This is a genomic window from Amycolatopsis sp. NPDC089917, from assembly GCF_040684635.1.
Classification (GTDB): domain Bacteria; phylum Actinomycetota; class Actinomycetes; order Mycobacteriales; family Pseudonocardiaceae; genus Amycolatopsis.
Map to the genome: position 1 here is coordinate 1 of NZ_JBFBGL010000047.1, position 57671 is coordinate 57671.

Below are 57671 nucleotides of genomic sequence, written 5' to 3' on the forward strand. Positions count from 1 at the left end.
GAGGTCGAGCATCGGGACGCATCCGGTCGCCCCGAGCCGCCGGACCTCAATCGCCACTCACGACCACCCGACCGACGCGGTATCGGTGGCCCCACGCATATCGGTCACCGAGGGTGATATCGGGCGCGGGGGGGCGAACGCGAACCGATCGGTCGAATACGCAGGGTGAATATGCGCGGCAATTTCTTTCTTTCGACCCTGGACGGGCCTTGATCCGGATAGCGTGAGTCGCGTCGCATCCTCGATACCTGTCCCGGCCCGGGGCTGAGGTGTCGATCACCTGGCGACGGGGTTTGTGGCACCGGTCACGGGCCGGTTTCGGTACGGCGGCCCGGCGGGCAAGATCGGTGGCCGGAGCCCGGTGGACCAGGTGGGGAGCAGGGGCCGGCCCCGTGGAGCAGCGGCTCACCACGGACGATCGACACGCCGTGCACACGCCGCTACCAGGCGGTAACATATTGTCGGCGCCTCGAAAACCCCATCCGAGCCGGGAATATCGCGCTGCCTACAATGTCCGGCATGACCTACAGCGAACCAGCGCGATCAGCTGCCCCCAGCACCGGATCGCTGGCGTCCGCGTCCTCCTCGGCGGTCTTGGCGAGGGGAATCACCATTTACGGTTGCGGACAGGACGAGGCCGCCTTGTTCCGCGAGATGGCGCCGCGTTTCGGTATCACGCCGACAATCGCTGAAGAACCGGTATCCGAAGCCACTATCGAACTGGCGGTCGGAAATCGATGCATCAGTATCGGTCACAAGACCCCGATCACGAACTCGATTCTTCTCGCGCTGAGCAAGATCGGCGTCGAGTACATCTCCACCCGGAGCATCGGCTTCAATCACATCGACGTCGAGTACGCGGCGAGCGTCGGCATCACCGTCGGCAACGTCGCCTACTCGCCCGACAGCGTGGCCGACTTCACGCTGATGCTGATGCTGATGGCGGTGCGCGACGCCAAGTCCATCATCCGCCGCACCGACGAGCACGACTACCGGCTGAACGAGGTGCGCGGGAAGGAACTGCGCGATCTGACCGTCGGAGTGGTCGGAACAGGGCGGATCGGTGTCGCGGTGCTGGAACGCCTGCGCGGTTTCGGGTGCAAGGTGCTCGCCTACGACACCATCCTGACCGCCTCGGCCGACTACGTCCCGCTCGAGGAATTGCTCCAGCAGAGCGACATCGTGTCGCTCCATGTGCCGCTCACCACGGAGACGTATCATCTGCTCGATCGGCAGGCCATCGAACGGATGAAGCACGGCGCGTACATCATCAACACCGGTCGTGGTCCGCTCATCGAGACCGAGGCCCTCATCGCGGCCCTGGAAAGCGGGAAATTGGGTGGCGCGGCGCTGGACGTCCTCGAAGGCGAGGAAGGGATATTCTACGCCGACTGCCGGAACAAGGCGATCGACGGCAAACCGCTGCTGCGGTTGCAGAATCTGCCGAACGTGATCGTCAGTCCGCATACCGCCTATTACACCGACCACGCGCTGAGTGACACTGTTGAAAACAGCATCATCAATTGTCTCCAATTCGAAAGCGGGAAGTAGCATGGGTAGGCTGAAAATCGGAATTCTGTTCGGCGGGCTTTCCGAAGAGCATCCTATCTCCATCAAGTCTGCGGGCGAGGTCGCGAAGAACCTCGACCTCGAAAAGTACGAGCCGTACTACATCGGGATCACGCAGAGTGGTTCCTGGCTGCTGTGCGACGGCCCGTCCGCCGACTGGGAGCAGACCGCGAACCCCCGCCCCGCCATCCTGTCGCCGGACCGCGGCGTGCACGGCCTGCTGGTCCTGGACGAGGGCAAGTACGAGACGATCGCCCTCGACGTGGTGCTGCCGGTCCTGCACGGCAAGTTCGGTGAAGACGGCACGGTGCAGGGCCTGCTGGAGTTCTCCGGCATCCCCTACGTCGGCTGCGACCTCCCGAGCTCGGTCATGTGCATCGACAAGTCGCTCACCTACTCCGTCGTCCGCAGCGCGGGCATCGCGACGCCGAACTTCCACATCGTCACGGCCGACAACGACATCGACGCCGACAAGCTCACGTACCCCGTCTTCGTGAAGCCGGCCCGGTCGGGTTCGTCCTTCGGCGTCAGCAAGGTCTCCTCGAAGGAAGAGCTGCCCGCCGCCCTGGCGGAGGCGCGCCAGTACGACGGCAAGATCCTGATCGAGGAAGCCGTCGTCGGCAGCGAGATCGGCTGCTCCGTCCTGGGCAGCGGCGACGACCTGATGACCGGCGAGGTCGACCGGGTCGCGCTGACCCACGGCTTCTTCAAGATCCACCAGGAAGAGAGCCCCGAGACCGGTTCCGAGAACTCGAGCTTCATCGTTCCCGCGGACATCCCGGAGGAGGCGAGCACGCTCGTCAAGGAGACCGCGAAGGTCATCTACCGCGCCCTGGGCTGCAGCGGCCTCGCGCGGGTCGACCTCTTCCTCAAGGAAGACGGAAGCGTCGTCCTCAACGAGGTCAACACCCTGCCCGGCCTGACCTCCTACAGCCGCTACCCGCGGATGATGGCGGCCGCCGGCATCCCGCTCGGTGAAGTGATCGACCGGCTGGTGACGCTGACCCTGGCGGGTCGCGACGGATGAGGGAGGACTTCGCCTTCGTCGACGAGGCCGTCCCGGGAATCCGCTGGGACGCCAAGTACGCCACCTGGGACAACTTCACCGGCAAACCGGTGGACGGCTACCTGGTGAACCGCGTCGTCGGCACGCGCGCGTTCTGCGCCGCGCTGGAGAAGGCGCGGGACAAGGCCGAGTCGCTCGGCTTCGGTCTCCTTCTCTGGGACGTCTACCGTCCGCAGCGCGCCGTGGACCGCTTCATGCGCTGGGCGGAAGAGCCCGAAGACGGCCGGAAAAAGGCAAGGCACTACCCGAACATCGACCGCCCCCAGATGTTCGAGCAGGGCTACGTCGCCACCAAGTCGGGCCACAGCCGGGGCAGCACCGTGGACCTGACGCTCTTCCACCTGGACACCGGTGAACTCGCCGACATGGGTGGTGACCACGACGTGATGGACGTCGTGTCGCACCACGGCGCGGCGGGCCTCACCGAGGAACAGGAGAAGAACCGCGCGCACCTCTGTTCCGTCATGGAGGACAGCGGCTTCAGCTCGTATGAATGCGAGTGGTGGCACTACAACCTGAAGAACGAACCGTATCCGGACACCTATTTCGACTTTCCCGTCGCTTAGCCGACGAAAAGAAGACCGGTGTCCGTCCGGTCGACGACGGTGATGCCGCGGGCGCCCCGAGTGGCGCTCGCGGCATTGCCGTCATCGGACACGTTAGCCGCCTGGCGGCCGAAAAAGCTCACCCCGCAGGGGGAATCGTCGATCAGCCGGGCTTGTCGGTGCCCACGGATCCTCCTCCGGAATCGACGGGGTGCTCTCCCCTCCCCGGGTGAAGGAGTGGCGAACACTTCCACCCTGGCATCCCCCGCTTTGCTCACGGCGGCTCCGGCGGACGGGGCCTCGGTTCGCTTGCTGTCCAACCGCGAAACCCGTTCGTTCGGACGCCGGGCGTCGCGCACGGAGGCGATGACCGTTCCCCGGGAGACGTGACTCGACCGTTCGTGTGAATAAGTGTCGAAGAGCGGAACACGGCGGCCGGGAGCCGTGACGATCACCCGTGACGAATCAAGGTCCACGAACGGCCTAGTAATACCCGCGAACAGGCTAACCCGCTGCCTCCGTGAGCAGCGTGAGCGGCTTCTCCGTACTTACGTACGGCAAGCGCGTCAATACCGAAGTTGAAGTTTCGAATATCGATCTTGAACGGCCGTTCGGCTGCGGAATTACCCTGTTCGTCAATTGCCGACAACGATTGGGCGTGCCATGCTGAAGTGGTGCGCGACTCTCGCTGGGGTTGACAGAGCGCGCACTTGCTGGGGTTCAGAGGGGGGTGCGACGGTGACTCGCGACCGCGAGGAAGTTCTAGGAAAGCCATAGATTCCGGCCGGTGCACCACTGATCCGAACCGGTGAAGAGAACGGTGACAAAACTTCCGAGACCTCGCCCGTGGCGGGTCCGGCTCATTCGGGCTGACCGGGTGCACGCCCTTGCCGGACTGAAGCCGCTGAGCGAATGTCTTGGAGAGAGCACGAAACCGGGGCGAAGGAACGCTGTCCTTTCGCTGCGGTGGTTCGTCGAAGTGCCCGCTGCCATCGGTCATCTGGGAGACCGAGCGGCGGCCGCGAGTACGCGGCCCGCCGGCGGCGTTTTCGAGTCGTCCTCACCGTCGAGGACGCCCGCCGCACGGCCGAGATCCGTGCCGGACGGGAATCGTGGTGTCCAACCACCGAAACCAAGCAGTTGGACGGTGGGTTCCGTGCCATGTCCAAAAGTTGACGAACAACAGATTCTGTGGGGGCTAGGTGGATCCGACGAGAGTTGACCTGTCCGCTCTCCCGGTCGTCGAAATCGAGCTGTCGCGGCTGTCGTCCGTATGCTCGCCGCGAACTTCGGGCGAGGATCCGGACCACGTCGAGACACTGCTGTCGGCAGAATGGGACCTTCCGCCCATTCTCGTTCACCGACCGACGATGCGGGTGATCGATGGCCTGCATCGGCTCAAGGCGGCGAGAGTCAGAGGCGACACCAAAATTCAGGCAAGATTCATAGACGGCACCGAATCCGACGCGTTCGTCCTGGCCGTGGAAGCGAACATCCGGCACGGCCTGCCGCTTTCGCTGGCCGATCGCAAAAGGGCGGCCGTCCAGATCATCGGAACCCATCCGCAGTGGTCCGATCGGCGGGTGGCCTCGGCGACCGGGATCTCCGCGGGCACGGTGGCGGACCTGCGCCGTCGCGGTGGGGAGAACGGAAACGAAGCCCGGATCGGACGGGACGGGCGTATCCGGCCCGTCGACAGTTCGGAACGCCGGAAACTCGCGGCCGATCTCATCCGCAACGATCCGGGCCTCTCGCTCCGGCAGGTCGCCAAACAGGTGGGCATATCCCCGGAAACGGTCCGGGACGTGCGAGGCAGGCTGGAACGCGGCGAAAGCCCCACCCCGGACGGCAACCGGAGGTTACGGACCAAACAGCATCCGCTGACCCTGACGGAGCCCGATCTCGGGCACGAGCTGGACCAGGAACGGATCGCCGTGCTGGAGCGCCTCAAGGCGGATCCCGCGCTGCGGCTGAGCGAGGTCGGCCGGATCCTGTTGCGCATGCTCGCCATGCACTCCATGGACGGGCAGGAGTGGGAGCGGATCCTGCACGGTGTCCCGCCGCATCTCTACGGCGTGGTCGCGGGATTCGCCAGGGAACACGCGAGGGTCTGGGCGGGCTTCGCGGATCACCTGGAGCACCGCGCCACCGATCTGGCCGCACGATGATCGCGGTCTAGGGCGTTCGGCGGTACCCGGGGCGAAGGAACCCTTCTCCGTACCTCAGAGGGGGGAGGTTCCTTCGCCCCGGCGTTTTTCTTGGCACTGCCCAATTCCCGCGCCTCGACACGGCCGGGCGGGCGGCTTAAGAAGGAGACGTGACCATCGAGAAGGCGCTTGTCGTGGGTACCGGGCTGATCGGCACGTCGGCGGCGCTGGCCCTGCGCGCGCGGGGGGTGGAGGTCTGGCTCTCCGACATCGACGAGCACGCCGTGACGCAGGCCCGGGACCTCGGCGCCGGGTGGGAATGGCCGGGCGGGGAAGTGGATCTCGCCGTGATCGCCGTGCCGCCGCACCTCGTCGGCGAGCGGCTGGCCGAGCTGCAGAAACAAGGAGCCGCGCGGGCTTACACCGACGTGGCCAGCGTCAAGGCCGACCCGATCGCCGACGCGGAGCGGCTCGGCTGCGACCTGATCTCCTACGTGCCAGGGCATCCGCTCGCCGGCCGCGAGCGGTCCGGTCCGGCCGCCGCCCGTGCCGAGCTGTTCCGCGGCCGCGCCTGGGCGCTGTGCCCCGGCCCCGCGACCGGCGCGGACGCGCTGGCGCTGGTCCGGGAACTGGTGTCGCTCTGCGGAGCGAAGGTCGTCACCGTCGGTGCCGCCGAGCACGACGCGGCGGTGGCGCTGGTGTCGCACGCCCCGCACGTCGCGGCCTCGGCGGTGGCGGCGAGCCTGACCGGCGGCGACGACGTCGCGTTGAGCCTCGCGGGGCAGGGACTGCGTGACGTGACCCGGATCGCCGCCGGGAACCCCCTGCTGTGGCAGCGAATCCTGGCCGGGAACGCGCTGCCGGTGGCCGAGGTGCTCGACCGCATCGCGGCCGACCTCGCCGCGGCCGCCGCGGCACTGCGGTCCGGTGAACAGGCCGAGGTGACGGATCTTCTGCGCCGCGGAGTCGACGGACAGGCGAGGATCTCCTAGATCGAGTCGCTTGTGGACGGTGCGGGTACGGGTGAAAGTTCGCTTGATCCCCCTCGTGGACATCGAGACGATTCAGCACGATTGAGATCGCGGACTTCGCGTGTGGGAGGAATGACCGTATGGACGTGGTGTTGAACTTCGGGGCACCGACCAAGAGCGACGACGATCCCGATCCGTGGGGGGACAGGGTCCGTCCGGGAACCGTGCGCCGCGTGCTCGCCTACTTCCGCCCGCACCTCGGCCTGGTCGCGCTCTTCATCCTCATCGCCGCGCTGGAGGCGGCGGTCGTCATCGCGACCCCCTTGCTGATGAAGGAACTCATCGACGGCGGGATCCTCAAGAACGACTTCGGCGTCGTGATCCTGATGGCGATCCTGACCGCCGCGCTCGCCGTGGTCGGCGCGTTGCTGTCGCTGTTCTCGGCCTACGTCTCCGCGCGTATGGGGGAGGGGGTCACCTACGACCTCCGGGTCCAGGCGATCGACCACGTCCGGCGGCTGCCGGTCGCGTTCTTCACCCGCACCCAGACCGGGGTGCTGGTCGGGCGGCTGCACACGGAACTGATCATGGCCCAGCAGTCGTTCGGCCATCTGCTGATGTCGGCCACCAGCGCGGTCACGGTCCTGCTGGTGCTGGCCGAGATGTTCTACCTGTCCTGGCTGGTCGCCGTCGTCACGCTGGTGCTGATCCCGCTGTTCGTCGTGCCCTGGGTCTACGTGGGCCGGATGATCCAGAAGCGCACCGGACGGCTGATGGAGGCGAACGCCGGTCTCGGCGGGCTGCTCCACGAACGGTTCAACGTCCAGGGCGCGATGCTCTCCAAGCTCTTCGGCCGCCCTGACGAGGAGATGGCCGATTACCGCGAGCGGTCCGGGAAGATCCGCGACATCGGCGTGAGCATCTCGATCTGGGGCCGGATGTCGTTCGCGATGATGGCGCTGATGGCCTCGATCGCCACGGCGGTCGTCTACGGGATCGGTGGCGGCCTCGTGATCGACGGGGCCTTCCAGCTCGGCACGCTGATCGCGATCGCTACCTTGCTCGGGCGGCTGCTCGGGCCGATCACCCAGCTGTCCGGGCTGCAGGAGACCGCCCAGACGGTGGTGGTGAGCTTTTCCCGGATCTTCGAGCTGCTCGACCTGAAGCCGCTGATCGAGGAACGCGCCGACGCGCGCGAACTCGAGAAGGACGTCGCGCCGGACATCGAGTTCGACGACGTGACCTTCCGCTATCCCACCGCGAACGAGGTCTCGCTGGCGTCGCTCGAACACCTGCGGACCAAGCGGGAGAGCGAGGAGCTGACGGCGGACGTCCTGCGTGGCATCAGCTTCCAGGCGCCCGCCGGGACGCTCACCGCGCTCGTCGGCCCGTCCGGGGCGGGCAAGAGCACCATCACGCACCTCGTCTCCCGGTTGTACGACCCGAATTCCGGGAGCGTCCGCGTCGGCGGGAACGATCTCCAGGACCTCACCTTCGACTCCCTTCGCGAGACGATCGGCGTGGTCAGCCAGGACGCGTACCTCTTCCACGACACGATCCGGGAGAACCTGCTCTACGCCCGGCCCACCGCGACCGAGGACGAACTGATCGAGGCGTGCAAGGGCGCCCAGATCTGGGATCTCATCGAGTCCCTGCCGCGCGGGTTCGACACCGTCACCGGCGATCGCGGCTACCGGATGTCGGGCGGGGAGAAGCAGCGGCTAGCCATCGCCCGGCTGCTGCTGAAGGCGCCCACCGTCGTCGTCCTCGACGAAGCCACCGCGCACCTGGACTCCGAATCGGAGGCCGCCGTCCAGCGGGCGCTCAAGACCGCGCTGCGCAGCCGGACCTCGATCGTGATCGCGCACCGGTTGTCCACGATCCGCGAGGCCGACCAGATCCTCGTGATCGACGGGGGAACGGTCCGGGAGCGCGGGACGCACGAAGAACTGCTGGCGCAGGACGGCATGTACGCGGAGCTGTACCGGACGCAATTCGCCAATCCCGACCGCTTCGGCCCGAAGCCGGAGCCCGAGCCCGAAGAAGAGCCTGAGCCGGTGGCCACCTTTATGGGCCATGGAGGGTGACGATGAGTTCCGCAGCGCAGACGAGCCTTGCTCTTTTCGACCGCCAAGCGCGCCGGACGCCCGACGCGGTGGCCGTGATCGACGGGGACCGGGTCCTCACCTACTCCGAACTCGACGCACGGGCCGGCAGGCTGGCCGGGCGGCTGGCCGGACGGGGTGTCCGCCGGGGCGGCCGCGTGGCGGTCATGCTGGACCGTTCGGCGGAACTGCTGGTGGCGCTGCTCGCCGTCTGGAAGGCGGGCGCGGCGTACGTGCCGGTGGACGCCGCGTATCCCGCGCCGCGGATCGCCTTTCTGCTGGCGGATTCGGCCGCGTCCCTGATGCTCTGCTCGGCCGGGACCCTCGGCAAGGTGCCGGCGGGGATCGACTCGGTCGTCGTCACGGGTGACGCGCCGGGCGAGGCGCCGGTGGTCACGGCGCGTCCGGAAGACCTGGCGTACGTCATGTACACCTCCGGCTCGACGGGCACTCCGAAGGGCGTGGCCGTGCCGCATCGGAGTGTCGCGGAGCTGGTGGGGGATCCGGGCTGGGCGATGGGCCCGGACGACGCGGTCCTCATGCACGCGCCGCATTCCTTCGACGCGTCCCTGTGCGAGATCTGGGTACCGCTGGTGTCGGGCGCCCGGGTGGTGATCGCCGAGCAGGGGCCAGTCGACGCCCGGCGCCTGCGCGAGGCGGTCGCGTCCGGGGTGACGCGGGCGCATCTGACCGCGGGCAGTTTCCGCGCGGTGGCGGAGGAATCGCCGGAGTCGTTCGCCGGGCTCGGCGAGATCCTGACCGGCGGTGACCTGGTGCCCGCGCACGCCGTCGAACGCGTGCGCGCCGCCGCGCCGGGAGCGCGGATCCGGCATCTCTACGGCCCGACGGAAACGACGTTGTGCGCCACGTGGCACGTGCTCGAACCGGGTGACGCGCTGGGTTCGGTGCTGCCCATCGGCCGTCCGCTCTCACACCGGCACGCCCGGGTGCTCGATGCGTCGCTGCGGCCGGTGGAGCCGGAGGTGATCGGCGATCTGTACCTGTCCGGCGCCGGTCTGGCGGACGGTTACCTGGACCGGACGGCGCTGACGGCCGAGCGGTTCGTGGCGGATCCGTCCTCGCCGGGCGAACGGATGTACCGGACCGGCGACCTCGCCCAGTGGACCGCCGACGGCGAGCTGTTGTTCGCGGGCCGCGCCGACGACCAGGTCAAGATCCGCGGGTTCCGGGTCGAACCCGGTGAGGTCGAGGCCGCGATGACCGCGCAGCCGGACGTCCACGAGGCCGTGGTGGTGCCGATCGACGGGCGCCTGATCGGGTACGTGGTGGCCGACGTCGACCCCGCTCTCGTTCGTGAGCGCCTCGCCGCGGTGCTGCCGGATTACCTGGTCCCGGCGGTGGTGCTCGCGGTGGCCGTGCTGCCGCTGACCGGTAACGGGAAGGTGGACCGGGCGGCCTTGCCCGCTCCCGATTTCACCGCGAAGGCCGACGGTCGCGAGCCCGCCACCGAGTCCGAGCGTGTCCTTTGCGGACTGTTCGCCGAAGTGCTCGGCATCGAGCGAGCCGGTGTCGACGACGGTTTCTTCGACTTGGGCGGGGATTCGATCCTCGCCGTGCGCGTCGCCGCGCGTGCGGCCAAAGCGGGCCTGCTGGTGACGCCGTCGCAGATCTTCGGGGAGCCGACCCCCGCACGGCTGGCCGCCGTGGCACGGGCGGTCCCGGCGGGCGGCTTCGCGGACGGGCCCCTGATCGAGCTGACCGAGGAAGACGCGGCGGAGCTGGCGATCGCCGTCCCCGGGGCGCGGGAGGTCTGGCCGCTCGCGCCGCTCCAGGCGGGCCTGCTCTTCCAGACGACCCTGGACGACCAGGGCCCCGACATCTACCAGACCCAGTGGATCGTGGAGCTGACCGGACCGCTGGACACGGGCCGCCTGCGGGCGGTGTGGGAAGCGGTCTTCGCCCGGCACGCCGAACTCCGGCTGACCTTCCACCGGCTCGCGTCGGGCAAGGCGGTGCAGGTCGTCGCCGGGCACGTCGACCTGCCGTGGCGCGAGATCGATCTGTCGGACGCGAGTGACGTCGAAGCGGCTGTCGAGGCTGTGGCGGCGGCGGAACAGCGGGACCGGTTCGACCTCACCAAGGCACCGCTGTTCCGGCTGGTACTCATCCGGGTCGGCGAGGAGAGGTATCGCCTGCTTGTCGTCAACCACCACATCCTGACCGACGGCTGGTCGGTGGCGGTCATCCTCAACGAGGTCTCCGAGGCGTACACCTCCGGCGGCCGCTTCCCGGATCGGACGGGCGCCGCCTCCTATCGCGACTACCTGGCCTGGCTCGACCGGCAGGACAAGGAAGCCGCGCGCGAGGCCTGGCGGGCGGAGCTGTCGGACATCGACTCGCCCACGCTGGTCGCCAAGTCGGACACCGCGACCGACTACGACTACCGCGTCACACATCTTTCCCCTGAGCTCTACACGCGACTGACCGACTTCGCCCGCGAGCATGGGCTGACACTGAACACCGTGGTCCAGGGCGCGTGGTCGATCGTGCTGGCGCGGCTCGCGCGGCGGACCGACGTCGTGTTCGGCACGACGGTGGCTTGCCGTCCCCCTGAACTTCCCGGGGTCGAGTCGATGCCGGGGCTCATGATGAACACCGTCCCCGTGCGGGTATCCCTGGACGGCGACGAGTCCCTTGTGGACATGCTGACCGGGTTGCAGCGCCGCCAGGTCGCCCTGATGCCGCATCACCACCTGGGGCTGACGGACATCCAGAAGACGGCCGGACCCGGCGCGATGTTCGACACGCTGCTGGTGTTCGAGAACTATCCGCGCGATTTTGCCGACCGGTTCACGTATCTGGGCACCATCGAGGGGACCCACTACCCGGTGACCGTCGGGGTCATCCCGGGGGACCGGTTCCGGATCCAGCTCGCCTACTGGGCCGGGCAGATCGACCGGGCCGTCGCCGATGCGCTGCTGGAGTGGTTCGCCGGCGCCCTCGAAGCGGTGTCCGCCGATCCGGCCCGCCTCGTCGGCCGCACCGACATGGGCGAGATCCCGTTGCCCCGCTGGAAATCCGCGCTGGTGTCGGACGAGCCGCTGCCGTCGCTGATCGGGCGGATGGCGGCGGAGCGGCCGGACGCGGTGGCGGTCGCGGACGGCGCGGGCGACCTCACCTACGCGGAACTGTGGGACCGGGCGGTCGGATTCGCCGCCGTCCTGCGGGAACGCGGGGTCGATCGTGAGCGCCGCGTCGGGCTCGTGGTCGGGCGGTCCTCGTGGTGGCTGGTCGGGATGCTGGGGGTGTCGCTGGCGGGCGGCGTCTTCGTCCCGGTGGATCCCCTGTACCCGGCCGAACGCGTGAAGCTGATCTTCGGCAGCGCCGATCCGATGCTGGTGGTGTGCCAGGAGAAGACCCGCGGCTCGGTGCCGGAGGAGTTCGCGGACCGGATCGTGGTGCTGGACGGACTCGACCTGCCCCGGGCGCCGGGCGCGGTCCTGCCGCGGGTGGCGATGCGCGACGCGGCGTACGTGATCTACACGTCGGGATCGACCGGAACCCCGAAGGGCGTCGTCGTCACGTACTCGGGCCTGGGCAATCTGGCGATGGCGCACATCGAACGGCTCGCCGTGAAGCCGTCGTCGCGGGTCCTGCAGTTCGCGGCGCTCGGCTTCGACACCATCGTGTCCGAGGTGATGATGGCGCTGCTTTCCGGGGCGACGCTGGTGATGCCGCCGGACGAGGACCTGCCGCCGCATGCTTCGCTGACCGACACGCTGGAACGCTGGGACGTCACGCATGTGAAGGCTCCGCCGTCGGTCTTGGCCACTGTGGACGCGCTGCCGGACCGGGTGGAGACGGTGACCGCCGCGGGGGAGCTCTGCCCGCCGGGCCTGGTGGACCGCCTCTCGGCCGACCGCCGGATGATCAACGCCTACGGGCCGACCGAGACCACGATCTGCGCGACGGTGAGCATGCCGCTGGCGCCGGACGGCGAGGTGATCCCGTTCGGCGGGCCGATCGCCGGGGTGCGCGGGTACCTGCTGGACGCGTTTCTGCGCCCGCTGCCGCCGGGCGTCACCGGTGAGCTGTACCTGGCCGGGATCGGGGTGGCGCGCGGGTATCTCGGCCGTCCGGCGCTGACGTCCGAGCGGTTCGTCGCCGACCCGTTCGTCGCCGGCGAGCGGATGTACCGGACGGGCGACCTGGCGTACTGGACGGATCAGGGCGAACTGGTGTCCGCGGGCCGGGCCGACGACCAGGTCAAGATCCGCGGGTTCCGGGTCGAACCCCGCGAGATCGAGTTCGCGCTGTCCGACCGTCCCGACGTCACCCAGGCCACGGTGACCGTCCGCGAGGGCAGGCTGGTGGCCTACGTGTCGCCGGGTGACGTCGATCCCGAGGCGCTACGCCGGGAACTCGCGGAGCGGATGCCCGCGTACATGGTGCCCGCGGCGGTGATGGCGCTGGACGTCCTGCCGCTGACGGCGCACGGGAAGATCGACCGGAAGGCGTTGCCCGAACCGGACTTCTCGTCGAAGACGGTCGGCAGGGCACCGTCCACCGAGATCGAGCGGCTCCTGTGCGAGATGTTCGCCGAGGTCCTCGGGCTGGCGCGGGTCGGCGTCGAGGACAGCTTCTTCGAACTGGGCGGGGATTCGATCTCGTCCATGCAGGTGGCCGCGCGGGCGCGTCGTGACGGCATCTCGCTGACCCCGAAGCAGGTGTTCGAGCACCGGACTCCTGAGCGGCTGGCGCAGCTGGTGGCGGAAGCCCCCGCGCCACAGCGGGAGACGGTGCCGGACGACGGAGTCGGCGACGTCGCGTTGACGCCGGTGATGCGGATGTTCGGGTCGGGCGCCGCAGCTCCGGGCTTCGCGCAGTGGATGGTGCTGGGCACGCCTGCGGAGCTGACGGAGAAGACGGTGGTCGCCGGGCTGACGGCCGTCGTGGACACGCACGACATGCTGCGGGCCCGGGTCGGCGACGGACGTCTGGTGGTGGCCGGACGCGGATCGTTCGACGTGGCCGCGGCGGTCAAGCGCGTGCGGGTCGACGGCGGTTCCCTGGACGTGGCCGTGGAGAACGCGGCGCGGGACGCGGTGGGACGGCTGGATCCGCTCGCGGGGGTGATGGTCCAGGCTGTGCTGCTCGACGCCGGACCGGATCGGCTGGGACGGCTGGTCGTCGTGGCGCACCACCTGGTGGTCGACGGTGTGTCGTGGCGGGTCCTGTCCTCGGATCTGCGCGCGGCGTGCGAGGCGGTGGCCGAGGGGCGGGAGCCGGCGTTGGAGCCGGTGAGCGTGTCGTTCCGGCGCTGGACCGGTCTGCTGGCCCAGTGGGGGGATTCCGCCGAGCGGATCGCGGAACTGCCCGTATGGCAAGCGATTCTCGGGCGAGAGACGCAGCAGGCGCCCGCGTCGACCGGCGACATCCGCTCGCGGACGTGGTCGGTGCCGAAGGCCGAGACGGCGGTGCTGGTGGGCCGGGCCCCGGTGGTCTTCCACTGCGGGGTGAACGACGTGCTGCTGGCCGGATTGGCGGGCGCGGTGCCGCGCTGGCGCGGCGGCGACGCGGTGGTCGTGGAGGTCGAGAGCCACGGCCGTCATCCGGTCGGCGGCATGGATCTGTCCCGGACGGTGGGCTGGTTCACGAGCGCGCATCCGATCCGCCTCGATGTGGCGGGGATCGATCTGGCGGACGTCCTCGCCGGGGGACCGGCGGCCGGGCGGCTGCTGAAGGTGGTCAAGGAACAGTCGCGGGCCGTGCCCGGCGACGGCCTCGGATACGGCTTGCTGCGGTATCCGCACGACGGGAAAGCGGCGATTCTCGCCGAAAGCCCGGCACCGCGGATCGGATTCAATTACATGGGCCGATTCGTGGCAGGCGATCAAAGCGACGTGCGGGCGTGGCAGCTCGTCGGCGACATCGGCGGCTCGATGGATCCGGGCATGAATCTGCCGCATCCGATCGAAGTCAACGCGATCGTCCAGGATCTGCCGGATGGTCCCGAATTGGCGCTCATGGTGGAATGGTCGGGCGACGTCTTCGGCGAGGCCGAGATCGCGCGGCTGGGCCAGGAGTGGCTGGACATGTTGTCAGGACTGGCCCGGCAGGCGGAAGATCCTTCGGCCGGGGGACATACGGCTTCCGACTTCGCCCTGCTCGAACTGGACCAGGACGAGATCGAGGAATTCGAAGCATTGGCGGCCGAGCTCCAGCAATAGCGGTGGAAACCCATGGAGGCTAGATTTTCGTGAATACTCCGTCCACGTCCTCCGGAATGGCGCTTGCGGAAATCTGGCCGCCGTCACCGATGCAGGAGGGAATTCTTTATCACCTCGCGCTCGACGCCGAGGCTCCGGACACCTACCGCATCCAGCAGACGCTGGTCATCGAAGGCCCTCTCGACGCGGAACGGTTCCGGTCGTCCTGGCAGGCCCTCCTCGACCGGCACGCGGCACTCCGCGCGGGGTTCGTCCGGCGGAAGTCCGGCGAGATGGTCCAGTTGATCCACCGCGGGGTGAAACTCCCTTGGGAGGAGCACGATCTGTCCCACCTCGCCGAACGTGAGGCGCTGGCCGAGGTCGACGTGCTCGCGGAGCAGGAGCGCGCCAGGAAGTTCGACGTGGCGAAGCCGCCGCTGCTGCGGCTGATGCTGATCCGGCTCGCCGAGGGGAAACACTGCCTGATCACGACCAGCCACCACCTGGTGATGGACGGCTGGTCGCGGGCGCTGCTCGAGTCGGAACTCCTGAAGATCTACGCGGCGGGCGGCGTCGCCACCGCGCTGCCGTCCGCCCGTTCCTACCGGGACTACCTGGTCTGGCTCGACCAGCAGGACAAGGAATCCGCGCGTGCGGCGTGGAAAGAGGAGCTGGCCGGCGCCGAGCGATCAGCGCTCGGCATCCCCGAGAAGGCGCGGAAATCCCCGGGGCAGCAGGCCAGGGAAGCGCTGGCGTACTCGCCGGAGTTCACTACCGCCCTGGTGGATTTCGCGCGCCGCAACGGATTGACGCTGAACACGCTGGTGCAGGGCGCGTGGGCGCTGGTGCTCGCCCGCCTGGCGCGTCGTCGTGATGTGGTGTTCGGCGCTGTCGTCTCCGGGCGCCCGGCGGATCTTCCCGGTGTGGAGAACGTGGTGGGGCTGTTCATCAACACCGTGCCGGTGCGGGTGCGGCTGGACGGCGAGAAGTCCGTCCTGCGGACGCTGACGGAGCTCCAGGAGCGGCAGTCCGGGCTGATCTCGCACCAGCATCTCGGGTTGCAGGAGATCCAGAAGCTGCCGGGCGCGAGTTTCGACACGATCCTGTCGTTCGAGAATTACGTCGACCCCGCGGCGAAGGGGGACGCCGACCGCGAGCTCAGGCTGAGCCTGAAGGAGTTCCACCAGTCTGCGCCGTACGCGATCCTGATGGGCGTGATCCCGGGCGAGAGCCTGCGGACCGAGGTCGAGTATCTGCCGGAGCTGGTCGAACACCGCACCGCCCAAGAAGTCCTGCACGGGCTTTTCCGGGTGCTGGAGCGGATGATCGCGGCCCCCGAGGCGCCGGTCGGCAGCCTGGACATGGTGAGCGACGCCGGAAGCGAGCTGGTCGTCGAGCGGTGGAACGCCGTCGGCGACGCGATCACCGCGCCGTCGCCGGTGACGCTTTTCCTGCGTCAGGTGGAAAAAGCGCCTTCCTCGCCGGCTGTGACGGCTGGGGGCCGGTCGTGGTCGTACGCGGAACTCGACCGGTGGTCCGGCCGGGTGGCGCGGGCACTGGTGGAGCGCGGCGTGCGGCGTGGCGACCGGGTCGGCGTGCTGCTGGAGCGGTCGGCCGAGGTGCTCGCCGCCTGGCTCGGTGTGTGGAAGGCCGGAGCGGTGTTCGTGCCGGTCGATCCGGACTACCCGGAGGACCGGGTGACGTTCATGCTCGCCGATTCCGCGGTCGCGGCGGTGGTGTGCCGGGCCGAGACCTCGGCCGCGGCCCCATCGGAGTACCAGCGGGTCCTGATCGAGGAAGCCGACCACGGCGACGTCGCGCTCGTCCCGGTCGGCGCGGACGATCCGGCGTACGTGATGTACACGTCCGGGTCGACAGGCACCCCGAAGGGCGTCGCCATCCCGCACGGCGGCGTCGCGGCACTGGCCGGAGAACCGGGCTGGGACCTGCACGGCGGCGAAACGGTGCTGATGCACGCCCCGCACACTTTCGACGCGTCTCTGTACGACATCTGGGCGCCCCTCGTCGCGGGGGCGCGGGTGATGATCACCGAGCCGGGCGTGGTCGACGCGGCCCGGCTCGCCGCCCACGTCGCGGACGGGCTCACCGCGGTGAACTTCACGGCGGGACACTTCCGGGCGCTCGTGCAGGAGTCGCCGGAATCCTTCGCGGGGTTGCGCGACGTGTCGGCGGGCGGGGACGTCGTCCCGCTCGAAGAGGTCGAAAAGGTGCGCCAGGCGTGCCCGCGGCTCCGCGTCTGGCACACCTACGGTCCGACCGAAACCACGCTGTGCGCGACGTGGAAGGCGATCGAACCCGGCGACCAGGTGGGGCCGACGCTGCCGATCGGCCGTCCGCTGCCGGGACGGCGGCTGTACGTGCTCGACGTCTTCCTGCGTCCGCTGCCGCCGGGTGTCGTGGGTGATCTGTACATCGCCGGCGCCGGGGTGGCCCACGGCTACCAGGGGCAGACAGCGTTGACGGCGGAGCGGTTCGTCGCCGACCCGTTCGTCGCCGGTACCCGCATGTACCGGACGGGCGACCTGGCGTACTGGAGCGACGAGGGTGAGCTGGTGTTCGCCGGCCGGGCCGACGACCAGGTCAAGATCCGCGGCCACCGGGTGGAACCGGGCGAGGTCGAGGCCGTGCTGGCCGAGCAGCCGGGCGTCGACCAGGCCGTGGTGGTGGCGCGCGACGGACGTCTGATCGGCTACGTCGTGTCCGAGGGCGAGGTGCATCCCACCCGGCTGCGGACCCGGATCGCCAAGGTGCTCCCGGAGTACATGGTGCCCGCGGAAGTGATCGTGCTACCCGCCCTTCCGGTGACGGCGAACGGCAAGGTGGACCGGGAAGCGTTGCCCGCCCCCGATTTCAGCGAGCGGGTGACCTACCGGGAGCCGCGCACGGAGCCGGAGCGGGCGTTGTGCGAGCTCTTCGCCGAGGTCCTCGGCCTGGACCGGGTCGGCGTGGACGACAGCTTCTTCGAGATCGGCGGCGATTCCATCTACTCGGTGAAACTGACCGCGCGTGCGCTGCGCGCCGGGATCACCTTCGACGTGGCCGACGTGTTCGAGCACCGGACGCCTGCCGGCCTCGCGGCGGTCATCGCCCCGGGAGATCCGGCGGTCGCGCCGGTGGAGCCCGCGTCCGATGGGGAACTCCTCGATCTCGGGCAGGACGAAATCGACGAATTCGAGGCCGAGTTCGACGACGCCCGGCAGGCCTGACGGGCCTTCGCCTCATCTCGCGCGTGATCAGGCGGCGATCATTCGTGATCAGACGGCGAACACGCGTGATCAGAGACGGAACTCGCGTGATTAGGCGACGTTTCACCGTGTTCGCCGTCTGATCACGTGAGTTCCGTTCCTGATCACGCGAGTCACGGCTCTGATCACGCGAGTCACGCCTTCGCGCACGAACACCGGACCCAGCGTTTTTCCTTGTACCCCAAGCAATTCCCGGCCCCGTCGACCTGCGGAAAACCACAGGGTCGAAATGCGGTTGGACGGATTGTCCGGGCCCGCCCGCCCGGCGGATGATTCTTTTCGCGGATCCCGCAGATGATCGAGGGGAAATTGATGGCTCAGTCGCGGATCGAGGACTTCTGGCCGCTGTCGCCACTCCAGGAAGGTTTGCTCTTCCACACGGTCTACGACGACGAAGGGCCCGGCCTCTACGTCGGCCACTGGATCCTGGAGCTCGACGGCCCGGTGGAGGCCGCCAGGCTGCGCGCCGCCTGGGAGGCGCTGCTCGCCCGGCATGCCGCGCTGCGGGCCTGTTTCCGGCAGCGCAAGTCGGGCGAGACTGTGCAGCTCATCGCGCGTCAGGTGGAACTTCCCTGGCGTGAGGCCGATCTCTCCCATCTCGACGATCCCGAAGCGGCCGTGCGGGAGCTGGCCGAAGAGGATCGGGCGGCGAAATTCGACCTCGCGAACGCGCCGTTGCTGCGGCTGACCTTGATCCGCCTCGCCGACGACGACCACCGTCTCGTGGTGACCTGCCATCACGCGATCATGGACGGCTGGTCGATGCCCATCGTCTTCGACGAGCTGTCGCTGCTGTACGCGGCCGACGGCGGTCCGCTGGACCTCCCCGAGGCACGGTCCTACCGGGAATACCTCGCGTGGCTCGACAGGCAGGACAAGGAAAAGACGCTGTCGGCGTGGTCCGCGGAACTGCGGGGCGCCGACGAGCCGACGCTGGTCGCGCCCGCCGAACAGGGCCGTGCGCCCAGCATGCCCGACAACATCATGATCGACCTGCCGGAAGACCTCTCGCGCTCGGTGACGGAACTGGCCCGCGCCAACGGGTTGACGCTCAACACGGTGATCCAGGGCGCGTGGGGATTCGTGCTGGCGCAGCTGTCCGGCCGCACGGACGTCGTGTTCGGCGCGGTGGTCTCGGCGCGCCCGCCGGATTTGCCCGGCGTCGAGGCGATGGTCGGGCTGTTCCTCAACACCGTCCCGGTGCGCGTGCGGCTGGACGGCGCGAAGCCGGTCCTCGACCTGTTGGCGGAGCTGCAGAAGCGGCAGTCGGCGCTCATCTCCGGCCATTACGTCGGGCTGGCCGACATCCAGAAGACGGCAGGCCCCGGCGCGCTGTTCGACACGTTGCTCGTCGTCCAGAACTTCCCGCGTGAGCTCGGCGAAGCGGATTCCGAAGAGTCCTTCCGCATCACCATCACGCAAGGCAAGGAAGCCGCCCACTATCCGTTGACGCTGGTGGCCGTCCCCGGCGAGTCGATGCTGCTCAACCTCGACCACGTGACCGAGCGGTTCAGCCGGGACGACGCCCTGGCCATCCTCGACCGGTTCACCGGGGTGCTGCGCCAGCTCACCGAAGCGCGCGACCTCACGGTGGCGGACCTCGATCTGACGAGCGCGGCCGACCGCGCGGTGCTGCAGGAATGGGGCACGGCGGCCGAAGCGGCGCCGAGCAGCCTGGCACCGGAACTGTTCGACGGTCGTCGCGACGGGATCGCGGTCGACGACGGCGATTCGGCGTTGTCCTATGGGGAGCTGGCCGAGTACGCGGAAAGGCTCGCCGGGTACCTGAGCGACCGCGGAGTCCGTCGCGGGGACAGGGTCGCCGTGGTGATGGAGCGATCCCCCGACCTGATCGCGACGTTGCTCGCGGTGTGGAAGGCGGGCGCGGCGTACGTGCCGGTGGATCCCGCCTACCCGATGGAACGCGTCAAGTTCATGCTGGCGGACGCGGAACCGGCGGCGGTCGTGTGCGCGGAGGCGCACCGCGAGGCCGTGCTGGACGGCGGGATCGCCCCGATCGTCCTCGATCCGCGGACGCGGCAGGCGGTGGCGGAGCAGGCGCGCCTTTCGGTCGCTGTCGCGGCCGACGACGTCGCCTACGTCATGTACACGTCGGGTTCGACGGGGACTCCGAAGGGCGTCGCGGTCTCGCACGGTGACGTCGCCGCGCTGGTCGGCGAGCCCGGATGGCGGGTCGGCCCCGAAGACACCGTGCTGATGCACGCTTCGCACGCCTTCGACATCTCGCTGTTCGAGCTGTGGGTGCCGCTGGTCTCGGGCGCCCGGGTGCGGCTGGCCGGTCCGGGCGTGGTGGACGGCGCGGCCCTGGCCGGTTACGTGGCCGACGGGGTCACGGCCGCCCACCTCACCGCTGGTGCCTTCCGGGTGCTGGCCGAGGAGGCGCCGGAGTCGGTCGCGGGGCTGCGCGAGGTGCTGACCGGCGGCGACGCGGTGCCGCCGTCGGCCGTGGACCGCGTCCGGCGGACGTGCCCGGACGTGCGGGTGCGGCATCTCTACGGTCCGACGGAAGCCACGCTCTGTGCGACGTGGTGGGTGCTCGAACCCGGTGATCCGGCGGGTTCGGCGCTGCCGATCGGCCGTCCGCTCGCCGGGCGGCGGGTCTACGTCCTCGACGCGTTCCTGCGGCCCCTGCCGCCGGGGATCGCCGGCGAGCTGTACCTCGGCGGAGCCGGTGTGGCGCAAGGCTATCTGGGGCGTCCGGTGCTGACGGCCGAGCGGTTCGTCGCCGACCCCTTCGCACCCGGCGAGCGGATGTACCGCACCGGTGACCTGGCCTCCTGGACGGATCAGGGCGCGCTGACGTTCGCCGGACGCGCCGACGACCAGGTGAAGATCCGCGGCTACCGGGTCGAGCCCGGCGAGGTCGAGGTGGCGCTCGCCGAATTGCCCGGCGTCGGCCAGGCCGTGGTGACTCCGCGAGACGGGCACCTGATCGGTTACGTGGTCGCCGAAGCGGGCAAGGATCTCGACCCGGAACGGCTTCGCGGCGAACTTGCCGAAACGCTGCCCGAGTTCATGGTCCCGGCCGCGGTGCTGGTGCTGGACGACCTGCCGTTGACGGTCAACGGAAAGGTGGACCGCCAGGCGCTGCCCGCGCCGGACTTCGCCTCGAAGTCGGCGGGCAGGGAGCCCGCGACCGAGGCAGAGCGGATCCTGCGCGGCGTGTTCGCCGAGGTCCTCGGGCTGGACGAAGTCGGCCTCGAAGACAGCTTCTTCGAGCTCGGCGGGGACTCGATCTCGTCGATGCAGGTGGCTGCCCGCGCCCGCCGCGAGGGGATCCCGCTCACCCCGAGGCTGGTCTTCGAACACCGGACCCCCGAACGTCTCGCGGCGCTGGCCCCGGAGACGCGGTCGGCGGTCAAGTCCACAGTTGACACAGGAGTCGGCGAGATTCCGTGGACGCCGGTGATGCTCGCCCTCGGGGACGCCGCGATGCGACCCGGCTTCGGGCAGGCGCGCGTCGTCGTCACCCCGGACGGCTTCGACCTGGACGCGTTCGCGAGCGCGCTGCGCGCGGTGCTGGACACGCACGATCTCCTGCGGGCGCGAGTGGAGTCCGTCGGCCGGTTGACCGTGCCCGAGAAGGGATCCGCGGCCGCCCTGGTGACCCGCGTTTCCGCGGGCACCGGGGACATCGACGAGTTCGCCGCAAGCGAGGCGGAAGCGGCGATCGGCGCGCTGGACCCGGCGGCGGGGACCATGGTGCGGGCCGTGTGGATCGATGCCGGGGACGCCGAGCCGGGCCGGGTGGCGCTGGTGGCGCATCACCTGGTCGTCGACGCGGTCTCGTGGGGGATCCTGCTGCCGGATCTGCGTTCGGCGTACGAAACCGTGCGCTCCGGCGGCACTCCCGCGCTCGAACCCGCGACGACGTCGTTCCGGCGGTGGGCGCGGCGGCTGGCCGAGCAGGCGCTCGGCGCGGACACGGTCGCCGAGACCGAGTACTGGGCCGCCGTGCTGGACGGCGTGGAACCGTTGCCGGAACAGGGAACCGGACCGCGGTCGTGGTCCGGGACGGTGACCGGGAGCGCGGCGCGGGCCTTGGTGGCCCAGGTGCCGGGCGCGTTCCACTGCGGGATCCAGGAAGTCCTGCTGGCGGGTGTCGCGGGCGCGGTCGCGCGGTGGCGCGGTGACGACGCCGCGGTCCTGGTGGACGTGGAAGGCCACGGCCGCCATGCCGCCGACGACGAGGATCTGCTGCGCACCGTCGGCTGGTTCACCGGCGTCCATCCGGTCCGACTCGACGTCTCCGGCGCCGATCTGCCGTCCGGGAATCTGCTGAAGGCCGTGAAGGACCAGGTCCGAGCCGTGCCCGGCGACGGTCTCGGCTTCGGGCTGCTGCGCTATCTCAACCCCGAGACCGGGGCGAGGCTGGCGGCGTTGCCGTCCGCGCAGATCGGGTTCAACTACCTGGGCCGGGCGACCGTCGACGCCGAGGCCGGCGCGTGGCAGACGGTCGGCGGGGCGCTGGGTGGCGGTCAGGACCCGGTCCAGGCCCACGCGCTGGAGCTCGGCGCGGACGTCCAGGACACCCCGGAAGGCCCTCTCCTGCGGCTCGTGATCGACGGCCGGGATCTCGCCCCGGAAGCCGTGGAGCGGCTCGGCGAGGCGTGGCTGGAGACGTTGACCGGCCTCGCGGCCCTGGCGGACGGTCCCGGCGGGCACACCCCGTCCGACTTCGGGCTCGTGAAGCTGACGCGGCGGGACGTGGCTGAACTGGAAGCCGCCGTACCGGGGCTGGCCGACATCTGGTCACTGTCGCCGCTGCAGGAGGGCATGCTCTTCGAGCGGGCCTTCGACGACGGCGGGGTCGACGTCTACCAGACCCAGCGGATCCTGGACCTCGACGGACCGCTCGACGCGGGACGGCTGCGCGCCGCGTGGAACGACCTGGTCAAGCGGCACGCGTCGCTCCGGGCGAGCTTCCACGAACTCGGTGCCGGGGAAACGGTGCAGGTCGTCGTCGACGAGGTCGAAATCCCTTGGCGGGAAAAGGATCTGTCGCAGCTGGACGAGAAAGCCGCGAACGCGGAGGTCGAACGCCTGCTCGCGGAGGACTCGGCGGCGCGCTTCGATGTCACCGAACCTCCCTTGCTGCGGCTCCTGCTGATCCGGCTCGGCGAGGACAGGCACCGCCTCGTGCTGACGGCGCACCACCTCCTGCTCGACGGCTGGTCCACGCCGCTCGTCCTCGGCGAGACGGCGACCGGTTACGCGGGCGGACTGGTCAAACCGGCACCGTCCTATCGGGACTATCTGACCTGGCTGAGCCGTCAGGACGAGGAAGCGACCCGTGCGGCGTGGCGGGACGAACTCGCGGGCGCGGACGAGCCGACCCTGGTGGACGCCGACGCGGGCAAGACGATGGTGCTGCCGGACGAGCGTTCCGCATGGCTGCCCGAGGCACCGACCCGGGCGTTGACCGAGTTCGCCCGCGGGAACGGCCTGACCTTGAGCACGATCGTGCAGGGCGCGTGGGCGCTGGTGCTGGCACGGCTGGCGCGCCGGACGGACGTGGTGTTCGGGACGGTGGTGTCCGGACGGCCGGCGGAGGTGCCGGACGTCGAGCGGATGGTCGGGATGTTCATCAACACCGTCCCGGTCCGCGTCCGGCTCGACGGCGGTGTGCCGGTCCTGGACCTGCTCCAGGACCTGCAACGGCGTCAGTCGGAGCTGACCGAGCACCAGTACATGGGGCTGCGGGAGATCCAGAAGGCGGCGGGGACGGGCGCGGTGTTCGACACCGTCCTGATGACCGTCAACTTCCCGCTGGACGCCGCCGGGCTCGGCGACGACGGCCTCGCGATCAGCTCGATCCGCACCCGCACCGGCACCACTTTCCCGCTGTCCCTGAGCGTCATGCCCGGTGAACGGCTGCAGATCCACCTGTCCTACCGGCCCGACCGGATCGCGGCGGAGACGGCCGCCGAGATCGCCCGGCAGGTCGTGCGGGTGATCGAGCAGGTGGTGGCGGAGCCGTCGCTGCCCGTCGGCCGCCTGACCGTGACGAGCGAACCGGCGCGCGCGTCGGTGGTCGAACGCTGGAACGCGACCGGCGAACCGGCGGGCAAGACGTCCGTGCTGGAGCTTTTCCGGCGCCAGGTGGGCGTTTCCCCGGACGCGGTGGCGGCCGAGGACGGCGGGCGGACGCTGTCCTACGCCGGGCTCGACCGGGAGTCCGATCGGCTCGCCAGGCACCTGGCCGGGATCGGCGTGCGACGCGGTGACCGCGTCGGTGTCGTGATGGACCGAGGCGTGGACCTGGTGGTCGCTCTGCTCGCGGTGTGGAAGGCGGGCGCCGCGCAGGTGCCGGTGAACGTGGACCATCCGGCGGAACGGATCGAGCGGATGCTCGCCGACGCCGGTGTGTCGGTGGCGATCTGCGCGGAAGCCACGCGCGACGTCGTGCCGGACGGGATCACGCCGGTGGTCGCCGGCTCGCCGGAGATCGGGGACGCGGAGGCTCCCGAGGTCACGGTGGCGGCGCAGGACGTGGCCTACCTGATGTACACGTCGGGATCGACCGGCGTGCCGAAGGGCGTCGCGGTCCCGCACGCGAGTGTCGCGGCGCTGGCGAGCGATCCGGGCTGGTCACAGGGCCCTGACGAGCACGTGCTGCTGCACGCGTCGCACGCCTTCGACGCGTCGCTGGTCGAGCTCTGGGTGCCGCTGGTCAGCGGTGCCCGCGTGGTGGTCGCGGAGCCGGGCACGGTCGACGCCGACAGACTGCGGGAAGCGATCGCCCGCGGCGTGACCACCGTGCACCTGACGGCGGGCGTTTTCCGTGCCGTTGCGGAGGAGTCCCCGGAGTCCTTCCTCGGGCTGCGGGAGATCCTGACCGGCGGGGACGCGGTGCCGCTCGCGTCCGTCGTGCGGATGCGCCAGGCCTGCCCTGAAGTCCGTTTCCGGCAGCTCTACGGTCCCACCGAGATCACCCTCTGCGCCACGTGGCTCGTCCTCGAACCGGGCGTCGCGACGGGCGACGTGCTGCCGATCGGCGTGCCGCTGGACGGCAGGCAGGCGTACGTGCTCGACGCGTTCCTCCAGCCGGTGACCCCGAACGTGACCGGCGAGCTGTACCTCGCCGGTGCCGGTCTGGCGCACGGCTACGTGGGCGCGCACGCGCTGACCGCGGAACGGTTCGTCGCGAGTCCCTTCGCCGCCGGGGAGCGGATGTACCGCACGGGCGACCTGGCCCGCTGGACGGATCGGGGCGAGCTGGTGTTCGGCGGCCGGGCCGATTCCCAGGTGAAGATCCGCGGCTACCGCGTCGAACCGGGGGAGATCGAGGCCGCGCTGACCGATGTCCCCCAGGTCGCGCAGGCGATCGTGGTGGCGCGCGAGGAACGGCCAGGCGAGAAGAGGCTGATCGCGTACGTGACCGCGGAAGACGGGCCGGGACTGGAATCCGGCGCGGTCCGCGAGCAGCTCGCGGAGCGTCTGCCGGAGTACATGGTGCCCGCGGTGGTGCTGGTCCTGGACAGCTTCCCGTTGACGCTCAACGGGAAGATCGACCGCGCGGCCCTGCCCGCCCCCGAGTTCACCGCCCAGCGCGTCGGCCGCGCACCGCGCACCGGCACCGAGCGGCTGCTGTGCGGCCTGTTCGCCGAGATCCTCGGGCTGGACGAGGTCGGCGCCGACGACGGCTTCTTCGAACTCGGCGGCGACTCGATCCTCTCGATGCGGCTGGCCGCCCGTGCGCGGCGCGAAGACCTCGTCTTCGGCGCCAAGCAGGTCTTCGAGCAGAAGACACCCGCGGGGCTCGCGACCGTCGCCGAACGCGGTGGGCAGCTCCCTGCCGGTGTCGAGGACGGCGTCGGCGAGGTCCCGTGGACGCCGGTGGTGCGGGAACTGATCGAACACGATTCCGGTGCGCTGAACGGTGGCGCGCTCGCGCAATGGGTGACCGTCGGCGCGCCCGGCGAGCTTTCCGTGGACGCGTTGACCGCCGGGCTGGCCGCCGTGATCGACACGCACGACCTGCTGCGGAGCCGGGTCGTCGAGACCGAGGGCGCGCAACCCCGGCTGGTCGTGTCCGAACGCGGGACCGTGGACGCGACCGGGCTGGTCGAGCGGGTCGAAGCGGACAACGGCGACCTCGACGAGCTCGCGGAACGCCGAGCCGGTGAAGCGGCCGCGCGCCTGGATCCCGTCGGCGGGGTGATGGTCCGGGCGGTGTGGGTCGACGCGGGACCCGGCCGCGTGGGACGGCTGGTCGTGGTGGCGCATCACCTGGTGGCCGACGTGGTGTCGTGGCGGATCCTGCTGCCGGACCTGCAGACGGCGTGCGAGGCCGTGGCGGACGGCCGGGAACCGGAACTCGACCCGGTGGACGTCTCGTTCCGGCGCTGGGCGCGGACCCTGACCGAGCAGGCGTCGGCCCGCGGCGCGGAACTGGCGACCTGGACGGGGATTCTCGACGGCGCGCAAGCGCGGCTGGGCGAGCTCGATCCGAAGCGCGACACCATTTCCACCTCGGGACGCAAGACCTGGACCCTGCCGAGGGACCGCGCGAGCGTGCTCGTGGAGAAGGCCACCTCGGCGTTCCACTGCGGTGTCCACGAAGTCCTGCTGGCGACCCTGGCGGGCGCGGTGGCCGGCTGGCGCGGCGGCGACTCCGTCGTGGTGGACGTCGAAGGCCACGGCCGTCAGGCCCTCGAAGACCTGGACCTGTCGCGGACGATCGGCTGGTTCACCGATGTCCATCCGCTGAGGTTGGACGTGACGGGGATCGACCCGGCCGAAGCCATCGCGGGCGGCGCGGCGGCCGGGCGGCTTCTCAAGGGAGTCAAGGAAAACGTGCGTTCCGTGCCCGACGGCGGGCTCGGTTACGGGATGCTGCGTCACCTCAACGAGGAGACGGGGCAGGCCCTGGCGGTGCTGCCGAAGGCGGAGATCGGCTTCAACTACCTCGGCCGCTTCTCGTCCCGGCCCGAGGGCGACGCGGAACCCTGGCAGCTGGTCGGGACCATCGGCGGCGCGGCCGAGCAGGACCTCCCGTTGCGGCACGTCGTGGAGATCGACGCGGCGGTGCTGGACGGCGAGGGCGGACCAGAGCTCACCCTGACCGTGACGTGGGCCGGGCGGATCCTCACCGAGGCCGACGCGGAGTCGCTCGGGAAGACGTGGCTGGACGTGCTGACCGGCCTCGCCGCGCACGTCGGCGCGGGTGGCGCGGGTGGGCACACACCGTCCGACTTCCCGCTCGTTTCCCTGGCACAGAACGAAGTCGAGGAGATCGAGGCGGCGGTCCCGGAACTGCTCGACATCTGGCCGTTCTCCCCGCTGCAGGAAGGCCTGCTGTTCCACGCCATCGACGAGCGCGGCCCGGACGTCTACGCCGGCATGCGGGTGCTCACGCTCGACGGGCCGTTGGACGCCGCCCGGTTCCGCGCGTCCTGGCAGACCCTGGTCGACAGGCACGACGCGCTCCGGGCGAGTTTCCACCAGCTCGGCTCCGGCACCGGCGTGCAGGCGGTCGCCCGCCGGGTGACGCTGCCGTGGCGGGAAACCGACCTGGGACATCTGCCCGAGGCCGAGGCGCTGGCGGAGTTCGAGCTCCTCGCGGCCGAGGCGCACGCCGACCGGTTCGACCTGACCCAGGCTCCGCAGTTGCGCCTGCACCTGGTGCGTTTCGCGGACCGGCGGCACCGGCTGATCCTGTCGTCGCACCACATCTCGGCCGACGGCTGGTCGCTTCCGGTCTTCCTGGTCGAGGTGATGGCGGCCTACGAGTCCGGTGGCGACGGCCGGGCCCTGCCGGTCCCGACGTCGTACCGTGAGTACCTCGCGTGGATCGCGCGCCAGGACAACGCGGCCGCGCGGGAGGCGTGGCGGGCAGCGCTCGCGGGTCTCGACGAAGCGACCCGGGTCGTGCCGCCGGAGGCGATCGCCACGCCCATCGAGCCAGACCGCGTGCGGTTCGCGCTCGACGACGAGCTGAGCGGGCGGCTGACGGAGTACACGCGGCGGCACGGCGTCACGATGAACACGCTGTTCCAGGGTGTCTGGGCGCTGTTGCTGGCCAGGCTGACCGGACGCGAGGACGTCGTTTTCGGGACCACCGTGGCCGGGCGGCCACTGGAGATCCCCGCCGTCGAATCCGCGGTCGGCCTGTTCATGAACATGCTGCCGGTCCGGGCGCGCCTCACCGGCGCCGACCGGTTCGTCGACATGCTGGCGGAACTGCAGCGACGTCAGGTCGCGCTGATGCCGCATCAGCATCTCGGGCTGACCGAGCTCACCCAGGTCGCCGGTCCCGGCGCGGCGTTCGACACGATCGTCGTCTTCGAGAACTACCCGCCGCCGCCGGAACCGTCCGACGACCCCGACGTGCTCGCCATGCGCCCGGCGGGGATCCCGGACGACAACGGGCACTATCCGCTGTCCCTGCGCGCTTCCGAAGGCGGCGGCGTCCACGGCGAGGTCATCTACCGGCCGGACGTGTTCGACCGGACGCGGGCGGAGGAGTTCCTCGCGTCGATCGTCCGGGCGCTGGAGCAGGTGGTCGCCGATCCCCGGATCCCGGTCGGGCGGGTCGGCCTGATCGGGCCGGAGCATCGCCGCCAGGTGGTGGACGAATGGAACCGGACGGACGCGCCGCTGGTGCCGGACACGCTGCCGACGCTGGTCCGCGCCCAGGCGGTCCGGACGCCGGACGCGGTGGCGGTCGAGGACGCGGCGCGGAGCCTGACGTTCAGCGGGCTGGTGGACGAGGTCGAGGCGCTGGCCCGGCTGCTCGTCGACGCGGGGGTGCGGCGTGAAGCCCGGGTGGGCGTGCTGGTCGAGCGTTCGGTCGAGCTGGCGGTGACGCTGCTCGCGGTCACGTTCGCCGGTGGTGCGTTCGTCCCGGTCGATCCGGACTACCCGCGGGACCGCGTCGAGTTCATGCTGGCGAACTCGGCGCCCGAGGTACTGGTGTGCACGAGGACGAGCCGGGCGTTCGTGCCCGTGGAGTTCGCGGGCACGGTGCTGGTGCTCGACGCGCTGCCCACCGCCGATCCGGCCGTGGCGCTGCCGTCGGTGGCCCCGGAAGACGCGGCGTACGTGATCTACACATCGGGATCGACCGGAGTGCCGAAGGGCGTCCACGTCACGCACTCCGGACTCGTCAACCTGGGGTACGCGCATATCGAGCGGATGGCCGTGACGTCGTCCTCGCGGATCCTGCAGTTGTCCGCGATCGGTTTCGACGCCATGGTTTCCGAGCTCTACATGGCGCTGCTGGCCGGTGCGACCCTGGTGCTGCCCGACGCGGCGAACATGCCGCCCACGGTGACGCTGGGCGACGCGATCCGCCGGGCGGGCATCACGCACCTCACCGTGTCGCCGAGTGTGCTGGCGAGCGAGGACGACCTGCCCGACACCCTGCGGACCGTGCTGACCGGCGGCGAGGCCCTGACGGCCGCGCTGGTGGACCGCTGGTCGCCGGGGCGCCGGGTGATCCAGGCCTACGGGCCGACGGAGACGACCATCTGCTCGACGATGAGCGCCCCGCTGTCCCCGGGACACGACGTGGTCCCACTCGGCGGCCCGATCCACAACGTGCGGCACTACCTGCTCGACGCGTTCCTGCAGCCGGTGCCGCCCGGGGTGACGGGCGAGCTCTACATCACCGGGGTCGGGCTCGCCCGCGGCTACCTCGGACGTCCCGGGCTCACGTCAGAACGGTTCGTCGCCAGCCCGTTCGCGTCCGGCGAGCGCATGTACCGCTCCGGCGACCTGTTCCGCTGGGACCCCGACGGGCAGCTGAAGTTCGTCGGCCGGGTCGACGCGCAGGTCAAGGTGCGCGGCTACCGGGTCGAGCCCGCCGAGATCGAGGCCGTGCTCTCGGACCATCCGGGAGCCGGTCAGGTGGCGGTCTCCGTCCGCACCGACGGGCCGGGCGAGAAACGGCTGGTGGCCTACGTCGTCCCCGTCGGGTCCGATGTGGACGGTCTGGTGGCCGGGCTGCGGGAGCTGGCGGCCGAACGGCTGCCGGAGTACATGATGCCCGCCGCGTTCGTGACGCTGGAGAGAATGCCGCTCACCCCGAACGGCAAGCTCGACCACAAGGCGCTGCAGGCCCCCGATTTCGCCGCGATGGCTTCGAAACGGGAGCCGAGCACACCGATGGAGGCGCTGGTGTGCGGGCTGTTCGCGGAGGTGCTCGGCCTGGACCGGGTGGGGGCCGACGACAGCTTCTTCGAACTCGGCGGCGACTCGATCACCTCGATGCAGGTGTCCGCGATGGCCCGCCGGGAAGGGCTGGCGCTGACCCCGGGCCAGGTGTTCGCCGAGAAGACTCCGGAACGGCTGGCGGCGCTCGTCAAGCCGCTGCCGGCCGAAGACGGGACAGCCCCGGAACCGGAACCGGCCGAGGGCACGCTCGTCGCGCTTTCCCTTGATCAGTTGGAACAACTCGAGGCTGGACTGTCCGGCGACTAACGCTTTAAGGAGCAGATCGTGACCGTTGACGACACCCGCGCGAAGCCGCGTTCCAGCGTGGAGGACGTCTGGCCTCTTTCTCCGCTGCAGGAAGGAATGCTCTACCACACCGTCTTGGACGACGACGGGCCCGACACCTACACCGTGCAGACCGTCTACGGCATCGACGGACCGCTGGACGCCGCGTTGCTGAAGGCGTCGTGGCAGGCCCTCGTCGACAGGCACGCCGCGCTGCGGGCCTGCTTCCGGTACGTCAGCGGCGCGCAGATGGTCCAGGTGATCAAGCGGGACGCCGAAATCCCTTGGCGCGAAACGGATCTCACCGGGCTGCCGGAGGACGTCCTCGACAGCGAGGTCGACAGGCTGGCGGCGGACGAACTGGCCGAGCGGCTGAGCATCGACGCGGCGCCGCTGATGAAGCTGCACCTGATCCGGCTCGGCCCGGACAGCCACCGGCTCGTGCACACGCTGCACCATGTCCTGGTCGACGGCTGGTCGATGCCGATCCTGCACCGCGAGCTCGCCGCGATCCACGCCGCGGGCGGCGACGCTTCCGGACTGCCCGCCACAGTGTCCTATCGGGACTATCTCGCCTGGCTCGGCAAGCAGGACAAGGAAATCGCCCGCGCGGCCTGGCGACAGGAGCTCGCGGGACTGGACACGCCGACCACGGTCGCCCCGGCCGATCCGGGTCGCGTGCCGGACATCCACACGACGGTGGTCGAGCTGTCCGAGGAGCTGACGGACGGTCTCGCGCGGCTCGCGCGCGGCCACGACCTCACGCTGAACACCGTCGTGCAGGGCGCCTGGGCCGTCGTCCTCTCGCAGCTCGCCGGCCGTGACGACGTCGTGTTCGGCGCGACCGCCTCGGGACGGCCCGCCGATCTGGCCGGTGTCGAGTCGATGGTCGGCCAGCTGCTGAACACCTTGCCGGTGCGGGTCCGGCTCGACGGCGGGCGACCGGCCGTCGAACTGTTCGCCGACCTGCAGCGCGACCAGGCGGCGCTCATGACCCACCAGCACCTCGGCCTGCAGGACGTGCAGGCCGTCGTCGGCGCGGGCGCGGTCTTCGACACGCTCGTCATCTACGAGAACTTCCCCCGCAAGGGACTCGGCAAGTCGCCCGGCGGCGGCCTGAGCCTGATCCCGGTGAAGCGCGGACGGAACTCCTCGCACTACCCGTTCACACTGGTCACCGGTCCCGGCGAGCGGATGCCACTGATCCTCGACTACGACCAAGGCCTCTTCGACGAGGCGGCCGCCGAGTCGGTCGTCGGCGCGCTGGCGCGGGTGCTGGAGCGGCTCGTCGCCGAGCCCGGGGTCCTCGTAGGGCGTCTGACGCTGGCGAGCGAGGCCGAGCGCGCCCTCGTGGTGGACACGTTCAACGCGACCGACGGCCCGGTGCCGGGGGAGTCCGTGGTCGAGCTGTTCGCGCGGCGGGTGGCCACCGCGGCGGACGCGGTGGCGATCACCGACGCGGCGGGCGCGGACCTGACCTACGCCGAGGTCGACCAGGCGTCGAACCGGCTGGCCCGGTATCTCACCGATCGTGGCGTCGGCCGCGGCGACCGGGTCGGGGTGGCCATGGAACGCTCGCCGGAGCTGCTGATCGCGTTCCTGGCGATCTGGAAGGCGGGCGCCGCCTACGTTCCGGTCGACGTGGAGTACCCGGCCGAACGGATCGCGTTCATCCTCGGCGACTCCGGCGTCTCGACCGTGCTGTGCGCCCAGGCCACCGCCGCGGTCGCGCCGGAGGACGCGATCGTCCTCGACGCCCCGGAAACGCGGGCCGCCGTCGACGCTCTTCCCGGTACGGCACCGGAATTCCGGCCGAGCGCGGACGATCTCGCGTACGTCATGTACACCTCGGGATCCACCGGCCTGCCGAAGGGCGTGGCGATCCCGCACGGCGCCGTGGCCGGTCTGGCGGGCGACGCGGGCTGGCAGCTCGGCCCCGACGACGGCGTCCTGATGCACGCGACGCACGTCTTCGACCCGTCGCTCTACGCGATGTGGGTCCCGCTGGTCACCGGCGGCCGGGTCCTGCTCACCGAACCGGGCGTGCTGGACGCGGCCGGGGTACGCCAGGCCGTGGAACGCGGCGCGACCGCCGTGCACCTCACCGCCGGCAGTTTCCGCGCCCTGGCGGAGACCTCGCCGGAGTGCTTCGCGGGCCTGACCGAGATCGGGACCGGCGGCGACGTCGTTCCCGCGCAGTCGGTGGAGAACCTGCGTCGGGCCCAGCCCGGTCTGCGGGTGCGGAACACCTACGGGCCGACCGAGACCACGCTGTGCGCGACGTGGCTGCCGATCGAACCCGGTGACGTGATCGACCGGGAACTGCCGATCGGTCACCCGATGACCAACCGCCGGATCTACCTCCTCGACGCCTTCCTGCGCCCGGTCGCGCCGGGCGTGGCGGGCGAGCTGTACATCGCGGGCACCGGCCTGGCGCGCGGGTACCTCGACAGCCCGGGCCTGACGTCCGAGCGGTTCGTGGCCTGCCCGTTCCTCCCCGGTGAGCGCATGTACCGCACCGGCGACCGGGCGCGCTGGACCCGTGACGGCGAGGTCGTGTTCCTCGGCCGCGGGGACGAGCAGGTGAAGATCCGCGGCTACCGGGTCGAACTGGGCGAGGTCGAGGCCGTGCTGGCGGCCCAGCCGGGCGTGGTCGAAGCGGTCGTCATGGCGCGGGAAGACCAGCCGGGCGAGAAGCGCCTGGTGGGCTACTTCGTCTCGGACGGCAAGGACGCCGGGCCGGAGGAGATCCGGCGGCAGATGGGCCTGGTCCTGCCCTCGTACATGGTCCTGCTCGCGGTCATCGCCCTGCCCGGGCTGCCGGTCACGCCCAACGGCAAGGTGGACCGCCGGGCACTGCCCGCCCCGGATCTCGCGGGACAGGCCTCGGAAAAGGCGCCGGAGAACGAGACCGAGAAGGTCCTGTGCGCGCTGTTCTCCGAGATCCTCGGTGTCCCGCAGGTGGGCGTCGACGACGCTTTCCACGATCTCGGCGGCAGTTCGGCGCTGGCGATGCGGCTCATCGCGCGGATCCGCGAGGAACTCGGCGCGGATCTGCCCATCCGGCAACTGTTCTCGTCACCGACGCCCGCGGGTGTCGCCCGGGCGCTCGCCGCGAAGTCACGTCCCCCGCTGGAAGCCGTCGAGCGGCCGGACCGCGTGCCGCTGACCGCCCGTCAGCTCCGCGCCTGGCTGCTGGCCAGCCCGGGTGACGAGGCCGCCGGACTGCACCTCTCGGTCGCGCTTCGCTTGCGCGGCAGGCTGAACGTGCCCGCGCTGGCGGAGGCGTTCGGCGACGTCGCGGCCCGGCACGAGATCCTCCGGACCACTTTCCCCGGCGACGCGCAGAGCGTTCACCAGCACATCCACGACACCCTGGCGGTCGAACTGACCCCGGTCCCGGCGACCGAGGACGAGCTTCCCGGACTCCTCGCGGAGCTGCGTGAGCGGCACTTCGACCTCACCGAAGAGGTGCCGTGGCGCTGCGACCTCTTCCAGCTCTCGGAGAAGGCGCACGTGCTGCACCTCAAGGTGCACCGCATCCTGGCCGACGACGAGTCGCTCGACGTGCTCTTCCGCGACCTGGCCGCCGCGTACGGCGCGCGGCGCTCGGGCCGGGTCCCGGAGCGCGCGCCGCTGGCCCTGCAGTTCGCGGACTACGCGATCTGGGAGCGGCGGCTGCTCGACGACGAACGCGGGCAGGACAGCCTCATCAACGAGCAGATCGCCTTCTGGCAGGCCAATCTGGCCGGTATCGACGGTGAGACGGTGCTGCCGTTCGACCGTCCTCGGCCGGTCGTCCCGTCGCGGCGGGCCGGGACGGTCGCGGTGCGGCTGGAGGCCGAGCCGCACGGCCGGCTGACCAAGGCCGTGGCACCGGTCGGCGCGCACGTCCTCCAGGTGGTGCAGGCCGCGCTCGCCGTGCTGCTGGTCAAATCCGGCGCGAGCGACGACGTCGTGATAGGCACGTCGCTGCCGAAGGACGACGACCTCATCGACCTCGAACCGATGGTCGGACCGTTCGCCCGGCCGCTCGCCCTGCGGACGAACCTCGCCGGCGACCCCACTTTCCTGGAGGTCGTCACCCGGGCGCAGGAGGCGGCCCGGACCGCGCGCCTGTACCTGGACCTGCCGTTCGAAAAGATCGTCGAGCTGCTGGACCTGCCGGGTTCGCTCGCCCGCCATCCCGTGTTCCAGGTTGCGCTGGAGGTGGGCGAGGAGGACCTCGGCGCGTGGGACGCGACGGAACTGCCCGCACTGCGCACCGAGGCCGAACCCGTCGCGCCCGACGCCTTCGAGCTCGACCTGTCGTTCAAGCTCACCGAGCGCCTCGACGAGGAGGACGAGCAGGACGGCATCGACGGCACCCTGCACTACGCCACCGATCTCTTCGACGAGGCCACGGCGGAATCGCTGGCACGGCGGCTGGTCCGCGTCCTCGAACAGGTCGCCGAGGACCCGCAGCGGCGCATCAGCGAAGTCGACATCGCGCTGGACGACGCCGAGCGGGAACGGCCTGCCGAGGCACCGGCGAACTGGGCCGGGGCGGTGCCCGCCGTGGCCGCCGGACTGGCCGAGGGAGGGCCGCTCAGCGCCCTCGTGCTCGATGGCGAGCTGCGGCCCGTCGTCGCGGGCGCGGTCGGCGATCTGTACCTCACCGGACCGGTGGTGGACGCGAGCCCGGCCGAGAAGACTGTCGTCTGCCCATTCGGGACGGAGGGGAGGCGGATGGTGCGCACGGATCTGCTCGCCCGCTGGAACTCCTCCGACGCCTTGGCCGTGGTGGGCGAGCGGCGCCTGCCGGGCACTTCGGTGACGACCGGCACGGGTGACTTCGAGGTGCTGCTTCCGTTGCGGACAGGCGGAAACCGCCCGCCGCTGTTCTGCGTCCACGCGAGTGGCGGGCTCAGCTGGAACTACGCGCCGCTGCTGCGGAGCCTTCCGCAGAACCAGCCGGTCTACGGCCTCCAGGCGCGCGGCCTGGCCCGCACCGAACCGCTGCCCGAGAACGTGGAGGAGATGGCGGCGGACTACGTCGACCAGATCCGCACCGTGCAGCCGTCCGGGCCGTACCACCTGCTCGGCTGGTCGCTCGGCGGCCGGATCTCGCAGGCGATGGCCACTTTGCTGGAGGCGCAAGGGGAAGAGGTCGGCCTGGTCGCCCTCCTCGACGCCTATCCCACCGACGTCGGAAGGCTGCCGCGCGCGCAGCGCGGCACCGAAGCCGACGAGGAGGCCGACGCCTTCGACAAGCAACAGGACCAGCAACTGGCGCTCGCCGCCGGGGTGGCCCGGGACGCCGGTGCCCGGACGAACCTGGAGGAGGTCATGGGGCACCTCCGCCGGATCGGGCCGGAGCACACCGCCCGGAGCTTCACCAGCGACATCCTGCTGTTCGTCGCGACGGAGAACCGGCCCTCGCATCTGCCCACCGAGGTCGCGATCGCCAGCTGGAAGCCCCTCACCAGCGGGACCGTCGAACCGCACGAGATTCCCACCGGTCACATGGAAATGCTGCAACCCGCGGCGCTGGCCCAGATCGGGGCCGTCGTCGCCGAGAAGCTCCGGCCCCGGCCGGAGCGCGAAAGGACACAACGATGAGCAACCCCTTCGACAACGAAGACGGCTCCTTCTTCGTGCTCGTCAACGACGAGGGCCAGCACTCGCTGTGGCCGACCTTCGCCGAGGTGCCCGCCGGCTGGACCCGCGTGCACGGCGAGGCGCCCCGGCAGGAATGCCTCGCCTACGTCGAGGAGAACTGGACGGACCTCCGCCCGAAGAGCCTCATCCAGGAAGTCGGTAGCTGAGCGGCGCTGTCCAGCCGTTCGAAGCGGTCAGTTGGACGAGCCTGCCGGGCTCGTCCGGCTGACCCGGGAAAGGACCTGTGCAGTGGAAGCGTTCGAGGAGCTCAACGTCGTCCTGCCGACGGAGATGCACCGGCGGGACCGGTTCGACCCGGTCCGGCTGCTGCTGGACTTCATGGCCAAGGGCCCGATGACCGAACTGGGCACCGAGGAGGACGGCGAGGGCCGGACCGCTTGGCTGGCCACCGGTTTCGACGAGGTCCGGCAGGTGCTCGGCTCGGACAAGTTCAGTTCCCGGCTCCTCTACGGCGGGACCGCGTCCGGCATCACCTTCCCCGGCTTCATCACCCAGTACGACCCGCCGGAGCACACGCGACTGCGCCGGGTGCTGTCGCCCGCGTTCTCCGTGCGGCGGATGGAGCGGTTCCGCTCGCAGGTCGAGGAGGTCGTCGAGGACACGCTGGACGCCATCGACTCCATCGGTGGCCCGCTGGACTTCGTCCCGCATTTCGGCTGGGCCATCGCGACCACGGCGACCTGCGACTTCCTCGGCATCCCCCGGGACGACCAGACGGAGTTGTCACGCAGCCTGCACGCCAGCCGCGCCGAGCGGTCGGGCAGCAGGCGCGTGGCGGCCGGGAACCGGTACATGACGTACATGAGCCAGAACACGGCTCGCACGCGCCGCGATCCCGGCGACGACATGCTCGGCGTCGTCGTGCGCGAGCACGGGGACGAGATCACCGACTCGGAACTGACCGGGCTGGCCGCGTTCGTCATGGGCGCGGGCGGGGACCAGGTCGCCCGGTTCCTCGCGGCGGGCGCGTGGCTGATGGTCGAAGCGCCCGAGCAGTTCGACCTGCTCCGGGAGCGGCCGGACGTCATCCCGGACTGGCTCGAAGAGATGGTCCGGTACCTCAGCACCTCCGAGAAACTCACCCCGCGCATCGCGATCGAGGACGTGCGCGTCGGCGAATTCCTCGTCAAGGCGGGGGATACCGTCACCTGCTCCTTGATCGGCGTGAACCGCCGGGAGTTCCCCGGGCCGTCGGATCGCTTCGACATCACCCGGGCGAAGACGCCGCATGTCGCGTGGGGGCACGGGATCCATCACTGCCTCGGCAGGCCGCTGGCCGATCTGATCTTCCGGGTGGCGATCCCGGCCCTGGCGATCCGCTTCCCGAAACTCCGGCTGGCCGAGCCGGACCGCGAGATCAAACTGGGGCCGCCGCCGTTCGACGTGAAAGCCCTGCCGCTCGACTGGTGACACCGCGAAAAGCTTGAGGAGAATCATGGTAGTTCCGCTGCCACATCAGCGGTTCGGTCTCGATCCGGTGCCGGAGCTCAGCGAGCTGGAGAAGATCGGGCCGCTGCACGAATACGACACCGAGCCGGGGCTGGACGGCCGCAAACAATGGCTCGTCACCGGCTACGACGAGGTCCGGGAGATCCTTTCCGACGTCACCCGGTTCAGCTCGATGCGCCCGGTCGACGACGAGTCGGAACGCGCCTGGCTGCCGGGCATCCTGCAGTCCTACGACCCGCCGGACCACACGCGGCTGCGGGGGACCGTGACGCGGGCGAACACCGTCCGGCGGATCGAGGTCCTGCGGCCGGTCGCGGAGGAGATCGTCGAGGAATGCCTGGACGATCTGGAGGACATGGGGTCGCCGGTCGACTTCGTCCGGAACGCCGCCTGGCCCATCCCGGCGCTGATCGCCTGCGACCTGCTCGGCGTCCCGCGTGACGACCAGTACGAGTTGTCGCGGATGTTCCGGGAGAGCCGGGAGAGCCGGATCCCCCGGCAGCGGAACCTGTCCGGGCTGGGCATCGTCAACTACGCCCGGAAGCTGACCGCCCGCAACCGCGTCGAGCCCGGCGACGGGATGATCGGCGGCATCGTGCGCGACCACGGTGACGAGGTCTCCGACGACGAACTCGCGGGGCTCGCCGAGGGGATCATGATCGGGGCGGTCGAACAGCTCGCCTCCCAGCTGGCGATCGCCGCGCTGCTCCTGGTGACCCACCCCGACCAGATGGCGCTGCTGCGCGAGCGTCCGGAACTCGCGAACTCCGCGGCCGAGGAAGTGCTCCGGTACGCGTCCATCGTGGAGACTCCCTCGCCCCGGACCGCGTTGGTCGACGTGTTGATCGGCGGACGCGACGTCCGCGCCGGCGACGTCCTGACCTGTTCGCTGCTGGCGGTGAACCGCGCGCGGGGCGAACGGTTCGACATCACCAGGGAGAACACCGAGCACATCGCGTTCGGGCACGGCATCCACCACTGCATCGGGGCGCCGCTGACCAGGCTTCAGCTGCGAGTGGCGCTGCCCGCGCTGGTCCGCCGGTTCCCGTCGCTGCGGCTGGCCGTCCCCGAAGAGGAGCTGCGGTTCAAGCCCGGCAGGCCCGCCCCTTTCGCGGTGGAGGAGCTTCCCGTTGAGTGGTGACGACTCGCGGCCTCTGCACATCCGGCGGGACGGTTTCGGTCCCGCGGAAGACCTGCGTTCCGCCGGTCCTCTGTCGAAGATCACCATCGGCGAGGGCGCGGGCGCCGAGACCAGCTGGCTGGCCGCGGACCACGCCGTCGTCCGGCAGGTGCTCGGCGACCACCAGCGGTTCAGCAACCGGCGTCGCTGGCACGACCAGGACGAGGTCGGCGGCAAGGGCATGTTCCGGCCCCGGGAACTGGTCGGCAACCTGATGGACTACGACCTGCCCGAACACTCCCGGATGCGGCAGAAGCTGTTGCCGGGCTTCACTTTGCGCAGGATCCGGCGGCTCCAGCCGTACATCGAGCAGATCGTGGAGGAACGTCTCGACGCGCTGGAGGACGAGGGCTCGCCCGCGGACCTGATCGAGATCGTCGCCGACGAGGTGCCCGGGGCCGTGCTGTGCGAGCTGATCGGGGTGCCCCGGGACGACCGGGCCACGTTCACCCAGCTGTGCCACCGGCACCTCGATCCCTCGCTGAGCCAACGGAAACGGGCCGCCGCCGGCGAAGCGTTCTCCCGCTATCTGCTGACCATGATCGCCAGGCAGCGGAAGGAACCGGGCGAGGGGCTGATCGGCGCCGTCGTCGCGGAACACGGCGACGCGGCGACGGACGAGGAGCTTCGCGGTTTCTGCGTGCAGGTGATGCTGGCCGGGGACGACAACATCTCCGGCATGATCGGGCTCGGAGTGCTGGCGTTGCTGCAGCATCCCGAGCAGATCGCCGCTTTCCGGGGCGGCGATCAGGCGGCGGACCGGGCTGTGGACGAGCTGATCCGGTACCTGACAGTCCCGTACGCGCCGACGCCGCGTACCGCCATGCAGGACGTCACCATCGCGGGCCAGGTGATCAGGGAAGGCGAGACGGTCACCTGCTCGCTCCCCATGGCCAACCGTGACCCCGCCCTGCTGGCGGAACCGGACCGGCTCGACGTCACGCGCGACCCGGTCCCTCATGTCGCGTTCGGACACGGCGTCCATCACTGCCTGGGTGCGGCGCTGGCGCGCCTCGAACTCCGGGTCGTGTACACCGCGCTGTGGCAACGCTTTCCGAAGCTCAGGCTGGCGGATCCGGACCAGGAGACCGTCTACCGGCTGACGACGCCGGCGTACGGATTGACGAGTTTGACGGTCGAATGGTGAGTGAGGGCGGCGGATAGGGCTGGGTCGGGGTGGTCGTGAGTGGCGATTCGGGTTCTATTGAGGGGCAAGGCCAATGTGGCGTGTTGTGTCGCTCGCCCGTGCGTCGGCCTCGGGTGTCGCGAAAGCCACTTTCGGGACACCCGATGCCCCGAAAGTGGCTTTCGCGACACCTCCGGGCCTCCGTCACCCACGACCACCGCAAGACCCGCGGAGATGGGGGCTTTCCACTCACGCGACGCGGGGAAAGTCCCCATCGTCTCGTTCGTCACCGTCGGTCGCCGGTCCGTGAAGGCCTCCTTGAGGGACCCTGGGTCCCTCAAGGAGGCCTTCACGGACTTGACACCCGGGCAGGGACACCTTTGCCTTACCCCTCAATAGAACCCGAATCGCCACTCACGACCACCTGTACCGATGGTCTCTCTGGCGTCCGGCCGCTGGGGCATGTCGCGAAAGCCACTTTCGCGACGTCTGGTGTCCCGAAAGTGGCTTTCGCGACACCGCTTTTCCCGGCAGACCACTCACGACCCAACCGACCCGCCACCCACCTCGCGCTTTCGTCCACGGCGGCACCCTGGACTTCTTTCCTGAGCACGGGCGAAGATTGGGGCACCCGAGTGTCCGAAGAGGAATCCGGAACACCAAACGCGGTCGGTGAAGGAGTTTCCACTCGATATGGATCAGGATATCGATGAGGTCGCGCCACTCGTGCAGCCGACGGCGAACTACATGCTCAGGACGCATTGCGATCCCCACGAGGACATGTTCGATCTCCGGGCGCACGGCCCGCTGGTCCGGATAGTCGGGAGCGCGTCCACGCAGCTGCGGACGGACTACGTCTGGCAGGCCATGGGATACGACGTCGTGCGGCAGATCCTCGGCGATCACGAGCATTTCACGACGCGGCCCCGCTGGAGCTCGGCGGAATCGCCCGCCGACGAACCCATCCCGCCGGATCTCATCGGGCAGCTGTCGGTCTACGACCCGCCCGAGCACACCCGCCTGCGCGGAATGCTGACCCCGGAGTTCACCACGCGCCGGATCCGCAGGCTGGAACCGGCGATGCTGGAACTGATCGAGGATCGCATCGACATCCTGGAGGCCGAGGGGCCGCCCGCGGACGTCCAGGGATTGTTCGCGGATCCGGTCGGCGGGCTCGCGTTGTGCGAATTGCTCGGCATCCCGCGTGACGATCGCACCGAATTCATCCGCCGGGTCAGGCAGAACGTCGCGCTCAGCCGAGGATTCAAGGCGAGGGCGCACGACAGCGCGGCGTTCAACCGCTATCTGGACGGCCTCATCGCCCGGCAGCGCGCGGATCCCGACGAGGAGTTCATCGGTTCGATCGTGCGCGAACACGGCGACGACGTCACGAACGCCGAGCTGCGCGGCGTGTTCACCGCGCTCATCCTCGGCGGCGTCGAGACCGTCGCGGGAATGATCGGATTCGGGGTGCTCGCCCTGCTGGAGCATCCCGAGCAGAAGGATCTGATGCTCGCCGGCAAGGACGAAGCGGATCGTGTCGTCGCCGAACTGCTGCGGTACCTCTCGCCCGTGCAGCAGCCGAACCCGCGGCTGGCCATCAAGGACGTCGTCATCGGCGGTCAGCTGATCAAGGCGGGGGAGTACGTGATGTGCTCGATCCTGATGGCGAACCGCGACGAAGCGCTGACGCCGAACGCCAACGTCCTCGACGCGAATCGCGCATCGGGTTCCCATGTCGGGTTCGGACACGGTATTCATTACTGCATCGGCGCGGCCGTGGCGAGGTCGCTGCTGCGGATGGCTTATCAATCCCTGTGGGGCAGATTTCCCGATCTGCGCCTCGCCGTGCCGCGCGAGGAAATCAAACTCCGGAACGCGTTCATCGATTGCCCGGACCAATTGCCGGTCGCCTGGTAGCGCAATGACGACGACAGAGGAATGGTGAGAAATGCCGGTCGAAGAATACGACGTGGTGGTCGCGGGTGGCGGGCCGTCCGGATCGACCCTTGCCACGTTCGTGGCCATGCAGGGACATCGGGTCTTGTTGCTGGAGAAGGAACTCTTCCCCCGTTACCAGATCGGCGAGTCGCTGCTGCCGTCCACGATCCACGGCGTGTGCCAGATGCTCGGCGTCACGGACGAACTGGCGGCGGCCGGATTCCCGGTCAAGCGCGGCGGCACGTTCCGGTGGGGCGCCCGCCCCGAGCCGTGGACGTTCTCCTTCTCCGTCTCGCCGCGGATCACCGGTCCGTCGTCGTTCGCCTATCAGGTCGAGCGGGCGAAGTTCGACCAGATCCTGCTGAACAACGCCAAGCGCAAGGGCGTCGAGGTCCGTGAGGAATGCTCGGTCACCGACGTGCTCGAAGAGGGCGAGCGCGTCACCGGCGTCCGGTACACCGACCGCGACGGCAAGGAGCACGAGGTCAACGCGACCTTCGTGATCGACGCTTCGGGCAACAAGAGCCGGCTCTACTCCAAGGTCGGCGGCTCGCGGAACTACTCCGAGTTCTTCCGCAGCCTGGCGCTGTTCGGCTACTTCGAAGGCGGCAAGCGGCTGCCCGAGCCGTACTCGGGCAACATCCTGAGCGTCGCGTTCGACAACGGCTGGTTCTGGTACATCCCGCTGAGCGACACGCTGACCAGCGTCGGCGCGGTGGTGCGCCGGGAGGACGCGGACAAGGTCCAGGGCGACCGGGAAAAGGCGCTCACCTCCCTGATCGCCGAGGCCCCGCTGATCGCGGAGTACCTCAAGGACGCGAAGCGGGTGACGACGGGCAAGTACGGGGAAGTCCGCGTCCGCAAGGACTATTCCTACAACCAGACCGAGTTCTGGCGCCCCGGGATGATCCTGGTCGGTGACGCCGCCTGCTTCGTCGACCCGGTGTTCTCCTCCGGTGTCCACCTGGCGACCTACAGCGGTCTGCTCGCGGCGCGGTCGATCAACAGCGTCCTCGCCGGGGACTTGGACGAGAAGACCGCCCTGACCGAGTTCGAAGCGCGGTACCGCCGCGAATACAGCGTCTACTACGAGTTCCTCGTGGCGTTCTACGAGATGAACGTGAACGAGGAGTCGTACTTCTGGCAGGCCAAGAAGGTCACGCAGAGCAAGCACACCGACCTGGAGTCGTTCGTCGACCTGGTCGGCGGGGTGTCCTCCGGGGAGAACGCCCTGGTGACCCAGCTCGCCGAGCGCAGTGCCGAGTTCGCCGACGCCGTCGACAAGATGGCGGGCGGTGACGACGCCAGCATGGTGCCGCTGTTCAAGTCGCAGGTCGTCCGGCAGGTCATGCAGGAGGGCGGCCAGGAACAGATGCGGGTGGTCCTCGGCGACGACGCCGAGCCGGAGATGCCGCTGTTCCCCGGTGGGCTGGTGGTCTCGCCCGACGGCATGAAGTGGCTGCCCCACCGTCCGGTCTGACCTCCGACCCAGCCGGCGCCGGAACCTGCGAACGAGGGAAATACCTGATGCGTGCGTTGTTGTCGATGTTCGGGACCCGCGGAGATCTCGAACCGGTGCTGGCGTTGGCTGTGCGGTTGCGGGAACGCGGCGTCGAGGTGCGGGTGTGCGGTCCGGCGGACTTCGCGGAGCGGCTGGCCGAGTTCGGGGTGCCGATGGTGCCCGTCGGCCCGCCGGTCCGCACCGGGGCGGGGCCGGGACCCGGGTTCGCGACCGAGCTGATCGACGCGCAGTTCGACCAGGTCCCGGCGGCCGCCGAAGGCTGTGACGTGGTGGTGGCGACCGGGATGGTGGCGGTCGCCTCCGCCGTCCGGTCGGTGGCGGAGAAGCTGGGGATCCCCTACTTCTACGCCGCCTGCCATCCGATCGACATCCGGTCGCCGTTCGACCCGCAGCTGCGGCCCGATCGCGGCGGCGAGTCGTTCGCACTGGACGACACGGACCAGCACTCGTTGCGGGACATGCGCGACGAGGGGCTGTTCCAGCGGTTCGGCGATCCGGTCAACGGCAGGCGGGCCGCGCTCGGCCTCCCGCCGGTGGACGGCATCATCGACCACGCCTACACCGATCGCCCGTGGCTGGCGGCGGATCCGGTCCTGGTCCCGCTGCGGAAAGGCCAGGAAGCCGTGCAGACCGGCTCCTGGTACCTCGTCGACGAACGGCCTCTCCCCGCGGAGGTGGAGGAGTTCCTCGCAGCGGGGACGCCGCCGGTGTACGTGGGATTCGGCAGCCTGGACGCTCCCGAAGACGCCGCCAGGGTGGCCATCGAGTCGGTCCGCGCCCAGGGGCGCCGCGTCATCCTGTCGCGAGGCTGGGCCGAGCTGGCCCGGATCGACGACCAGAGCGACTGTCTCGTCATCGACGAGGTGAACGTCCAGGTGCTGTTCGGTCGCGTGGCCGCCGTCGTCCACCACGGCGGTTCGGGGACTGCGCACGTGGCGACGCGGGCGGGCGTCCCGCAGATCATCATCTTCCAGGGCATGGACCAGCCGTACTTCGCCGCCCGGGTCGCCGAGCTGGGGATCGGCGTAGCGCACGACGGCCCGGTCCCGACCGTCGAATCCCTGTCGGCCGCGCTCGCCAAGGCACTGGCCCCGGAGACGGCCGCACGAGCCGAGGCGGTGGCCGAGATCGCCCGGACGGATGGGGCGATGGCGGCCGCGGAACTGGTCCTCGGCGCGGTCAGCAAGGAAAAGCCCGCCGTTTCGGTGTGAACCACACGAGCTCGATCAGGGGATGCGAAATGCGCGTTTTGTTGTGGGCCAGGGGATCACGCGGCGACGTCGAACCGCTGGTGGCCTTGGCGGCGAAGCTGCGTGAGGCGGGCGCGGAGGTGCGGATGTGCGCGCCCCCGGACAGCGCGGCGCGGCTGGCCGAGATCGGCGTGCCGCTGGTGCCGGTCGAACGCTGGAAGGGCGCGTCGGCCTCGCACGGGACGCCCGACGCCGAGGCCGGGTCGAACGCCGAGCGGCTCGAACAGATCCTCAAGGTCGCCGAGGGCTGTGACGTGGTGGTCGCGGCCGGTCTGCTCTCCGGCGCGGTCGCCGTCCGGTCGGTGGCCGAGAAACTGGGCATCCCGTACTTCAACGTCGTGCTCTGCCCGATCCACCTGCCGTCGGCGCTCCCGCCGGCGCAGCGGGCCGAATACAACCAGGGCACCGACAACCTGATCGGCGGCATGCTCAACGACCAGCGGGTCGAGCTCGGCCTGCCGCCCGTGACGAACCTCTTCGACTACGCCGCCACCGACCGTCCCTGGCTGGCGGCGGATCCGACCCTCGCCACCTTGCGGCCGGGCGAGGAGGCGCTGCAGACCGGGGCGTGGATCCTGCCCGACGAGCGCCCGCTTTCCCCCGAGCTGGAGGAATTCCTGGCCGCGGGCCCGTCACCGGTGTACGTCGGTTTCGGCAGCACGCCCGAAACCGCCGACGTCGCCAGGGCGGCCATCACGGCCGTCCGCGCTCAAGGCCACCGGGTGGTCCTTTCCCGCGGCTGGGCCGATCTCGCCTTGCCCGACGACGGAGCCGACTGCTTCGCCATCGGCGAGGCGAACTTCCAGGAGCTGTTCCGCCGGGTGGCCGCCGTCGTCCACCACGAAGGCACGGGCACGACGCACGTGGCCGCGCGGGCGGGCGTCCCCCAGGTCGTGGTGCGCCACATCGTGGGCCAGGTGTACTACTCCGAGCGGATCGCCGAACTGGGGATCGGGGTGGCCATCGACGGTCCGGCCCCGACGATCGAGGCCCTGTCGGCCGCGCTCACCACCGCGCTGTCCCCGGAGACCCGCGAGCGGGCGGCCGCCGTCGCGGGCCGGATCCGCACCGACGGGCCGGCGGTGGCCGTGGAACTGCTGCGCGACGCGGTCAGCCGGGAAAAGCCGGCTGTTCCCGCGTGAACCAGGAAACGACGGAACGGGGAACGCCGTAATGCGTGTGTTGTTGTCGACCTCCGGCAGCCGCGGGGACGTCGAACCGCTGCTGGCGCTGGCGGTGCGGTTGCGGGAAGCCGGTGCGGAGGTGCGGATGTGCGCGCCTCCGGACGAGGGGGAGCGGCTGGCCGGGTTCGGGGTGCCGCTGGTACCGGTCGGCGAGTCGACCCGCGCGATGACGCACGAGAAGAAGCGGCCGTCGCCCAAGGACGGTCCCCGGCTTTCGGCCGAGGCGATCGCCACGCAGTTCGAGCAGGTTCCCGCCGGCGCCGAGGGCTGTGACGTCGTGGTGGCGACCGGAATGCTCGCGGCCGCTGTCGCCGTGCGATCGGTGGCCGAAAAGCTTGGCATCCCGTACTTCTACGCCTTTCACTGCCCGGTCTACCTGCCGTCGCCGCACTACCCGCCCCCGCCGCCCCTGGGCGAGCCGCCCGCACCGGCCGGGACCGACATCCGGTCGCTGTGGGCCCGCAACAGCCAGAGCGCTTACCGGCGGTTCGGCGAGCCGCTCAACGGCCAGCGGGCCAAGATCGGCCTGCCGCCGGTGGAGGACATCTTCTCCTACGGCTACACCGATCACCCCTTGCTGGCGGCGGATCCGGTCGTCGCCCCGCTGCTGCCGACGGATCTCGACGCCGTACAGACCGGGGCTTGGACGCTGCCCGACGAACGGCCGCTTTCCCCTGAGCTGGAAGCGTTCCTGGCCGCGGGTGAGCCGCCGGTGTACGTCGGTTTCGGCAGTATGCGCGCCCCGGAGGACGCCGCGAAGGTGGCCGTCGAGGCTGTCCGCGCCCAGGGCCGCCGGATGATCCTTTCCCGTGGCTGGGCCGATCTGACGCTGATCGACGACCAGGCCGACTGCTTCGCCGTAGGCGAGGTGAACCACCAGGCGCTGTTCGGCCGGGTGGCCGCCGTCGTCCATCACGGCGGGGTGGGGACGACGACCGCCGCCGCGCGGGCCGGTGCCCCGCAGGTCGTGGTGCCGCAGATCGCGGACCAGCCGTACTTCGCCGGGCGGGTGGCCGAGCTGGGCGTCGGGGCGGCGCACGACGGTCCGACACCGACCGTCGATTCGCTGTCGGCCGCGCTCGTCACGGCCTTGTCCCCGGAAACCCGGGCGCGGGCGGCCGAGGTGGCGGGCATGATCCGCGCCGACGGGGCGGCGGTGGCCGCGAAACTGGTCCTGGAAACGGTGAGCAGCGGACGAGGAACCCCTTGATGCGTGTCTTGTTGTCGACGAGCGGACTCCGCGGCGACGTCGAACCGATGGTGGCGCTGGCGACGCGGCTGCGGGCGCTGGGTGTCCAAGTGCGGATGTGCGCACCTCCGGACGCCGCGGACCGGCTCGCCGGGCTCGACGTGCAGGTGGTCCCGGTCGGGCAGTCGTTGCGCGCGATGATGCGCGCGATCACCGGATCGTCGCGCGGGGACGGGCTCCGGCTCCCGGCCGAGGAGATCGACGAGCAGTTCGACCAGGTCCCGGCGGCCGCCGAGGGCTGTGACGCGGTGGTGGCGACCGGGGTGCTGTCCGCCGCGATCGGGGTTCGGTCGGTCGCCGAAAAGCTGGGCATCCCGTACTTCTACGCCGCCTACTGTCCGATCTACCTGCCGTCGCCGTACTTCCCGCCGCCGCTCGGCCGCGGCGACGGCGAGCCGCCCGAAGATCTGGACATCGACGACAACCGCGCGCTGTGGGGCTTCTACAACCAGGTCTACTTCGACCGGTACGGCGGCCCGCTCAACAGCAGGCGCGCAGAGCTCGGGCTGCCGCCGGTGGAGAAGCTCATCGACTACGGCTGCACCGAGCGGCCCTGGCTGGCGGCGGATCGGCTTCTGGCACCGCTGAAGCCGGACCAGGACGTCGTGCAGACCGGGGGGTGGATCCTGCCCGACGAGCGGCCGCTTTCCCCTGAGCTGGAGGCGTTCCTGGCCGCCGGCGAGCCGCCGGTGTTCGTGGGCTTCGGCAGTACCTCCGACACCGACGACACCGCGAAACTGGCCGTCGAGGCGATCCGGGCCCAGGGCCGCCGGGTGGTCCTTTCCCGTGGCTGGGCCGATCTCGCCCTGCCCGACGACGGAAACGACTGCTTCGCCGTCGGGGAGACCAACTTCCAGGCGTTGTTCGGCCGGGTGGTCGCCGTCGTCCACCACGGCGGCGGCGGGACGACGCACGTGGCCGCGCGGGCCGGTGTCCCCCAGGTCGCGATCCCCCAGATGACGGACCAGCCGTACTTCGCCGACCAGGTGGCCGCGCTGGGCATCGGCGTGGCCTTCGAGGAATACGGCCCGGCCCCGACCTTCGAGTCCTTGTCCGCCGCGCTCGCCACGGCGCTTTCCCCGGAAACCCGCGAGCGGGCGGCCGAGGTGGCGGGGGCGATCCGCACCGACGGGACGGCGGTGGCCGCCGGACTGCTACGCGACGCGGTAACCGGTCACAGCGAGAAAGGAAGCCCGAACATGTCCGGAAACACCACGCAAGCGAACGAGCCGGTTCTGGTCGAGGTGACGGAGGACTTCACCTGTTACGCCGGACCGGATCCGTCGGGTCAGCACGACGAGCTGATGTTCATCTTCAACGAGGTCTTCCATTTCGACACCTACGCCCCCAGTGTGGGCGAGGTGCCCGACGAAGGCGTCATTCTCGACGTCGGCGCCAATGTCGGGCTTTTCTCGATTTACGCGAAGAGGCAGAAACCGAAAGCGAAACTGATCGCCTTCGAGCCGATTCCGGCGTCGGCGGCGGCGCTGCGCCGGAACGTGGAACTGCACGGCCTGTCCGGCTTGACCGTGCACCAGCTGGCCTTGGGCGAGGTCGACCGGAAGGATGTCGCGTTCACCTACTATCCCGGCATGCCCGGGAACTCGACGAGGCATCCGGAGACCAAGAACGAGCACTTCGCGGCTCAGGCGGTCGAGGTCGGCGTCGAGGTGGCGACCCTTTCTTCCGTGCTGGCAAAGCATCCCGAGCTGGATCGGGTCGACCTGGTGAAGGTCGACGTCGAGGGCTCGGAGCTCGAAGTCCTCGCCGGGCTGACCGAGGACGACTGGGCGAAGATCCGGTCCTGGGTCATCGAAATCAGCGACGCGAACGGCCAGCTGGCCGAACTCCGGAAAGCGCTGGAGAGCCGCGGATACACCGTGGACGCCGAACTCGACGACAAGATCATGGTGGAACCGATGTATTTGGTGCACGCTTCGCGCAAATGACGCCTTTCCGCGTCCGACGTGGACATCACGGAAAATGACTAGGGTGGGGAACATGTCCAAGCTTGCCTCTGAACCGCACGAAAACCGGCAAATGGCGGAGTGGTTCGGTGCCGACGCCGCGCGCTACGACCGCGCCCGCCCCGGTTATCCCGGCGCACTGGTCGACCGGATCATCGGATCGAGCCCCGGCAAGAGCTTCGTCGACGTCGGCTGCGGGACGGGTCTTTCCTCGCGCCCGTTCCAGGCGGCGGGCTGCACGGTGCTCGGGGTCGAACCGGACGCGCGGATGGCGGACGTCGCGCGAGCGCGGGGTCTCGAAGTCGAGGTCGCCAAATTCGAGGACTGGGACCCGGCGGGCCGCACGTTCGACGCGGTGACCTCGGGGACCGCCTGGCATTGGGTGGACCCGCTCGCCGGGGCGCGCAAGGTGGCCGACGTGCTGACGCCGAACGGCCTGATCGCGTTGTTCGACAACGGTTTCGAGCTCCCGCCCGCCGTCATGAAGGCGCAGGGCGAGGCATACCGGCACGCCGTCCCCGACATGTCGTTCGAAGAACCGTCCAAAGAGGACAGGGAAGGCGACGTCGAGGAGTACGCCAAACAGATCTACGCGAAGCAGTACGTGAAGGCGGCCGAGGGCATCAAGCAGACCGGCGCGTTCACCGAGCCGCGGCAACTGCGCTTCGTCTGGGAACGCGTCTACACGCGCGACGAATGGCTGGACCTGGTCCCCACCCAGGGCGGGCTCAACCACCTCGACGAGGCCGCGCGCACGCGGTTCCTCACCCACCTCGGCGCGGCGATCGACGAATTGGGCGGCTCCTTCACCATTCACTACGCCACCGAAGGCATCACCGCGACCAGGCGGTGAACGCTCTCGGGAAAAGGGGGATCCTCGATGCGGGTGTTGTTCTGGGCGTACGGGCCACGCGGGGACGTCGAACCGCTGGTGGCCCTGGCGGTGCGGGTACGGGAGCTCGGCGCGGAGGTGCGGATGTGCGCGCCTCCCGACTACGTGGAACGGCTGGCCGAAGTCGGCGTGCCGCACGTGGTCGTCGGCGAATCGGTGCTCGAAGGGGCTCGCGGTGGATTGGGCGGACCGCCCGATCCCGAGCAGGCCGTCGCGGGGATCGCCGAGCAGTTCGACAAGGTCCCGGCGGCCGCCGAAGGCTGTGACGCGGTGGTGGCGAGCGGTCTGCTGACCGGCGCGATCGCCGTGCGGTCGGTGGCCGAGAAGCTCGGCATCCCGTACTTCTTCGCGGTCGCTTCCCCCGTCCTGCAGCCGTCGCCGGAGCAGCGGGGCATGTACAACCAGGGCATCGACAAGATGTTCGGCGGCGCGCTCGACGACCAGCGGGCCGCGATCGGCCTGCCGCCGGTGCGGAACCTCTTCGACTACGGCTGCACCGACCGTCCCTTGCTGGCGGCGGACGAGGCTTTGGCCCCGCCGCGGCCGGAGCTCGACGGGGTGCGGACCGGAGCGTGGATGGTGGCCGACGAACGGCCGCTTTCCGCTGAACTGGAAGCGTTTCTGGCGGCCGGAGAGGCGCCGGTGTACGTGGGCTTCGGCAGCTCGCCCGCCCCCGACGACGTCGCCAGGATCGCCGTCGAGGCGATCAGGGCACAGGGCCGCCGGGTGCTCCTCGCCCGCGGCTGGGCCGATCTGGTCCTGCCCGACGACGGTGCCGACTGTTTCGCCGTCGACGAAGTGAACCAGCAGGTGTTGTTCGGCCGGGTGGCCGCCGCCGTCCACCACGGCGGGGTCGGCACGACGCATGTGGCCACCCGGGCCGGCGTTCCCCAGGTCGTGGTCCCGCAGATCGCCGACCATCCGCACCACGCGAGCCGGGTGGCGGAGCTGGGGGCCGGGGTGGCGCACGACGGTCCGACGCCGACCGTCGAGTCGCTGTCGGCCGCGCTCGCCACGGCCCTGTCCCCGGAAACCCGGGCGCGGGCCGCCGAGGTGGCGGGCACGATCCGCGCCGACGGGACCACGGTCGCCGCGGAACTGCTGCTCGACGCGGTCAGCCGGGAAAAGCCCGCTGTCTCTGTCTGAACCACCCCTTGGCTGGAAAACGAGTAAGGAAACGGGAGAACCGTCCATGAGCGCCACCGGAAAGCAAATGATCGCCGACAGCTGCCGGATCTGCGGCAACACCGAACTGGTGCCGGTACTGGATCTCGGCTCGCAAGCCGTCACGAGTGTGTTCCCGCGCTCCCGCGGCCAGGTCCCCGTCGTCCCGCTCGAACTGGTGAAGTGCTCGCAGAGCGGCTGTGGACTCGTCCAGCTCAAGCACACCACCGACTCCAGCCTGATGTACGGCCACGGCGGCTACGGCTACCGGTCCAGCATCCGGCCGTACATGATCAACCACCTGCACGGCATCGTCGGTCAGGTGACTGACCTGGTCGAGCTGAAGGCCGGTGACCTGGTCGTCGACATCGGCAGCAACGACTCCACCCTGCTGCGGGGCTATCCGGCGAACGGCCCGGAGCTGGTGGGCTTCGACCCCAACGGCGAACAGTTCCGCGACCTCTACCCGGAGCACGTCGGCCTGGTCCCGGATTACTTCACCGGCAAGGCTTTCGCGGACCGCTACGGCGACCGGAAGGCCAAGGTCGTCACGTCGATCGCGATGTTCTACGACCTGCCCCGGCCGGTCGAGTTCATGCAGGAGATCCACGACATCCTCGACGAGGACGGCGTGTGGATCTCCGAGCAGGCGTACCTGCCGTCCATGCTGGACATGGTCGCCTACGACGCGATCTGCCACGAACACCTCGAGTACTACGCGCTGCGGCAGTTCGAGTGGATGGCCGAGAAGGTCGGCTTCACCGTCGTCAAGGCCGAGATGACCGAGGTGCACGGCGGCAGCATCCGGGTGACCATGGCGAAGAACAGCGGCCACTACCCGGTGGACGACGCGGGTCTCGCGGCGTTCCGTCGCGGCGAGGAGGCCATCGGCCTGCACACGATGGCCCCGTACGAGAAGTTCGCCGCCAAGACCAGCGCGCACCGCGACGAGCTGCGCGACTTCCTCGACGCGTCGAGGGCCGCCGGAAAGCTGACCCTGGGCTACGGCGCGTCGACCAAGGGGAACGTGATCCTGCAGTACTGCGGGCTGACCGAGAAGGACCTGCCCGTCATCGGCGAGGTCAACGCGGACAAGGCCGGCTGCTTCACCCCGGGCAGCGAGATCCCCATCGTGTCGGAGGAAGACGCCAAGGCGCAGAAGCCCGACCAGTTGCTGGTCCTGCCGTGGGGGTACCGCGACAGCTTCATCGAACGCGAGCACGAGTACCTCGCGAACGGCGGCACCCTGGTCTTCCCCTTGCCCCAGCTCGAAATCAAGTCTTCCTGAGCACTGACGGCCATTCCGGCCCGCGGTCCCGGCGCAGTCGTGCCGGGACCGCGGTTCCGGGTGTGAGGAGACCGATCCCATGCTTGAAGACCCCTCGGCGGCCCGGATACTGGCGATCTCCCCGCATCTGAACGACGCGGTGCTGTCGGCCGGGGCCTGCCTCGACCGGGCGGCGCGCGACGGTGCGGAAGTGCTCGTCCACACGGTGTTCGCCGGGAGCGCGCCGCCGCCGTATTCCGCGGCCGCGGAACGGATGCACGCGTTCTGGGGTCTCTCGCCGGACGCCGACGCGACGCTCGTGCGCCGCGAAGAGGACATCGCCGCTTTAGGCCACTTAGGACTGTCCTATCGGCACGGACGATTCCTCGATTCCATCTATCGCAAGCGGCCGGACGGCGAGTGGCTGGCGTCGCCCAGGGAAGGCGGCGCGAAACTGGCCGTCGAAGAACGTTCGCCGGACGGCGATCACGAACTCGTCGCCGAGATCAAGGCCGACATCGAAGCGGTCATCGGGGAGTTCGATCCCACGCTGATCTTGACCTGCGCGGCCATTCTCGATCATCCTGACAATCAGGTTTCCCGTGACGCCGCGCTGTTCGCCGCGTTCGAGAAGGACCTCCCGATCCGGCTGTGGGAAGACCTTCCCTATGTGACGAACCGGCCGGGGCCGGTCGAGCTGCCGCCGGGATTCCGGCGCGGCGCTCCCGTGTTCCACGCGGTCGGCGAAGAGGTTCGGACGCGGAAATTCGAGGCCGTGGAGTGCTATTCTTCCCAGCTGGGAATGCTCAACGGACGTAACAAGAACATGGTCGCCCGAATGGACGAGCACGCCAGGAAGAATTCCCCGGACGGCGGATACGGCGAAACGACTTGGCCGGTCGTCCGCGTCGAAGAGCCCCGCTGAGCCCGAACCTCCCCTTTGCCGACGCCGCATCACGCCCGGAGGTACCGAGTGTCCACAACACTCACTCATCTGCCGTCTCCACCCCAGGACACCACGCCTCCCGAAAGCGGACGCGCCCGCTGGGCGTTCTGGCGTTCGCCCGCCGGCCAGCCGCCGTGGGCCCGGCCCGCGCTGCTGGGCATCGCGATCGTCGCGGCGGTGCTCTACGCCTGGAACCTGCCGCGCGCCGACTTCGCGCCCCTGTACTCGGACGCCGTCAAGAGCATGTCCGGCAGCTGGAAGGCGTTCCTGTTCGGCGCCGTCGACCCGCAGGCGACGGCCACGCTCGACAAGCTCGCCGGCTCGTTCGTGCCGCAGGTCGTCTCGGCCAAGATCTTCGGGTACAGCGAATGGTCGCTCGCGCTGCCGCAGGTGATCGAGGGCGTGATCTCGGTGCTCGTGATGTACCGGGTCGTGCGGCGCTGGGCGGGCGTCGTCCCCGGCCTGCTCGCCGCCGGGATCTTCACGCTCACGCCGGTCGCCGCGTCGATGTTCGGGCACAGCATGCAGGACGGCCTGCTGACCCTGTGCCTGGTGCTCGCGGTCGACGCCTATCAGCGTGCCGTGCTGGAGGGGCGGCTCCGGTCGCTGGTGTGGGCCGGTGTCTGGATCGGGATCGGTTTCCAGGCGAAGATGATGCAGGCGTGGATGATCCTGCCCGCGCTGGGGATCGGCTATCTGCTCACCGCGCCGATCGAGAAGCGCCGCCGGATCAAGCATCTGGGCCTCGCCGGTGTGGTGATGCTGGCTGTTTCACTGTCGTGGGTCGCGCTCTACACCTTCACGCCTGCCAGTTCCCGGCCGTATGTCAGCGGCACCACGAACAACAGTGCCTTCGCGATGGTCTTCGGTTACAACGGTCTCGCGCGGGTCGGCATCAACGTGCCCGGCGCGGTGCCGGACGCGGGCCGCGCGGGCGGCGCGCCGGCGCTCGGCCCGCCGGACCACCCGCTGGACATGTCGGAGGCCGGTCCGGGCGACCTCGGCCAGGGCCCCGGCGACCGCGGCCCTGGCGACACCGGCCCCGGTGACACGGGACCGGGCGCCGGGCAGCCGGGACCCGGCGACATGGGGCCTGGTGACACGGGCCCCGGCGACACCGGTCCGGGGCAAGGTCAGCCGGGGCCCGGTCAGGCTCAGCCCGGGCCAGGAGACGTGCTGGTCCTGCCCAACGGCGACGTGATCGTGGGGCCGGGCGGCGGGCCGCCGCCCCAGGCGGACCCGTCGAAGGTCGAGAGCCGCACGGACCCGTTGGGGTGGAACAAGTTGCTCGACGGCCACCTCGGCGTCGCGATCTCGTGGCTGTTTCCGCTCGCCTTCCTCGCCCTGTTCTGCGGGCTCTGGTGGTCGCGCCGATCCGAGCGCACCGATCCGGTACGCGGTGGGCTGCTGATGTGGGGCGTGTGGCTGGTGACCTTCACCTTCGTCTTCAGCTTCGGGGACGTAGCGCACACCGCGTACGTGGCTTCGTTCGCCCCCGCGCTCGCCGCGCTTTCCGCTCTGGGCATCGTGATGTTCTGGCGGGCGTATCGGCGCGGCGGCCGGGCGGGCTGGGTAATGCCTGCCGCGATCGCGGCGCAGGTGGCGTGGACCGCCTGGCTCTGGTCGCACTACCCGGGCTTCCTGCCCTGGGCACGGTGGGGCACCCTGGCGCTCGGCGTGCTCGCGCTCGTCGTGCTGGTGCTGGCCCGGGTGCTCAAGAACGCCTCACCCGCCCTGGTGAAAGCCGGACTCGTCATCGGCGTCGTGGCCATGCTGGCCGCGCCCGCCACCTACGCCTTGTCCGTCTTGGACTCCGACTACTCCGGTAGCTCCTTCGACGCCAACGCCGGCCCGGCTTCGGGATCCGCGTGACCGATCTGCGCGTCACCCGGACGGGCTGGCGTCCGCCGACACGGATCGCGTTCCGCTTCTGTGTCGTCTATTTCGGCTTGTTCTGCCTGCTCCTCCCGCAGATCCTGTTCGCGCTGCTGGGAGCTCTGGGTCCGTGGATCGTCGGACCCGCCCAGCCGTGGTTCGTCTTCGTGACGGACCTCGTCACCGGCTGGGCGGGCAGGACGTTCTTCGGCGTCGACGCGGTGCTGCACGCGGACTCGGGGGCCGGTGACCAGACCGCGGTCTGGGTGCTGGCGTTCTGCCTCCTGATCGTGGCGGTGGTGGCCACGGCGGTGTGGACGGCCTTCGACCGTCGTACCGCCCACCCGCGGCTGCTGGCGTGGTTCACGCTGTTCGTGCGGCTGTGTCTCGGCGGGCAGATGCTGGGGTACGGCGTCGGCAAACTGGTCCCCAGCCAGATGCCCGGTCCGACGCTGGCGCAGTTGCTGCAGCCTTACGGGGATCTGAGCCCGGCTTCGGTGCTGTGGCTGCAAGTCGGCAGCTCTCCGCCGTACGAGATAGCGCTCGGCGCGGTGGAGGTCCTGGCCGGCCTGCTGCTGTTCGTGCCGAGGACCGCGGTGCTGGGCGCCGTGGTGAGCCTGGCGAGCATGGCGAACGTCTTCCTGATGAACATGACGTTCGACATCCCGGAGAAGCTGCTTTCGGCGCACCTGATCCTGCTCGCGCTGTTCCTGCTCGCCCCGTACCTCTGGCGGCTGGTCGAGGTGTTCGCGCTGAACCGCGCGTCCGAGCCGCTGACGCAGCCCCCGCTGTTCGCCGACGCCAGGAAGAACCGCGTCGCGGTCTGGCTCCAGGTGGCGCTCGGTCTCTGGATCGCGGTGAGCGGCGGCTTTTCGCGGTGGGAGATCTGGTCCGAACAGGACGGACCCGGCAGCCCCAAGTCGGCGCTGTACGGGATCTGGGAAGTCCGGGACTTCACCCTGGACGGGCAGACCGTGCCGCCGCTGACGACGGACGAGAACCGGTGGCAGAGGGTCGTTTTCGACGATCCGGAGGCCGCGACCTACCAGCGGATGAACGGCGAGCTGGTGCCGTCGCGCGCGGACCTCCGGCCCGACGGGCAACTGGAACTCTCCGCGGTGGCGGACCAGCCCGGCGCCGAGAGCCCGCCACCCTTCGCGACGCTGCGCGCCTCGCGAACCGGGGCCGATCGGCTGTCGTTGAGAGGGAAACTGCGTGACCGGGAGGTCGTGATCACGCTGGAGCGGGTGGATCCGGACGGCTTCACGCTGCGGAGCCGGGGATTCAACTGGGTACAGGACTACCCGTACTTCCGGTGACGGACGCCTTTCAGTCAGACCGCACCGGTGGCCGAAGGCGTAACTCGTGTGATCAGGAACGGAACTCGCGTGATCAGACGGCGAACACGGTGAACGCCTTCTGATCACGCGAGTTCCGTCTCCAATCACGCGAGATCGCCGCCTGATCACGCGTGTTCGCCGCCTGATCACGCCGGTGGCGTGTTGCGAAAGCGGCTTTCGCGACTCCGCCCTCCCCGGACGACACCCGCCCAAGTACGTGAAGGCCCCCTTCACCGCGCTAGACGCAATGAAGGGGGCCTTCACGTACTTACCGGACGGCTCAGAGGCGCGACGTGATCAGGGCGGCCAGCCGCGAGACACCCTCCTCGATCAGTTCCGGCGTCAGCAGGCTGATCGACAGCCGCAGCTGATGGAACCCGCCCTTGCCGCCGTAGAAGTGGTGCATCGGCGTGAACAGCACGCCGTGGTCGCGGGCCGAGATCTCCAGCAGCTCGTCGTCGACGACGAACGGCACGGTGACCGTCACGAAGAACCCGCCCGTCGGGGTGTTCCACGAGACCCCGGAGCACGCGCCGAGCCTGCGCTTGAGCTCGCCCAGCGTGAGGTGGAGATTCCGTTGGTAGATGGCGATTTCCCGCTCGTTGGCCTTGGTCAGGCTGAAGTCGTTGAGCAGGAGCTTCCCGGCGATCACCGCCTGCGCGATGGGGGAGGTGTTCACCGTGAGCATGCCCTTGAGCTTCGAAAGCTGGTCCGCGTACAGGCCGCCGTCGGCCATCCGCTGATCCGCCACCGCGAAGCCGACCCGGGCGCCGGGCATGCCGCTCTTGGCGAAGGAACCGAGGTAGACCACGGATCCCGACCGGTCGAGCGACTTGAGCGAGGGGAGCCGCTCGGCCCCGAACAGCCCGTACGCGTTGTCCTCCAGCAGCAGGATGCCGTGCGCCTCGGCGACGTCGAGAAGCCGGTGCCGTGACGGCAGATCCATGCTGGTGCCGGTGGGGTTGGCGAAGTTGGGGGTCACGTAACAGGCCCGGACCCGCTTGCCCTGTTCGTCGGCCCGCTTGAGCTGCAGGACGAGGTCGTCCGGGTCGATGCCGTTCTCGTTCGACCGGACCGGCCAGACGGGGGTGTCGGTGAGCAGGGCCGCCCCGGTCAGGCCGACGTAGGTGGGCGCGGGCGCGAGCAGCACGTCCCGTTCGCTCGCGCGCAGCGTGCGGAGGACCAGGAACATGGCCTCCTGGGCGCCGACGGTGACGACCACCGACTCCGGGGTGGTGTCGATGTGCTCGTCCTCGGCGAGATTGCGTGCGATGAGGTCGGCGATGACACCCTTGGTGGTGCCGTATTGGAACAGGGTGCGGGTGACCCCCGCTTCGTCCATTTTCCGATCGTC

General features: G+C 70.0%; 27 protein-coding genes (1 of these 27 running past the window's edge). 26 read left to right on the forward strand and 1 reads right to left on the reverse strand.

The features are described 5' to 3' along the window. Nucleotides 1–519: 519 nt before the first annotated feature. The 26 genes from vanH (at nucleotide 520) to AB0N89_RS29110 (ending at nucleotide 56296) form a co-directional block, all read left to right on the forward strand. Entirely contained in the window at nucleotides 520–1551 is a 1032-nt protein-coding gene (gene vanH, locus AB0N89_RS28985; protein WP_364210663.1) for a VanH-AOV family D-lactate dehydrogenase, read from the forward strand. Nucleotide 1552: 1 nt separating this feature from the next. Beyond that, entirely contained in the window at nucleotides 1553–2596 is a 1044-nt protein-coding gene (gene vanA-Ao2 / locus AB0N89_RS28990; protein ID WP_364210666.1) for a D-alanine--(R)-lactate ligase VanA-Ao2, read from the forward strand. Next, on the forward strand, nucleotides 2593–3201 hold the full coding sequence (vanX, locus tag AB0N89_RS28995) for a D-Ala-D-Ala dipeptidase VanX (RefSeq protein WP_364210669.1): 609 nt from the start codon (nucleotides 2593–2595) through the stop codon (nucleotides 3199–3201). The genes vanA-Ao2 and vanX overlap by 4 nt, the downstream gene beginning before the upstream one ends. A gap of 1349 nt (nucleotides 3202–4550) precedes the next feature. Then, entirely contained in the window at nucleotides 4551–5348 is a 798-nt protein-coding gene (locus AB0N89_RS29000) for a helix-turn-helix domain-containing protein (RefSeq protein ID WP_364210672.1), read from the forward strand. Nucleotides 5349–5497: 149 nt separating this feature from the next. Further along, nucleotides 5498–6319, forward strand: a complete 822-nt coding sequence (locus AB0N89_RS29005; protein WP_364210675.1) for a prephenate dehydrogenase — start codon at nucleotides 5498–5500, stop codon at nucleotides 6317–6319. Between the two features lie 119 nt (nucleotides 6320–6438). After that, the gene (locus tag AB0N89_RS29010) at nucleotides 6439–8385 is read left to right on the forward strand and encodes an ABC transporter ATP-binding protein (protein WP_364210678.1); all 1947 of its coding nucleotides are present in this window, start codon (nucleotides 6439–6441) and stop codon (nucleotides 8383–8385) included. Between the two features lie 2 nt (nucleotides 8386–8387). Then, nucleotides 8388–14594 (forward strand): amino acid adenylation domain-containing protein, encoded by a 6207-nt coding sequence (locus AB0N89_RS29015; RefSeq protein ID WP_364210681.1) that lies wholly within the window; start codon nucleotides 8388–8390, stop codon nucleotides 14592–14594. A 56-nt stretch (nucleotides 14595–14650) separates the two neighbouring features. Next, nucleotides 14651–17800, forward strand: a complete 3150-nt coding sequence (locus AB0N89_RS29020; protein WP_364210683.1) for an amino acid adenylation domain-containing protein — start codon at nucleotides 14651–14653, stop codon at nucleotides 17798–17800. A gap of 351 nt (nucleotides 17801–18151) precedes the next feature. After that, complete coding sequence (locus tag AB0N89_RS29025; RefSeq protein ID WP_364210685.1) at nucleotides 18152–30286, forward strand: amino acid adenylation domain-containing protein; 12135 nt, start codon at nucleotides 18152–18154, stop codon at nucleotides 30284–30286. Between the two features lie 18 nt (nucleotides 30287–30304). Next, nucleotides 30305–35905 carry an amino acid adenylation domain-containing protein gene (locus tag AB0N89_RS29030; protein WP_364210688.1) on the forward strand — a complete coding sequence of 1867 codons (5601 nt, stop codon included), beginning with the start codon at nucleotides 30305–30307 and terminating at the stop codon, nucleotides 35903–35905. Next, the gene (locus AB0N89_RS29035) at nucleotides 35902–36111 is read left to right on the forward strand and encodes an MbtH family protein (RefSeq protein ID WP_093934234.1); all 210 of its coding nucleotides are present in this window, start codon (nucleotides 35902–35904) and stop codon (nucleotides 36109–36111) included. Before AB0N89_RS29030 ends, AB0N89_RS29035 begins: the two co-directional genes overlap by 4 nt. A gap of 124 nt (nucleotides 36112–36235) precedes the next feature. After that, the gene (locus AB0N89_RS29040) at nucleotides 36236–37375 is read left to right on the forward strand and encodes a cytochrome P450 (protein ID WP_364210754.1); all 1140 of its coding nucleotides are present in this window, start codon (nucleotides 36236–36238) and stop codon (nucleotides 37373–37375) included. Nucleotides 37376–37400: 25 nt separating this feature from the next. Then, complete coding sequence (locus AB0N89_RS29045) at nucleotides 37401–38555, forward strand: cytochrome P450 (RefSeq protein ID WP_364210691.1); 1155 nt, start codon at nucleotides 37401–37403, stop codon at nucleotides 38553–38555. Next, nucleotides 38545–39741, forward strand: coding sequence for a cytochrome P450 (locus tag AB0N89_RS29050; protein ID WP_364210694.1), 1197 nt, complete (start codon nucleotides 38545–38547; stop codon nucleotides 39739–39741). Before AB0N89_RS29045 ends, AB0N89_RS29050 begins: the two co-directional genes overlap by 11 nt. A gap of 672 nt (nucleotides 39742–40413) precedes the next feature. Next, on the forward strand, nucleotides 40414–41640 hold the full coding sequence (locus tag AB0N89_RS29055; RefSeq protein ID WP_364210697.1) for a cytochrome P450: 1227 nt from the start codon (nucleotides 40414–40416) through the stop codon (nucleotides 41638–41640). Between the two features lie 31 nt (nucleotides 41641–41671). Continuing rightward, nucleotides 41672–43141: a tryptophan halogenase family protein gene (locus AB0N89_RS29060; protein ID WP_364210700.1), complete on the forward strand. Its 1470-nt coding sequence runs from the start codon at nucleotides 41672–41674 to the stop codon at nucleotides 43139–43141. 47 nt (nucleotides 43142–43188) lie between these two features. Beyond that, nucleotides 43189–44394, forward strand: coding sequence for a glycosyltransferase (locus AB0N89_RS29065; protein ID WP_364210703.1), 1206 nt, complete (start codon nucleotides 43189–43191; stop codon nucleotides 44392–44394). Nucleotides 44395–44423: 29 nt separating this feature from the next. Further along, nucleotides 44424–45575 (forward strand): glycosyltransferase, encoded by a 1152-nt coding sequence (locus tag AB0N89_RS29070; protein ID WP_364210706.1) that lies wholly within the window; start codon nucleotides 44424–44426, stop codon nucleotides 45573–45575. Between the two features lie 31 nt (nucleotides 45576–45606). Next, entirely contained in the window at nucleotides 45607–46827 is a 1221-nt protein-coding gene (locus AB0N89_RS29075) for a glycosyltransferase (protein ID WP_364210709.1), read from the forward strand. After that, nucleotides 46827–48815: an FkbM family methyltransferase gene (locus tag AB0N89_RS29080; protein ID WP_364210712.1), complete on the forward strand. Its 1989-nt coding sequence runs from the start codon at nucleotides 46827–46829 to the stop codon at nucleotides 48813–48815. The genes AB0N89_RS29075 and AB0N89_RS29080 overlap by 1 nt, the downstream gene beginning before the upstream one ends. 52 nt (nucleotides 48816–48867) lie before the next feature. Beyond that, entirely contained in the window at nucleotides 48868–49686 is an 819-nt protein-coding gene (locus AB0N89_RS29085) for a class I SAM-dependent methyltransferase (protein WP_364210715.1), read from the forward strand. A gap of 27 nt (nucleotides 49687–49713) precedes the next feature. Next, nucleotides 49714–50871 (forward strand): glycosyltransferase, encoded by a 1158-nt coding sequence (locus AB0N89_RS29090; RefSeq protein ID WP_364210718.1) that lies wholly within the window; start codon nucleotides 49714–49716, stop codon nucleotides 50869–50871. Nucleotides 50872–50917: 46 nt separating this feature from the next. After that, complete coding sequence (locus tag AB0N89_RS29095; protein WP_364210721.1) at nucleotides 50918–52177, forward strand: class I SAM-dependent methyltransferase; 1260 nt, start codon at nucleotides 50918–50920, stop codon at nucleotides 52175–52177. Between the two features lie 79 nt (nucleotides 52178–52256). Beyond that, entirely contained in the window at nucleotides 52257–53081 is an 825-nt protein-coding gene (locus tag AB0N89_RS29100; RefSeq protein WP_364210724.1) for a PIG-L family deacetylase, read from the forward strand. Nucleotides 53082–53129: 48 nt separating this feature from the next. Next, the gene (locus AB0N89_RS29105) at nucleotides 53130–54974 is read left to right on the forward strand and encodes a glycosyltransferase family 39 protein (RefSeq protein ID WP_364210727.1); all 1845 of its coding nucleotides are present in this window, start codon (nucleotides 53130–53132) and stop codon (nucleotides 54972–54974) included. Continuing rightward, nucleotides 54971–56296: a DoxX family protein gene (locus tag AB0N89_RS29110; RefSeq protein ID WP_364210730.1), complete on the forward strand. Its 1326-nt coding sequence runs from the start codon at nucleotides 54971–54973 to the stop codon at nucleotides 56294–56296. The genes AB0N89_RS29105 and AB0N89_RS29110 overlap by 4 nt, the downstream gene beginning before the upstream one ends. Nucleotides 56297–56597: 301 nt before the next feature. On the opposite strand, the gene AB0N89_RS29115 is transcribed toward AB0N89_RS29110, so the two are convergent. Next, nucleotides 56598–57671 carry the 3' portion of a PLP-dependent aminotransferase family protein gene (locus AB0N89_RS29115; RefSeq protein ID WP_364210733.1) on the reverse strand. The gene runs 210 nt beyond the window's last position, so only the last 1074 of its 1284 coding nucleotides appear in the window; its start codon lies beyond the right edge, outside the window — the gene reads right to left on this strand; it ends in the stop codon at nucleotides 56598–56600.

Coding starts and splice junctions, on each gene's coding strand:
- vanH (WP_364210663.1), top strand. CDS start 520: ATGACCTACAGCGAACCAGCGCGATCAGCTGCCCCCAGCACCGGATCG.
- vanA-Ao2 (WP_364210666.1), top strand. CDS start 1,553: ATGGGTAGGCTGAAAATCGGAATTCTGTTCGGCGGGCTTTCCGAAGAG.
- vanX (WP_364210669.1), top strand. CDS start 2,593: ATGAGGGAGGACTTCGCCTTCGTCGACGAGGCCGTCCCGGGAATCCGC.
- AB0N89_RS29000 (WP_364210672.1), top strand. CDS start 4,551: ATGCGGGTGATCGATGGCCTGCATCGGCTCAAGGCGGCGAGAGTCAGA.
- AB0N89_RS29010 (WP_364210678.1), top strand. CDS start 6,439: ATGGACGTGGTGTTGAACTTCGGGGCACCGACCAAGAGCGACGACGAT.
- AB0N89_RS29015 (WP_364210681.1), top strand. CDS start 8,388: ATGAGTTCCGCAGCGCAGACGAGCCTTGCTCTTTTCGACCGCCAAGCG.
- AB0N89_RS29020 (WP_364210683.1), top strand. CDS start 14,651: ATGGCGCTTGCGGAAATCTGGCCGCCGTCACCGATGCAGGAGGGAATT.
- AB0N89_RS29025 (WP_364210685.1), top strand. CDS start 18,152: ATGGCTCAGTCGCGGATCGAGGACTTCTGGCCGCTGTCGCCACTCCAG.
- AB0N89_RS29035 (WP_093934234.1), top strand. CDS start 35,902: ATGAGCAACCCCTTCGACAACGAAGACGGCTCCTTCTTCGTGCTCGTC.
- AB0N89_RS29040 (WP_364210754.1), top strand. CDS start 36,236: ATGCACCGGCGGGACCGGTTCGACCCGGTCCGGCTGCTGCTGGACTTC.
- AB0N89_RS29045 (WP_364210691.1), top strand. CDS start 37,401: ATGGTAGTTCCGCTGCCACATCAGCGGTTCGGTCTCGATCCGGTGCCG.
- AB0N89_RS29055 (WP_364210697.1), top strand. CDS start 40,414: ATGGATCAGGATATCGATGAGGTCGCGCCACTCGTGCAGCCGACGGCG.
- AB0N89_RS29060 (WP_364210700.1), top strand. CDS start 41,672: ATGCCGGTCGAAGAATACGACGTGGTGGTCGCGGGTGGCGGGCCGTCC.
- AB0N89_RS29065 (WP_364210703.1), top strand. CDS start 43,189: ATGCGTGCGTTGTTGTCGATGTTCGGGACCCGCGGAGATCTCGAACCG.
- AB0N89_RS29070 (WP_364210706.1), top strand. CDS start 44,424: ATGCGCGTTTTGTTGTGGGCCAGGGGATCACGCGGCGACGTCGAACCG.
- AB0N89_RS29075 (WP_364210709.1), top strand. CDS start 45,607: ATGCGTGTGTTGTTGTCGACCTCCGGCAGCCGCGGGGACGTCGAACCG.
- AB0N89_RS29080 (WP_364210712.1), top strand. CDS start 46,827: ATGCGTGTCTTGTTGTCGACGAGCGGACTCCGCGGCGACGTCGAACCG.
- AB0N89_RS29085 (WP_364210715.1), top strand. CDS start 48,868: ATGTCCAAGCTTGCCTCTGAACCGCACGAAAACCGGCAAATGGCGGAG.
- AB0N89_RS29090 (WP_364210718.1), top strand. CDS start 49,714: ATGCGGGTGTTGTTCTGGGCGTACGGGCCACGCGGGGACGTCGAACCG.
- AB0N89_RS29095 (WP_364210721.1), top strand. CDS start 50,918: ATGAGCGCCACCGGAAAGCAAATGATCGCCGACAGCTGCCGGATCTGC.
- AB0N89_RS29100 (WP_364210724.1), top strand. CDS start 52,257: ATGCTTGAAGACCCCTCGGCGGCCCGGATACTGGCGATCTCCCCGCAT.